General features: G+C 46.4%; 51 protein-coding genes and 4 tRNA genes (1 of these 55 running past the window's edge). 21 read left to right on the top strand and 34 right to left on the bottom strand.

The genetic code is table 11. From position 1 onward, the window contains the following. From NW199_RS05265 to NW199_RS05205, 13 genes are all read right to left on the bottom strand, one after another. Positions 1–29, bottom strand: partial view of a DMT family transporter gene (locus NW199_RS05265; protein ID WP_258333860.1) — the beginning only. 859 nt of this gene lie to the left of the window's left edge; the window shows 29 of its 888 coding nt (coding positions 1–29); it begins with the start codon at positions 27–29; its stop codon lies beyond the left edge, outside the window. A 5-nt stretch (positions 30–34) separates the two neighbouring features. After that, positions 35–787 carry a pseudouridine synthase gene (locus NW199_RS05260; RefSeq protein WP_249091376.1) on the bottom strand — a complete coding sequence of 251 codons (753 nt, stop codon included), beginning with the start codon at positions 785–787 and terminating at the stop codon, positions 35–37. An 11-nt stretch (positions 788–798) separates the two neighbouring features. Further along, positions 799–1779 carry an L-threonylcarbamoyladenylate synthase gene (locus tag NW199_RS05255; protein ID WP_022473595.1) on the bottom strand — a complete coding sequence of 327 codons (981 nt, stop codon included), beginning with the start codon at positions 1777–1779 and terminating at the stop codon, positions 799–801. Between the two features lies 1 nt (position 1780). After that, positions 1781–2947 (bottom strand): 5-(carboxyamino)imidazole ribonucleotide synthase, encoded by a 1167-nt coding sequence (locus NW199_RS05250; RefSeq protein WP_249091374.1) that lies wholly within the window; start codon positions 2945–2947, stop codon positions 1781–1783. Positions 2948–2964: 17 nt separating this feature from the next. Beyond that, positions 2965–3459 (bottom strand): 5-(carboxyamino)imidazole ribonucleotide mutase, encoded by a 495-nt coding sequence (gene purE / locus NW199_RS05245; protein WP_249091373.1) that lies wholly within the window; start codon positions 3457–3459, stop codon positions 2965–2967. A 78-nt stretch (positions 3460–3537) separates the two neighbouring features. Then, positions 3538–4425, bottom strand: a complete 888-nt coding sequence (locus tag NW199_RS05240) for a phosphoribosylaminoimidazolesuccinocarboxamide synthase (protein WP_258333859.1) — start codon at positions 4423–4425, stop codon at positions 3538–3540. A gap of 138 nt (positions 4426–4563) precedes the next feature. Beyond that, entirely contained in the window at positions 4564–4953 is a 390-nt protein-coding gene (locus tag NW199_RS05235; RefSeq protein ID WP_258333858.1) for a diacylglycerol kinase, read from the bottom strand. Positions 4954–5008: 55 nt separating this feature from the next. Continuing rightward, positions 5009–6073, bottom strand: coding sequence for a class II fructose-bisphosphate aldolase (fba, locus tag NW199_RS05230; RefSeq protein WP_258333857.1), 1065 nt, complete (start codon positions 6071–6073; stop codon positions 5009–5011). A gap of 104 nt (positions 6074–6177) precedes the next feature. Next, positions 6178–7572 (bottom strand): N-acetylmuramoyl-L-alanine amidase, encoded by a 1395-nt coding sequence (locus NW199_RS05225; protein WP_258333856.1) that lies wholly within the window; start codon positions 7570–7572, stop codon positions 6178–6180. After that, entirely contained in the window at positions 7548–8048 is a 501-nt protein-coding gene (gene tsaE, locus NW199_RS05220; protein ID WP_022473588.1) for a tRNA (adenosine(37)-N6)-threonylcarbamoyltransferase complex ATPase subunit type 1 TsaE, read from the bottom strand. The genes NW199_RS05225 and tsaE overlap by 25 nt, the downstream gene beginning before the upstream one ends. 174 nt (positions 8049–8222) lie before the next feature. Beyond that, positions 8223–8298: transfer RNA gene (locus NW199_RS05215), tRNA-Lys, on the bottom strand. Between the two features lie 27 nt (positions 8299–8325). Beyond that, positions 8326–8401, bottom strand: a tRNA-Lys gene (locus tag NW199_RS05210). Positions 8402–8424: 23 nt separating this feature from the next. Beyond that, positions 8425–8500 (bottom strand) — tRNA-Lys (locus NW199_RS05205). A gap of 364 nt (positions 8501–8864) precedes the next feature. Between NW199_RS05205 and recA the strand changes: the two genes are divergently transcribed. The 3 genes from recA to NW199_RS05190 all read left to right on the top strand — a co-directional run bounded on the left by recA (position 8865) and on the right by NW199_RS05190 (position 11075). Next, positions 8865–9938 carry a recombinase RecA gene (recA, locus tag NW199_RS05200; protein ID WP_022473587.1) on the top strand — a complete coding sequence of 358 codons (1074 nt, stop codon included), beginning with the start codon at positions 8865–8867 and terminating at the stop codon, positions 9936–9938. Continuing rightward, positions 9925–10449 (top strand): recombination regulator RecX, encoded by a 525-nt coding sequence (gene recX / locus NW199_RS05195; protein WP_258333855.1) that lies wholly within the window; start codon positions 9925–9927, stop codon positions 10447–10449. The genes recA and recX overlap by 14 nt, the downstream gene beginning before the upstream one ends. 275 nt (positions 10450–10724) lie before the next feature. Continuing rightward, positions 10725–11075 (top strand): group II intron maturase-specific domain-containing protein, encoded by a 351-nt coding sequence (locus NW199_RS05190; RefSeq protein ID WP_258333854.1) that lies wholly within the window; start codon positions 10725–10727, stop codon positions 11073–11075. A gap of 102 nt (positions 11076–11177) precedes the next feature. Here the strand turns inward: NW199_RS05190 and folD are convergent, their stop codons facing one another. From folD to NW199_RS05175, 3 genes are all read right to left on the bottom strand, one after another. After that, positions 11178–12026: a bifunctional methylenetetrahydrofolate dehydrogenase/methenyltetrahydrofolate cyclohydrolase FolD gene (gene folD / locus NW199_RS05185; protein WP_249091366.1), complete on the bottom strand. Its 849-nt coding sequence runs from the start codon at positions 12024–12026 to the stop codon at positions 11178–11180. Between the two features lie 71 nt (positions 12027–12097). After that, positions 12098–12748 (bottom strand): response regulator transcription factor, encoded by a 651-nt coding sequence (locus NW199_RS05180; RefSeq protein WP_022473583.1) that lies wholly within the window; start codon positions 12746–12748, stop codon positions 12098–12100. 49 nt (positions 12749–12797) lie between these two features. Beyond that, on the bottom strand, positions 12798–15107 hold the full coding sequence (locus tag NW199_RS05175) for an ATP-binding protein (RefSeq protein WP_258333853.1): 2310 nt from the start codon (positions 15105–15107) through the stop codon (positions 12798–12800). A 164-nt stretch (positions 15108–15271) separates the two neighbouring features. Here NW199_RS05175 and rpiA point away from each other — a divergent pair, with 164 nt between their 5' ends. Continuing rightward, the gene (gene rpiA / locus NW199_RS05170) at positions 15272–15928 is read left to right on the top strand and encodes a ribose-5-phosphate isomerase RpiA (RefSeq protein WP_022473581.1); all 657 of its coding nucleotides are present in this window, start codon (positions 15272–15274) and stop codon (positions 15926–15928) included. A gap of 32 nt (positions 15929–15960) precedes the next feature. Here rpiA and NW199_RS05165 read toward each other — a convergent pair whose 3' ends face one another. Beyond that, a complete protein-coding gene (locus NW199_RS05165; protein ID WP_249091364.1) occupies positions 15961–16230 on the bottom strand; it encodes an oxidative damage protection protein in 270 nt (89 codons plus the stop codon). A 103-nt stretch (positions 16231–16333) separates the two neighbouring features. On the opposite strand from NW199_RS05165, the gene hrpA reads away from it, so the two are divergent. From hrpA to NW199_RS05150, 3 genes are read left to right on the top strand one after another with little or no spacing between them, the layout of a single operon-like run. Beyond that, positions 16334–20266 carry an ATP-dependent RNA helicase HrpA gene (hrpA, locus tag NW199_RS05160; RefSeq protein ID WP_258333852.1) on the top strand — a complete coding sequence of 1311 codons (3933 nt, stop codon included), beginning with the start codon at positions 16334–16336 and terminating at the stop codon, positions 20264–20266. Positions 20267–20290: 24 nt separating this feature from the next. Further along, positions 20291–22267, top strand: a complete 1977-nt coding sequence (locus NW199_RS05155; RefSeq protein ID WP_258333851.1) for a heterodisulfide reductase-related iron-sulfur binding cluster — start codon at positions 20291–20293, stop codon at positions 22265–22267. Continuing rightward, entirely contained in the window at positions 22254–22625 is a 372-nt protein-coding gene (locus NW199_RS05150) for a GtrA family protein (RefSeq protein WP_258333850.1), read from the top strand. The genes NW199_RS05155 and NW199_RS05150 overlap by 14 nt, the downstream gene beginning before the upstream one ends. Here the strand turns inward: NW199_RS05150 and NW199_RS05145 are convergent. The 6 genes from NW199_RS05145 to xpt all read right to left on the bottom strand — a co-directional run bounded on the left by NW199_RS05145 (position 22622) and on the right by xpt (position 30165). Then, the gene (locus tag NW199_RS05145; RefSeq protein ID WP_258333849.1) at positions 22622–23809 is read right to left on the bottom strand and encodes a THUMP domain-containing class I SAM-dependent RNA methyltransferase; all 1188 of its coding nucleotides are present in this window, start codon (positions 23807–23809) and stop codon (positions 22622–22624) included. The genes NW199_RS05150 and NW199_RS05145 overlap by 4 nt on opposite strands. Before the next feature lie 5 nt (positions 23810–23814). Beyond that, positions 23815–24828 (bottom strand): DNA polymerase III subunit delta, encoded by a 1014-nt coding sequence (holA, locus tag NW199_RS05140; RefSeq protein WP_258333848.1) that lies wholly within the window; start codon positions 24826–24828, stop codon positions 23815–23817. Further along, entirely contained in the window at positions 24818–25330 is a 513-nt protein-coding gene (locus tag NW199_RS05135; protein WP_022473574.1) for an LPS-assembly lipoprotein LptE, read from the bottom strand. Before NW199_RS05135 ends, holA begins: the two co-directional genes overlap by 11 nt. Before the next feature lie 107 nt (positions 25331–25437). Then, entirely contained in the window at positions 25438–28074 is a 2637-nt protein-coding gene (gene leuS / locus NW199_RS05130) for a leucine--tRNA ligase (RefSeq protein WP_258333847.1), read from the bottom strand. Positions 28075–28217: 143 nt separating this feature from the next. Next, entirely contained in the window at positions 28218–29588 is a 1371-nt protein-coding gene (locus NW199_RS05125; RefSeq protein WP_249091354.1) for a uracil-xanthine permease family protein, read from the bottom strand. A 10-nt stretch (positions 29589–29598) separates the two neighbouring features. Continuing rightward, on the bottom strand, positions 29599–30165 hold the full coding sequence (xpt, locus tag NW199_RS05120) for a xanthine phosphoribosyltransferase (protein WP_258333846.1): 567 nt from the start codon (positions 30163–30165) through the stop codon (positions 29599–29601). A gap of 323 nt (positions 30166–30488) precedes the next feature. Here xpt and NW199_RS05115 point away from each other — a divergent pair, with 323 nt between their 5' ends. Beyond that, entirely contained in the window at positions 30489–31688 is a 1200-nt protein-coding gene (locus NW199_RS05115; protein ID WP_258333845.1) for a M20 metallopeptidase family protein, read from the top strand. A gap of 86 nt (positions 31689–31774) precedes the next feature. Here the strand turns inward: NW199_RS05115 and NW199_RS05110 are convergent, their stop codons facing one another. Next, positions 31775–32242 carry a hypothetical protein gene (locus NW199_RS05110; RefSeq protein ID WP_258333844.1) on the bottom strand — a complete coding sequence of 156 codons (468 nt, stop codon included), beginning with the start codon at positions 32240–32242 and terminating at the stop codon, positions 31775–31777. Further along, positions 32223–32561 carry a hypothetical protein gene (locus tag NW199_RS05105; protein WP_258333843.1) on the bottom strand — a complete coding sequence of 113 codons (339 nt, stop codon included), beginning with the start codon at positions 32559–32561 and terminating at the stop codon, positions 32223–32225. Before NW199_RS05105 ends, NW199_RS05110 begins: the two co-directional genes overlap by 20 nt. Before the next feature lie 515 nt (positions 32562–33076). Here NW199_RS05105 and NW199_RS05100 point away from each other — a divergent pair. From NW199_RS05100 to NW199_RS05080, 5 genes are all read left to right on the top strand, one after another. Then, positions 33077–33778, top strand: coding sequence for a carboxymuconolactone decarboxylase family protein (locus NW199_RS05100; RefSeq protein WP_258333842.1), 702 nt, complete (start codon positions 33077–33079; stop codon positions 33776–33778). A 20-nt stretch (positions 33779–33798) separates the two neighbouring features. Next, a complete protein-coding gene (locus tag NW199_RS05095) occupies positions 33799–34854 on the top strand; it encodes an alpha/beta hydrolase (RefSeq protein WP_258333841.1) in 1056 nt (351 codons plus the stop codon). 57 nt (positions 34855–34911) lie between these two features. Continuing rightward, positions 34912–35427, top strand: a complete 516-nt coding sequence (locus tag NW199_RS05090) for a (R)-mandelonitrile lyase (protein ID WP_258333840.1) — start codon at positions 34912–34914, stop codon at positions 35425–35427. Next, positions 35427–35594 carry a hypothetical protein gene (locus NW199_RS05085; RefSeq protein ID WP_258333839.1) on the top strand — a complete coding sequence of 56 codons (168 nt, stop codon included), beginning with the start codon at positions 35427–35429 and terminating at the stop codon, positions 35592–35594. Before NW199_RS05090 ends, NW199_RS05085 begins: the two co-directional genes overlap by 1 nt. A 176-nt stretch (positions 35595–35770) precedes the next feature. After that, positions 35771–36895, top strand: coding sequence for an alpha/beta hydrolase (locus tag NW199_RS05080; RefSeq protein ID WP_258333838.1), 1125 nt, complete (start codon positions 35771–35773; stop codon positions 36893–36895). A gap of 47 nt (positions 36896–36942) precedes the next feature. On the opposite strand, the gene NW199_RS05075 is transcribed toward NW199_RS05080, so the two are convergent. The 7 genes from NW199_RS05075 to NW199_RS05045 all read right to left on the bottom strand — a co-directional run bounded on the left by NW199_RS05075 (position 36943) and on the right by NW199_RS05045 (position 44049). Next, positions 36943–37938 carry an aldo/keto reductase gene (locus NW199_RS05075; RefSeq protein ID WP_258333837.1) on the bottom strand — a complete coding sequence of 332 codons (996 nt, stop codon included), beginning with the start codon at positions 37936–37938 and terminating at the stop codon, positions 36943–36945. Position 37939: 1 nt separating this feature from the next. After that, positions 37940–38851 (bottom strand): alpha/beta hydrolase, encoded by a 912-nt coding sequence (locus NW199_RS05070; RefSeq protein ID WP_258333836.1) that lies wholly within the window; start codon positions 38849–38851, stop codon positions 37940–37942. A gap of 46 nt (positions 38852–38897) precedes the next feature. After that, on the bottom strand, positions 38898–39569 hold the full coding sequence (locus NW199_RS05065) for a flavodoxin (protein WP_258333835.1): 672 nt from the start codon (positions 39567–39569) through the stop codon (positions 38898–38900). A 217-nt stretch (positions 39570–39786) separates the two neighbouring features. Continuing rightward, a complete protein-coding gene (locus NW199_RS05060) occupies positions 39787–40884 on the bottom strand; it encodes an alpha/beta hydrolase (protein ID WP_258333834.1) in 1098 nt (365 codons plus the stop codon). A gap of 196 nt (positions 40885–41080) precedes the next feature. Next, entirely contained in the window at positions 41081–42085 is a 1005-nt protein-coding gene (locus NW199_RS05055; protein WP_258333833.1) for a DUF362 domain-containing protein, read from the bottom strand. Between the two features lie 128 nt (positions 42086–42213). Beyond that, positions 42214–43155, bottom strand: coding sequence for an AraC family transcriptional regulator (locus NW199_RS05050; protein WP_258333832.1), 942 nt, complete (start codon positions 43153–43155; stop codon positions 42214–42216). A 33-nt stretch (positions 43156–43188) separates the two neighbouring features. Beyond that, complete coding sequence (locus NW199_RS05045; RefSeq protein WP_258333831.1) at positions 43189–44049, bottom strand: aldo/keto reductase; 861 nt, start codon at positions 44047–44049, stop codon at positions 43189–43191. An 83-nt stretch (positions 44050–44132) separates the two neighbouring features. Here NW199_RS05045 and NW199_RS05040 point away from each other — a divergent pair, with 83 nt between their 5' ends. Next, on the top strand, positions 44133–44528 hold the full coding sequence (locus NW199_RS05040; protein WP_258333830.1) for a helix-turn-helix domain-containing protein: 396 nt from the start codon (positions 44133–44135) through the stop codon (positions 44526–44528). Positions 44529–44571: 43 nt separating this feature from the next. Here NW199_RS05040 and NW199_RS05035 read toward each other — a convergent pair. Beyond that, positions 44572–44648 (bottom strand) — tRNA-Met (locus NW199_RS05035). 46 nt (positions 44649–44694) lie between these two features. Next, positions 44695–45855, bottom strand: a complete 1161-nt coding sequence (locus NW199_RS05030; RefSeq protein WP_258333829.1) for an MBL fold metallo-hydrolase — start codon at positions 45853–45855, stop codon at positions 44695–44697. 233 nt (positions 45856–46088) lie between these two features. Between NW199_RS05030 and bcsA the strand changes: the two genes are divergently transcribed. From bcsA to NW199_RS04995, 7 genes are all read left to right on the top strand, one after another. Then, the gene (bcsA, locus tag NW199_RS05025) at positions 46089–48671 is read left to right on the top strand and encodes a UDP-forming cellulose synthase catalytic subunit (protein ID WP_258333828.1); all 2583 of its coding nucleotides are present in this window, start codon (positions 46089–46091) and stop codon (positions 48669–48671) included. A 19-nt stretch (positions 48672–48690) separates the two neighbouring features. Further along, positions 48691–50910 (top strand): cellulose biosynthesis cyclic di-GMP-binding regulatory protein BcsB, encoded by a 2220-nt coding sequence (locus NW199_RS05020; RefSeq protein WP_258333827.1) that lies wholly within the window; start codon positions 48691–48693, stop codon positions 50908–50910. Next, complete coding sequence (gene bcsZ, locus NW199_RS05015; protein WP_258333826.1) at positions 50907–51986, top strand: cellulose synthase complex periplasmic endoglucanase BcsZ; 1080 nt, start codon at positions 50907–50909, stop codon at positions 51984–51986. Before NW199_RS05020 ends, bcsZ begins: the two co-directional genes overlap by 4 nt. Before the next feature lie 13 nt (positions 51987–51999). Next, positions 52000–53646, top strand: coding sequence for a cellulose biosynthesis protein BcsG (gene bcsG, locus NW199_RS05010; protein WP_022473564.1), 1647 nt, complete (start codon positions 52000–52002; stop codon positions 53644–53646). Beyond that, positions 53646–54200, top strand: coding sequence for an NUDIX hydrolase (locus NW199_RS05005; protein WP_258333825.1), 555 nt, complete (start codon positions 53646–53648; stop codon positions 54198–54200). The genes bcsG and NW199_RS05005 overlap by 1 nt, the downstream gene beginning before the upstream one ends. Before the next feature lie 139 nt (positions 54201–54339). Further along, on the top strand, positions 54340–55413 hold the full coding sequence (locus tag NW199_RS05000; RefSeq protein ID WP_258333824.1) for a quinone-dependent dihydroorotate dehydrogenase: 1074 nt from the start codon (positions 54340–54342) through the stop codon (positions 55411–55413). A 145-nt stretch (positions 55414–55558) separates the two neighbouring features. Next, positions 55559–57655, top strand: a complete 2097-nt coding sequence (locus NW199_RS04995; RefSeq protein ID WP_258333823.1) for an AsmA family protein — start codon at positions 55559–55561, stop codon at positions 57653–57655. Positions 57656–57671: the final 16 nt, after the last annotated feature.

Raw genomic sequence — 57671 nt, 5'->3', positions numbered from 1 at the left:
AATTGGGCCAGGAGAGCTCGATTTTTCATGAAAATTAAAAGTGTTCTGTTGGTTTGATGTAGCGCCATTGACCGAGAGGTAATTGGCCTAGAACAATATTGCCTACTCGGACACGTTTAAGTCGAAGAACTTTGAGTCCGACGGCTTCACACATTCTGCGGATCTGTCGCTTTTTCCCTTCTTTAAGGATGAAGCGCAGTTCATCTTCGTTAAGCCAAGTGACTTTGGCTCTTTGCAAGGGTTTCCCATCCAAAGATAAACCGTAATTTAAAAGTTGAAGCTGTTCAGTGGTCAGTTTCGGCTCGCAGCCGTCGAATCGTGTCACACGAACAATGTATTCTTTTTCAATCTCACTGTTCTCACCGATGATGCTTTTGGCAACACGACCGTCTTGAGTGAGGACAAGAAGGCCAACGGAATCAATGTCAAGGCGGCCGGCCGGCACTAAATGCGCCAATTGTGAAGGATGAAACCGTAAAGGGGAGTCATCTTTTTCCCAGCGGTTTTGAGCCGTAACCAGCACCTTGGCCGGTTCATAACCGTCCTCGGCTTGCCCGCTTACATAACCAATCGGTTTATTCAGAACAACGGTCACCAGCTTATCTTGCTGGGCTTTGGCTTTCGATGAAATTTGAATCCGATCGCTTGATCGAACTTTCATGCCTAAGACGGCTATTTCACCGTTAACCTTAACCCAACCTTTTTCAATCCAGGCATCGGCCTCGCGTCGCGAGGCGATGCCTAATTCGCTGATGCGTTTTGACAGTCTCACCAATTCTTCTGGCATAAGATTCCCAACTATGCAGAGGCTCGGGCGAGTCGGTCCTGTACAGCGTTCCATGCATCGCCAGTGGGCGGTGTCTCGATCAATATCAGATCGGCACCGGCTTGATCCAATTCATGCAGTCTCACGTAAAGGTCATGCATATATTCTGTTGCGCTTTCTGGGGCGACAAACCACTTAATGACATGGGTCGGCGTTTGCTCCGACAACGTTTTTGAAGCCATAATGGCGACTTTCTTATCTTGATATCGTTTTAAATCGCCGGCGATATCCGATGAAAGAATCACTTTGGTTTTAGGAGCATAGTGGCTCTTTAGGGAGCCTGAGACTCGAGGAGAGTCTTGGCCGCCGTCAGGAACAGCGCAGCCCAGGGCTTCTTCAAGCATATTGCGTGTGATGGCACCGTGCCGCAAAATTTCAGGATGCTCACCGCTTAAGTTGATAATTGTCGATTCAACCCCGACATCGCACTCGCCGCCATCGAGAATAAAGTCAACCTTTCCTTTGGGTTTTTCGCCCAAATCATCACGAACGTGCTGCGCCGTGGTGGGAGAAATTCTTCCGAAAGTGTTGGCTGACGGCGCAGCTAGACCGCGATGATGCTTACCTGCAAACGCTTTAATCAGCGCCATAGCCCAAGGGTGAGATGGACAACGCAGGCCAACGGAATCCTGACCTCCGGTAATCCAATCGCCAACGGCATCCGATTTTTTCAAAATCATGGTCAGCGGTCCGGGCCAAAAGCGCCTAGCCAATACGTATGCGCTTTGAGGAATCTCTTTAGCCCAATGATCCAAAGCTTCCTCACCGGTAATGTGAACGATCAACGGATGCGTTGTCGGTCTGTTTTTAGCTTCAAAAATTTTTTTGACAGCTTTTTCGTCTTCAGCATTGGCGGCTAAGCCATAAACGGTTTCAGTCGGCATGGCGACCAAACCGGAACACTCCAAGACATCTACTGCCGCTCGGATAGCTCTTTCATCAACTGCTTGCATATTATTGCGGCTCCGGTAAACCAAGTACCTTGGCAACGTCTTGAGCACGTTGCAAGGCTTCTTGAATTGTCTTACCCAAACAGGTCACGTGTCCCATTTTACGGGCTTTTCTGGCTTGAGCTTTCCCATAAAGGTGAAGTTTGACTCCGGGGATGGCCAGTACAGAGGACCAGTCCGGTTCTCTGTGATTTTCCCCATCAAACCAAATGTCACCCAACAGGTTGAGCATGACAGCGGCCGAATGCTGAGTGGTATCGGCTAATGGTTGACCGGTCATGCAGCGAAGTTGTTGCTCGAATTGGTTGCTCCAACAGGCATCAATGGTTGCGTGACCTGAATTGTGTGGACGAGGGGCCATTTCATTGGCCACTAAAGTTCCATCCTCAAGAACGAAAAACTCCACGCAAAGTACACCGACGTAGTTCAGAGCATCCACAATTTGTGTGGCATATTGACGGGCTTGATCGGAAATCGTTTCGCTGATGCGCGCGGGCATAACAGTAACAGCCAAGATACCGTTACGATGACGATTCTCGCAAACGGGGAACGTCGCTGTTTGACCGTTGTAGGATCGGGCCACAATGACTGAAACTTCTTTAAATAGCTTAAGACGCTTTTCAAGAATACAGTCAACTTTGTTCAACGTAGTGAACGCTTCTCGCAACTGTTCTCGATCATCAACGAGAACCTGTCCTTTCCCATCGTAGCCTAATCGAGCGGTTTTAAGGATGGCAGGAAAGAGCGATTCGTCAGCGGCTTCAATGTCTTGCTCAGAGCTGATTTGACAATGAGGGGCAACAGGGACGTGAGCACTTGTTTCGATGAAATGTTTTTCAGCATTTCTATCTTGGGCCACTGCAACAGCATTGCCCGGCGGAGCAACAAAGGTTTCTTTTGCCAAGCGGTTAAGAGCTTGAGCGGGAACGTTTTCAAATTCAGTACTCACCGCGCTGCTTTCACGGGCAAGGCGATCCAGACCGCTTTCACTTAAATAAGGTTCCGCAATGTGTTTTAAAGATACCTCTGCTGCCGGCGGCATTTCACCCGGTTCAAGCACCGTTACGTGATAACCCATATAAGCGGCTTCAATGGCAAACATACGACCCAATTGACCGCCGCCCATCATCCCCAACATCTCTCCGGGGTTAAGTGGCAATTTTTTGTTCATAACTCGATTCGCATTCTTTAGAGAGGTAAAACCATATTTCGTGCTTTTTCATTTTGTGCACGTCGGAAAGCCGAGATTTTATCTTTCATTTCCTCGCATCCGGCAGCGGCTAACATTTCAATTGCAAAAAGGGCAGCATTGCCGGCACCGGCTTCACCGATGGCAAATGTAGCCACAGGTACACCTTTGGGCATTTGAACAATGGAAAGCAATGAATCCTCGCCTCTTAGATAACGCGAAGGAATTGGAACACCCAAGACCGGGACAACGGTTTTAGCCGCCAGCATGCCGGGCAGATGAGCGGCACCGCCGGCACCGGCGATAATCACTTTTAATCCGCGCTCTTGAGCGGTCTCGGCATAGCGAAACATTTCATCGGGCATACGGTGAGCGGAAACCACTTGTGCTTCGAAAGGCACGCCGAATTCTTTGAGAATGTCGCAGGCATTTTTCATGATGTCCCAGTCAGAATTTGACCCCATGACAACACCGACAAGAGGAGAATTTTGCATAATTTTTTAACCTTAAAAACAAGAAGGGCGCGGAGCAATAAAGCCATTCCGCGCCATAGGGTTTAACTCGATATCACATTAAGCCACATCACGGCCAGCCAAGCGGCGCAACGCTTCACGGTACTTCTGGGACGTTTTTTCCAGAATTTCTTGCGGAGCGCGAGGGGCAGGGGCTGTTTTGTTCCAAGGCTGAGTTTCGAGCCAATCACGGACAAATTGTTTATCAAATGAAGGCGGAGAAATGCCTTCGTTATACTGATCAGCAGGCCAGAAGCGTGATGAGTCGGGCGTCAACACTTCGTCCATCAGGCGAACAACACCGTCTTTGTCCAGACCAAATTCAAATTTGGTGTCAGCGATGATAATGCCCTTTGTCAGTGCATATTCTGCAGCGCGTGTGTAAAGTTCGATAGAGTAGTCGCGGATTTGTCGAGCGACATCTTCACCGACTAATTGCACGGCCTGTTCAAAAGAAATATTTTCATCGTGGGTGCCGACTTCCATTTTGGCAGCCGGTGTGAAAATCGGTTGCGGCAGTTTTTGGGCTTGTTTGAGACCGGTGGGTAATTCAACTCCGCAGACTTTGCCTGTTGCCTGATAATCTTTCCAGCCGCCGCCGGCGATATAACCGCGAACCACGCATTCAATCGGAATCGGTTTCAGTTTCATGGCGACCACTGAGCGTCCCTTCACTTGATCGACTTCATCTTCGGCAACGACCGTCGTGGGATCAATACCCGTGAGATGATTCGGAACGATGCCTTTGAGTTTCTCAAACCAAAAATCCGTCAGTGCCTGCAACACCATGCCTTTGTAGGGAATGGGATCGTCGAGAATGACGTCAAACGCAGAGATACGGTCCGTGGCAATAATCAAGAGCTTGTCATCATCGAGCTCATAGCTGTCGCGAACTTTGCCGCGATAGATGCGCTTTAAGGAGTGCAAAGAAGTATCAAGAATGGGCATGATCGTTTGATTCCGTTGTGAAAATTGGGTTGGCCCATTGCCAACGTTTTAACGGATACATTCTAGCGGTTTTTGTACGCAGTGCGAGAATTTTCTATCTCCAATTGTCTTGCTGAAAAACAATTGTTGACAGATGGGCTATCGGTTAAAAATACAATCAGCCAAAATGCTTATCCATACTAAGGCAGCCATGGCACAAGCCATAAGAACGGCACAACTTCCCATGTCTTTAGCACGTTTGGACAGAGGGTGAATCTCGACGCCAATACGGTCGATTGCAGCTTCGATAGCAGAATTAAGAATTTCAACGATGAGTAGAAACAGTAAGGCCGCAATCAGCGAAACGGTTTGCATAAGGCTGACGGGCAACAAAATAGCAATGACTGAGCCCACCACTAATAACCAGAATTCTTGGCGGAAAGCTTCTTCAGAACGATATGCTGCAGCGAATCCATCTTTGGAATAAAGAAACGCGTTAGCTAGTCTTTTTAGTCCGGTTTTACCTTTGAGGTCTTTTGCATCAGGCATTTTTTAGAAAGCTAAGAGGGGAGCTTGCTCCCCTCTGTGATAAGGAACCGTTTGATTAGATGACGTTTTGCTTTAATTCGCCGTTGGAATAACGCTTGGCCATCGTAAAGAGATCAATCGGTTTGATTTTGGCACCTTGACCTTCGCAGCCGAAGTCCAAATAACGTTGTTTGCACAATTCATAAGCTGCCTTACGGGCTGCCTTTAAATATTCACGCGGATCGAACTTCGTCGGATTTTCAACCAAGAAGCGACGAACAGCCGCCGTCATGGCCAAACGAATGTCGGTGTCGATGTTAACCTTGCGGACACCGTGCTTGATGGCTTCTTGAATTTCTTCAACCGGCACGCCATACGTTTCTCGCATTTGTCCGCCAAATTCTCGGATTTCAGCTAAATATTCTTGTGGGACGGAAGAAGAACCGTGCATAACCAAATGGGTGTTCGGTAAACGACGGTGGATTTCTTTGACGCGTTCAATAGACAGAATATCACCGGTCGGTTTGCGACTGAATTTGTAGGCACCATGGCTGGTACCGATGGCAATTGCCAGTGCGTCAAGCTGAGTCTTTTCAACAAAGTCGGCAGCTTGGTCCGGATCGGTTAAAAGCTGCTCACGGGTCATCTTAGCATCGGTTCCGTGACCGTCTTCTTTGTCTCCCTTCATGGTTTCAAGGGAACCAAGGCATCCCAATTCACCTTCAACGCTGACACCGATGCAGTGGGCCATATCCACAACTTGGCGAGTAACGTTGACATTGTAGTCATAGCTGGCAATAGTCTTACCGTCAGCTTGAAGAGAACCGTCCATCATGACTGAAGAGAACCCCATACGGATGGCGCCTTGGCAAACGGCCGGGTTTTGACCGTGATCTTGGTGCATACAGACAGGGACATCAGGGTAGGTTTCAACAGCAGCCTGAATCAAGTTTTTCAAGAAAAGCTCACCGGTATAGCGGCGTGCACCAGCAGAAGCTTGCATGATAACCGGGGCTCCTACTTCGCTGGCTGCAGACATAATGGCCTGAACCTGTTCCATATTATTCACGTTGAATGCCGGAACGCCATAACCATTTTCTGCGGCATGATCCAGTAATTGACGTAAAGAGACGATAGCCATGATTGCGATGTCCTTGAATAAAAAACAATACGATTTAACTATTTTAGCCGTAAAGCGTCAAAGTCGTCGAAAAGATGCGTTGCAAAAGTTTTCAAAGGGTCTTTCTAACTTTGCATAATGGAGTCATTTTTCTTGACTTGGGCTTTAATTCCTTTCAGGATAGCATCGGCTACTTTTTGCTGGTAAGCCGCTGTTTTGAGCTTGCGCTCTTCTTGAGGATTGCTGATGAAAGCCGTTTCCACAAGAATGGAGGGGATGCCGGGTGCTTTTAAGACCAAAAAACCAGCCTGTTCGACCTGTCTGCGATGCAATGTGTTGATGCGGCCGAGATACTGCAAAACGCTATGACCGAGTTCAAGACTGTAGTTGATTTTCCATGAAGTCGTCATATCAACGAGAACGGACTGCAGACGTCTGTCAACTTCTTTAAAGTTGGCCCCACCGATTAAGTCAGCATCGTTTTGATTTTTAGCCAACCATCGTGCTGCAGAACTTGTCGCACCCCGTTCGGCCAATGCATAAACGGAAGATCCTTTGGCCGATGGCTTTGTCCAAGCATCAGCATGAATACTGACAAAAAGGTGTGCTTTAGCTTTTTGAGCAATCATCACTCGCTGACTTAAACTCACAAAGTGATCGGATGAGCGTGTCATCACGACCTTCATTCCCTTTTCTCGTTTGATCAAACGTTCCAGCCGTTTTGCGATGGAAAGCGTAATGTGCTTTTCATACGTTTTACGCTTGCCGACCGCTCCAGGGTCTTCGCCACCATGTCCGGCGTCAACCACAATGACGATATCCCTCTTTTTTGGGGCAACCGTCTTGGGCTGAGTTTGTTTTTTAGTTTCAGCCGCAGTTTTCGATTTTGAAGTTGAAGCTTGGGCTTTATTTTTTTCAACGTTAGTGTTTTTAGCCGTTTGAGCAGGCTTTTGAGGCTGCGCCTTTGTTTCTTTTGTGTTCTCGTTTTGTTTGGCCGGCTGACGATTTTGAGCAATTAAATCACCCAAAGGATCTTTTTGTTGGTTTTTATTGTTAAGGCCGGCAATAACACCGGCTATCGGATCTTCTGATTGAACCGGGTAAATGTCGAAAATCAAACGATATTTGTAATTGGCAACGGGCTTTAAAGAGAAAACTTCAGGTCTGACCTCGCTTTTGAGATCCATCACCAGGCGGACAACAGTCGGTGTAAATTGGCCGATTCGAACCGCTTGAATATAGGGATCTTTAGGCGAAACGTCGGAGATCATTTTCTGAAGTTTCGCAGTGAGTTTTAACCCTTCAATGTCTACCACCAGGCGGTAGGGCATGGGGGAGCGGACAAGAAAATACTTGAATTTAATCGGTTCATCGTGTTCAAGCGTGACACGCGTGTATTCCTCTGCCGGCCACATGCGGACATCAACCATCTGTGCGGCATGAGCAACCCGCACGGGAAGTAAGGTGAGCGCCAGTGTACCCGTTGTGGTACCGATCAGTGTTCTGCGTGAGATGTCCATGCTTCGTTTATTGCTTTCAGTACGTTTAATCCTAATTCTGTAGAGGCTGTCAAAAAGGCCTGCCTACCTTCGTCGTGAGGTTTTAAGCTGATCGTTAAATCGGCGTTAGGCAAGCAGTTTCCTGCTTTTTCGCTCCACTCACAAAAAGTGATATGGCCGGGAGCAAAGTTTTCGCGAAATCCTGCGTCCAAAAATTCTTCAGGACTTTCAAATCGATAAAAGTCAAAGTGGAAAACTTCAATTTCCGAATCAATCGGGTAAGTTTCGAGCAATGTGAAAGTCGGGCTTTTGATTCGGCCGCTCACGCCTAAGGCGCGTAATGTGGCACGCGTCAGACTGGTTTTACCGGCGCCGAGATCACCCTCTAGACGAATATTGAGGCCTAATTGAGTAATCGCTTGACGGTTAGCCAATAGGCTTTGAGCAAGCAATAAACCCAGTCGATCAGTATCTTCAGGAGTAGGTAAAAACAACATTTCTGAAAAGGCAGTATCTACAGACTTAACAAGGAATTTATTGTAGCGTTAAGTGTTGTTTTTTGGAGAGAAAAGAGCGAAATTGGACGGAAATTTTCAAGTTGTTACGAAGAAAAATGAGAAAACAAACAAGTAATAATGAGAGCTGAAAAGGTGTGGGGGAGAAGATGGCGATGGTGGGAGCGCAGAGACTCGAACTCTGGACCGACGGATTAAGAGTCCGCTGCTCTACCAACTGAGCTACGCTCCCAATGCCAATCAAGGTTTCGTGGAGGTTTGGTGGGAGCGCAGAGACTCGAACTCTGGACCGACGGATTAAGAGTCCGCTGCTCTACCAACTGAGCTACGCTCCCAAACCTTCAACATTTTCGGATGGTGGTGGGTCGTGAGAGACTCGAACTCTCGACCAACGGATTAAAAGTCCGCTGCTCTACCGACTGAGCTAACGACCCGTTTGCTTTAACGAGCGGGACAAGCCCACTGGTAACGTGTCCAACCGAGTGCGAAATGATGCCGCATTTAAAAGCTTTTGTCAAATAATTTTTTGGGGAGGGCATTTTGCTGATGGTTTTACTTTATTTGATAAAGATCATTGTTTGATACAAATATTAGGGTAAACGATAATAAAAATAACCAATTAAAGTCTCGACAAATGATCTTTTATTGTGAATAATTCGTCTTGTACAGAAAACAAGTTGCCCGAATTTAAAGACAAAGACGCCGATTGATATATTTTTTAAATACTCCTGTAAAAATATATTAAATAGGTGTCAGTTCGATGAGCTAGGGTGCACGATAACCGTTTAAGGAAAGAAAATGGCTGAAAAGAAAACGTTACCGCGTGTCGAGCGTGTAGAGGGTGAAGAACGAAAGAAGGCACTGAGTGCGGCACTGGCTCAAATTGAAAAACAATTTGGCAAGGGTTCGATCATGCGCATGGGCGATAAAGGGATGAGCGAAGACATTGATGTGGTCTCCACCGGTTCGCTCGGTCTTGATCTCGCTTTGGGAGTCGGCGGTTTGCCCCGTGGCCGTATTATCGAAATTTATGGTCCGGAATCTTCAGGTAAGACCACATTGGCTTTGCATGTGGTGGCTCAAATGCAAAAAACCGGTGGAACCTGTGCTTATATTGACGCTGAACACGCTTTAGATATCCAATATGCACAACGCCTTGGTGTTAATCTCTCCGAGTTGCTGATCTCTCAACCAGATACCGGTGAGCAAGCGCTTGAGATTTGTGACGCCTTGGTTCGTTCCGGCTCGGTTGACATGGTCGTTATTGATTCGGTGGCCGCTTTAACGCCGCAAGCTGAAATTGAAGGGGAGATGGGCGAAGCGTTGCCGGGCTTGCAGGCTCGTCTGATGAGTCAGGCTCTCAGAAAACTGACTTCATCCATTAAACGGACCAATACGTTGGTTGTTTTCATTAACCAAATTCGTATGAAGATCGGTGTCAGTTACGGAAACCCGGAAACCACGACCGGTGGTAACGCTTTGAAGTTTTACAGCTCGGTGCGTTTGGATATCCGCCGTGTCGGTGCCATTAAAAAGGGTGATGAAGTCATCGGTTCCGATACAAAAGTGAAAGTGGTTAAAAATAAGGTGGCGCCTCCCTTTAAAACGGCTCAATTTGACATCCTTTATGGTGACGGCATTTCGCATGAAGGAGAGGTCATTGACATGGCTGTGGAATTGAATCTGATGCAAAAATCGGGTGCATGGTACAGCTATCAGGGCAATAAGATCGGTCAAGGCCGCGATAATGCCAGAGAGTTTTTGAAGAATAATCCTGAAGTACTGACGGAAATCGAAGATAAGATTCGTGAACTCAAAGGCGTTAAAACCTTGAAGAAGGCTGAAGTTGAAGACGCTGATGTTGAAATCTAATGAAGAGAATTCGACTGTTGCCCTAAAGCAAAGTAAACGCGAAAGCCCGAGCATAAAAACTCGGGCTATTCGGTACTTAGCTAGGCGTGAGTACAGTCGTCAGGAATTGCGACAAAAGCTGCGGCCTTACTTACAAGAGTCGGAGAATGAGACAACGCTGGAGGCTTTGTTGGATGAGCTTGAACAACGCGGCTATTTGTCTGACGAGCGTTTTGCGCGTTCTAGGGTGAGACTTCGTTCGGCTCGGTATGGTAATGCTCGTTTGGCCTATGAATTAAAAGCTGACGGCGTGTCAGCCGGCATTATTGAAAAGACGCTGCAGGATTTAGGGCAAAGCGAATATGAAAGAGCACGGGCTTTATGGCAGAAGCGTTTTGGTGTGGCACCGCAGGACTTCAAAGAACGGGGTAAACAGATGCGCTACCTTTTAGCGCGAGGCTTTTCAATGGATGTCGCCCGTCGAGTTATTCAGTCGGACGATTTTGAGGATTATTTTATGGAAGCCGAATAAGTTCGGCTTCCAATAAGTGTGTGCCCGGCATGGCACTTAATCTAACGGGTGAAAGTCCCGAGGGCGGTTGGTAGCGACAAGCCCATAGCTGACGGCAAGGGTGTCCATCGCGAGGTGGAATCTGAAAGAAGCCCGAGGCAAACCTTTGGTCCGACGAACAGAAACTTCGTTAGGCATTTGCAAGTGGATAAGGCTGCACTACAAGCTGAAGTGGAATCAAAGACAAACCGCATCAGAAATCCAAGGACAAATGTGTCAAACGGCTCAGAGAGATAATGAGCCGAAGCCGAGGGCAAAGTTTGGACGCCTTCAGAAAACAGCTTTCAGAGTTTGTGAGAGGCTGGGTGAATTACTTTTTGAGAAGTGATATGGCGATTTTTGTCCGAGACACGGACAAATGGTTGAGGCGTCGAATAAGGCAGATCTACTGGAAGCAGTGGAAAAAGATCAGTACGAAGTACGAAGCGCTGATGAGACTGGGGGGGGGTGTCACCCTCGCTAGCATGGCAACATGCGAACACTCGCAAGTCATACTGGCGTACTGCACACAGCTGGATACTGGCAACGACGCTTACCAATGGCTTTCTTCATCGAAAAGGATGGGTCTGTCTTGGGGATGTTTATAAGAAACGTACTCAAGGAAGTTATTAATAACCGCCCATTACGGAACCGTACGATGGGTGGTGTGGAAGGACGGTAGACAGAATAACTGCCTACCTCCTATCCGATTAGATGATATTTTGACGCTTTTGTGCTGATAGCAGTGTGTTATACATCAGCATAGCGATTGTCATGGGACCGACGCCGCCCGGCACGGGGGTGATCCATCCGGCAACTTCCTTAACGTGTTCCGTGTCCACGTCTCCGCAGAGCTTACCGTTTTCATCACGGTTTGTTCCCACGTCAATAACAACAGCGCCCGGTTTGACCATGTCAGCCGTGACATATTTCGCTTTGCCAATGGCGGCAACCAAAATATCGGCATCTTGGGTGTAATGTTTGAGATTGGGTGTGTGGCTATGAGTCATTGTTACCGTTGCATTTTCCTGTAGCATGAGCATAGCCAACGGTTTTCCGACAATATTGGATCGTCCGAGAATAACAGCGTGTTTACCTTCAATCGGATAGTCAATGGCTTTGAGCAGTTCGATGATACCGGCAGGTGTACAGGGCTTAAAACCACCACCGGTCGTTACTAATTTGCCGGTGTTATAGATGTGAAAACCGTCAACATCTTTATTGGGGTCAATGGTTTCCAGGATAAGACCGGCATGCATATGTTCAGGCAGCGGCAATTGAACCAAAATGCCGTCAATGCAAGCATCTTCATTGAGAGCGCGAATAACCTCCAATAATCTTTCGTCAGAACAATCGCTCGGAAGACGATGCTCAATGGAGGTAATTCCGACTTCGTTGCAAGCCTTGACTTTATTGCGAACATAGACGGCGCTGGCAGGATTTTCTCCAACCATCACAACTGCCAAAGCAGGTGCACGGCGCAGCTTTGCAGCCGCTTGCTTTGTATGCGCTCTAATAGCCTGAGCAATGGCTTTTCCGTCAATGAGTTGAGCTGACATAACAATCAATGGCCTATATGAAAGAAAGTCCGCTTTTGAGGAAGCGGACTTTTGAGGTAATTTTCCGCAGATTAAATTTGCTTGTTGGCACTCATGACAACACGCATCAAATCGGCGACTGTTCCCGAATTGGTTTTATCCATAATTGAAGCACGGTGGGCTTCAACTGTTTTAATAGAAATACCCAAGTCATCGGCGATTTGTTTATTAAGCCGACCGGCAACGATGCGTTCAAGCACCTGTTGTTCACGCGGCGTGAGTTTGGAGAGCATCGCTTCATTGAGAGATTGACGCTCACTTTTAACACGCTGCTCACGAGCCTCAGACAAAAGTCGAGAAATCAAGGGTAATAAGATTTCAATCTTTACCGGCTTTTGCAAGAAATCGGCCGCTCCCTTTTTTAGGGCACTCACAGCCATCGGGACGTCACCGTGTCCAGTTAAAAAGACAATAGGAATAGTCGCTTTTCTTGCAATGAGGTGATCTTGGACTTCAGTGCCGGGCATTCCGGGCATACGTTGATCGAGTAAGAGCACAGCAATGGCGTTCGGATCATACTTGGCGATGAATGCTTCACCGCTGTCATAAGCTTCAACCCGATAGTCCTGTGATTCCAATAATCTGCGCAGTGAATCACGCACATCTGCATCGTCGTCTACAAGATAGACGGTTCCCAGAGGTTCTTTGCGGATATTGTCAAAATTGAATGCGGGAAAAGACATAATTTCAATGTAGGCAATAGGCCGTGAGTTTTGTTAACGAAAAAGCATTTTAAACTGTTTGTTTGTTTTCGGATGGAAGCGTTAATGTAAAAATTGTTCCTCTTCCGATATTGTCCGATATCGTTAGGCGACCATGGTGCAATTCAACGATGGTTCGGCAGATGTTTAAGCCCATTCCCATCCCCGTGGACTTGGTCGTAAAGAACGGATCAAACAGTTGAGCTTTATGTTCATCATCAATGCCAACGCCGTTATCGGCAACTTCAAAAATAATGTGGTGATCAATGCCGCTATAAACTGTCAGGGTGACTTCCGGTTTTTGTCCCTCGATCCCAACACTGGCTTCAATGCCATTTTTGATCAAATTCAAGAGAACCTGTTCGATCATAATTTCATCACACCAGACATTGGTGATATCAGGGGCAACGTAGTACTGAAGCTTCGCATTGTGTCTTCTGGCTTGAATGGAGGCCAATTCCATCACTTCCTTAATCAGATTCATGACAGGAATAGACTCCATTTTAGGTTCACTTCGTTTAGTAAATGAACGAATTCTTTGAATAATTGCCGCGGCTCTTTGGGCTTGTGCCTCAATACGCGAGATGGAATAAAACATTTCATGCTCTTCAGGCACGCCCGCCTTTTTCATTAAGCTCGAAACAATAAAGGCGTAATTAGAGATAGCTGTCAGAGGTTGATTTAGCTCGTGAGCAAGTGAGCTCGCCATTTCACCCATTGTCACCAGTCGCGAATTCAATTCCGAGCGCGCTTGTTGTTCAACAAGCAGGTTTTCATTTTTACGTCTTTCTGTGATGTCAGACAAAATCTGCAACCGAACAGCCGTACGATCTGTCCATGTGATGGTGCGCTCGTGCAAATCAAACCAGCGGTCAAGATCTTCTAGGTAAATATCGGAAGACATATCCGAAGCTTCTTTGACTTTCTTTTCACCCATTTGGTTAATGAGTTCCATGTGGGCTTGAAGATGACCTTGACTGGTTTCTCCAAAGAGAGAATCGTAGACAGTATTGGAAAAAAGTAGCACGTTGCTTTGGGGGTCAACCACGCTGATAGCATCCTGCATAGACTCGAGAACGCGAGTGAATCGTTCATGCGCTGCAGTGACTCTTTCCTGCGCCTGACGAATTTCGGAAATATCGGTCAGTGTCCACAGCCATCCTAAATGGGTACCTTCAACGGTAATCATGGGAGAGATGTGGATAAACGCACTGAAAGTGGAACCATCGGGTCTCAGAGGATGAAATTCATAACTGGTTGTTGTCATTTGCCCGCGTTTAATCGTGTCAAATAACTCCATTAAACGAAAGCCTGCATCGCCTTTAGGCCAGTAAGAATAGGGAGGTAACTGCCCGATTAGATGCTCATTGGCGCTCAAACCCAGTAAATCGGTAAACGTGCGGTTTGTGTAAACAATACGACCGTTTCTGTCGGTTACCTGCAGACCGGACAATTGACTGTCAGCGATGGTTTTTCTAAGCGCAGATTCTGCGCGTAGTGCGGTTTCTGTGCTGTTTTGTCTCCAATTGAAGCGGATCAATCCCAAGAGAGCGACGACCAAAAAGATTCCCAGTGCGCTGATCACCCAGAAAAGAGTGTTCTGGGTTAATAGACCTTGAGCATAACTTGAAACTTGCAACTCAAAGCCCGCAGGAAGAGGGGAAAGGTGCATTTTGTAAGTGATCGTTTGTCTGCGTGAGTCTGTACTGGCGGCAACAATCGGTTCACTGTTGTAGAGCAGACTAATTCGAAAAGAAGCATCCCGACGGCTCTGAGTCGCTTGACGCAAAAGTGACCAAATAGACAAACGAGAAATTTGCAAATAGCGCTCGCCCCCTACGATGCTTGGGGACACCAGATCGATAAATGGCGATCCTTCAATAGGCAACGAGTAGGGTTCTGAAAATGAAGAAGATCCGGTTCGTCTGGAACGAAGAATGGCGCCCATTGTACTGGGTCTTTGATAGCGCTCCCCGGTTCGTAACGTAATGTCGCCGAAAGGATGCGGTGAAGCAAAAGAAGCAACAACGCGATTGTTTCCATCGAGGTAATTAATTTCGAGAATTTCGGCTCGCTGCTGCATCAGCTCCCTAGTCTGCTGCTCTAATCTGGATAGATTGTCTCGGAAGCTTAGATTTTGAGGCAGTGCGTTGTGTAACTGACCGAGACGGTCTAAATCGGAATTTAGACGAATGGAAAAAGATTCAGCCCACAGTTCTGTTGTTTGGTGTAACTGAGACAGTTGTGATTTTTGGTCTTCTGATTGAATAACGCGGCCGATGAAAATCATTCCGATAATCACGCAAATGAGCATGATCCACGTCATGATGACGCCGAACATACTCTGTCCTCGAAATGTCTTGTCGCCTAGACTTTTGAAAGTCTCGACGGCAAAAATAGGGGTCGCTCTTTCCACAGTATTCAAAACAAAAAAAGTTCTAACACCGAATGATAGCCGTCATTTAAAATCTGTGTTGTTGAAATATTGATTCACAAGAGGTCGTTATGGATCAGCAGGAACTTAAAAAAGCCGTCGGACAGGCTGCCTTGCAATATGTAAAACCCGGCGAAATTCTGGGGGTTGGAACGGGGTCGACCGTAGATTGTTTTATTGACGCGCTCAAAGAAAGCGGTATCTCGGTGCCTGCTTGCGTCTCCAGCAGTGTGCGCTCAACCAATAAACTTCAGGCCTATGGTTTTAAGGTCCTTGATCTCAATGAGGTGGAAAAAATTAGTGTTTATGTCGACGGGGCCGATGAAATTGATCCGCATTTTGCCATGATCAAGGGAGGCGGTGGAGCGCTGACCAGGGAGAAGATTGTCGCCATGGTATCGGAGCGCTTTGTCTGCATTGCCGATGAATCGAAAAAGGTTGATGTTTTGGGCAAGTTTCCGCTGCCGATTGAAGTGATTCCGATGGCTGTCAATGCGGTTGCCAGAGAGATTGAAAAATTGGGCGGTCGTCCAGTGCTCCGAGATTTCACAACGGATAACGGAAACAAAATCCTCGATGTTCACGGATGGGCGATTGACGATCCGGTTCACTGGGAAGAAAAACTCAATCAAATTGTCGGTGTTGTGACGGTAGGCTTATTTGCTAAACGAGGCGCCGATGTTTTGCTTTTAGGAACAAAAGACGGCGTTAAGACCTTGACACCCTAATAATTCGGGCACCGTTTGGTGCCCGAAGAACGTTATTTCGGAGGCGTGTAGTTGGGAACAGCTTCAACACCGTCGCCGAATAAGTATTTTTGCATCTGAGTCAGAAGATGCTTTCTTGCCTCAGGGTCGGCCAGGTTGAGTTGGTATTCGTTTACCATCATGGTTTGCAGACGAATCCACTCATTCCAAGCCTCTTTGGAAATGTTTTCATAAACCTTCTGACCGAGAGGACCGGGCAGCGGTGCGAAGTCTAAGCCTTCGGCTTCTTTGTTAAGTTTGAGACAGTGGACCATACGAGTCATACTGAATGTCTCCCCAAAAGTTAAATAAAACTGTCGTTTATTGTAAGAATTCGCTTTGAATTTGTCTTGCTTTAGGTGAGAAAAGAATCTTAAGGAAGAAAGAGTGAGTGGAAATAGTTTACGAGATCAATTGAGCGGTTTGATGCAGGCGCGAAAGCAACAAGCTCAAGCCCAGGCGCTTGAGGCAGAAAAAAAGAAAGCAGCACGTATAACAAAAGAAAAAAATAAAAGTACCGAGAAAAAAGAAGCCGATGAAAATTCTGCATCAAATAAGGCAAACGCCAAAGCCGGGGTACATGCTCGTCTGACGCCTGCGCCGGGTCTTCCTGTCTCTCAAAGAGCTAAAGAGATTATTGAAGCCATTAAGAAAAATCGGGTACTGATCCTTTGTGGTGAAACGGGATCCGGGAAAACCACTCAGTTGCCAAAACTTTGTGTGTTAGCCGGTCGTGGAAGAAAGGGAAAAATTGCACATACGCAGCCTCGGCGTATCGCGGCTTCCTCTATTGCCAAACGTTTGGCCGAAGAAACCGGTACCGATCTGGGGCAATGGGTGGGTTTTAAGATTCGTTTTACAGATCGTACGGATCCAGGCGCTAAAGTTAAACTCATGACTGATGGCATTTTGCTTGCCGAAACTCAGGGAGATCCTCTTTTAAAAGCTTACGATACGATCATTATTGATGAGGCGCATGAACGAAGTATCAATATTGACTTTTTGCTCGGCTATCTGAAAGGTTTGTTAAAAAAACGACCCGATCTTAAAGTGATCGTCACGTCAGCTACGATTGACAGTGAGCGTTTTGCCAAGCATTTCTCGGACGAAAAAGGTCAGCCGGCACCTGTTTTGACGGTTTCCGGTCGTACCTATCCGGTCGAAATCCGTTATCGCGCGCCGGAAGATGAAGACGAAACGGATGATAAAAGTTTGATGAATGCGATTTCGGATGCGTGCGATGAATTGACGCGAGAAGGTCCCGGAGACATTTTGGTATTTTTGCCGGGTGAACGCGAAATTCGAGAGGCTGCCGAAACATTGACTCGCTCGCAACCGCCAACGACGGAAATTCTTCCGCTTTATGCGAGACTGTCAGCCGCAGAGCAAGAAAAAGTTTTTAAAACCAGTGAAAAGCGTCGCATAGTTCTTTCGACCAATGTGGCAGAAACCTCCATTACTGTCCCTGGCATTCACTATGTGGTTGATACGGGATTGGCCCGAGTTAAACGCTATTCCTATCGCAACAAAGTCGATCAGTTGCTGGTTGAACCGGTCAGTCAAGCATCAGCCAATCAGCGTTCCGGCCGTTGTGGCCGCGTGGCCAACGGGATTTGTATACGTTTGTATAGTGAAGAAGATTTCGCGCGTCGTCCTGCCTTTACAGATTCGGAAATCATGCGAACGAATCTGGCGGCGGCTATTTTACGAATGAAGGCCTTGAGATTAGGTGACGTGCGTGCGTTTCCCTTTGTGCAAGCTCCACCCAATCGGGCTATCGTCGATGGAATTTCACTGCTGAAAGAATTAAATGCTTTAGACGAGCGTGAGCGTTTAACGGATATCGGACGAGCATTGGCCAAGCTTCCCGTTGACCCTAAAGTTGCTCGAATGCTTTTGGCTGCAAAAGAAAATGGATCACTGGCTGAAGTGCTCATCATTGCGAGCGCTCTCTCCGTACAAGATCCTCGAGAACGTCCGTTGGATCGGCAGGAAGCCGCCGACAATGTTCATCGCTCAATGGCTGATGACAAAAGCGATTTTTCAACATTTGTGAAATTATGGCGCTACGTACAAAATGCCATGGATCATAAGGAGAGCAATCGCAAACTTACCGAAGAGTTCCGGCGCAAATTTTTAAGCCCTAGACGTCTGAGAGAATGGCGTGACGTTTACCGACAACTTAAGGAATTAACCGCTGAATTAGGTTGGCAGCTTAACGATAAAGAGGCAACCTATGAACAAGTTCACACGGCGTTGCTGTCCGGATTATTAGGAAATTTAGGGTACAAAATTCCGGATGCCGAACCTAAAGCGGCTCCTTTTATGGGAGCTCGAGGTATTAAGTTTTATATATGGCCTGGTTCACCCAGAGTAAAGAAGTGCGGCCGTTGGATAATGGCTGCGGAATTAGTGGAAACATCAAGACTTTTTGCTCGAACCGTTGCCGATGTAGATCCGCAATGGATAGAAAAAGTTGGCGCCCATTTGATAAAGAAAAGCTACTCAGAGCCGCACTGGGAGAAAAAAGCCGGAGCGGTTATGGCGATGGAAAAAGGAACCGTTTACGGGCTGACCGTTTATGGTCAAAGAAAAGTCACCTACACCGATAAGGATCCTGCGCTTTGCCGAGAGCTTTTTATCCGAGAGGCCTTGGTAAATGGAGAATTTGAAACACAAGCGCCGTTTTTCAAACATAACCAGCAGCTTGTCCGTGAAATTCGAAATCTAGAACATAAAGCCAGACGTTTGGATGTTTTGGTTGATGATGAACTCATTGTTCAATTCTATGATTCACACATTCCTGCCGAAGTCGTCAGCGCTGTTACTTTTGAACAGTGGAGACGCAAGGCGGAAAAAGACAATCCTCGATTGCTTTATTTGTCCCGTGATGAGCTGATGCGTCATGAAGCAAGCGGCATTACAACGGAGTATTTTCCGAAGGCAATGGATATGAAGGGAGTATCCATGGCGCTGACGTATCACTTTGAACCTGGCAGCCCGAGAGATGGGGTGACACTTGCGGTTCCTCTTTATGCGCTTAATTTGGTCGATGAGGTTAAAACGCAGTGGCTTGTGCCGGGAATGCTTAAAGAGAAAGTTCAGCTTTTGTTAAAGAGTTTGCCGCAGCGCTATCGACGTCATTGTGTGCCTTTAGCCGAATATGCCAAAGGCTTTGCTCAAAGAGCGGCCGATGTTCTCGGCACTAAACCTTTATTGCAAGTTCTTTGTGATGATATTGAGTCGCAGTGCGCTATTCGTCCGAGACAGGAGGACTTTAAGTCCGAGCAGTTGCCCGCACATTTAACGATGAATTTTAAAGTCCTCGATGAGTACGGCAGACAAATTGAAATGGGGAGAAATTTAGCTGTTCTGAAATCCGAATTAGGAGGACAAGCTCAAAAATCCTTCCAACAGGTGGCGGCTCAAGACAGTGAAGTTTCTCATGAATGTGATCAGGAAATCACTCAATGGGACTTTGGTGAGCTGCCTGACATCATGGAAATCAAACGAAAGGGACAGTCTCTTATTGGGCATCCGGCACTGGTGGATCATGACAGTTACTGTTCACTGGAAGTTTTTGATAATCCTGATGAAGCCGCGCGTCAACATCAAAAAGGCTTGTTGCGCCTTTTCAAATTACAGCTTCGGGAACAAATCCGTTATTTGGAAAAAAGTTTAAAGCCATTGCAATCGGTTCAAATGCAAGCGGCGATGCTTGAACCCATGGCGGACGTTTTTGATAGTTTCGAGGCGATGCGGGAGGCCGTTATTGATGCTTCTTTGAATCAGTGCGCAATGACCGAACCTTTACCGGTTAATGCCGAGCAATTTGAGTCAAGACGTCAAGAGGCAAAAGGAAAGTTAAATTTAATTGCCCAAGATATTTCGAGACTTCTGAGCCAAATTATTTCCGATACGGCATTGGTTATTAAGAAATTGAAGTCTTGCTCTGACAAGTGGGTGTTAGAGGATATCGAGCACCAATTAAAGAGTCTGTTTTTTAAGGATTTTTTGCTTAAAATTGGCTACCTGCATTTGTCGCATTATCCGCGCTACCTTCAAGCTGTTCTGGTACGTCTGGAGAAAAGACGTGATGAGCCAGAAAAAGATGCTCAAAAAATGCGTGATATTTCTCGCTTTGTCACGATGTATGAAAGAGAATTGGCTTCGCGAAAAGGGGTTGCGGATAATCGATTAGAAGAATTCAGATGGATGATCGAAGAGCTGAGGGTGTCGTTATTTGCGCAGAAGTTAAGGACGCCGATGCCCGTCAGTGTTAAAAGGCTCGATAAGGTGTGGTCTTCCATTAAGTACTAACAGGAAAACAAAGTTATGGAATCAATGCCGATTCGTCCAGCATTTTGGAACATTCCGTTTTGGGCTGAGATTGGTGTATATGTCGTTGGGCTTATTGCGGCGATCGCCTGCATCATTGGCATTTGCCAATGTGTACGCCTTTGGCGCGCTGGGCGTCCCCAGAACCTTCCCGAGCATAAGAAAGATCGGTGGATGGGAGTTTGGCGTGATGCCTTCATGCATCGGCGTTTATTGAAAACGCCAAGCGGCTTAATTCACTTCTTTATCTTTTGGGGATTCGTTTTTCTCTTTTTTGGTACTGCGACCGCGGTTCTCGATTGGGATATCGCTCATTATTTGTTCGATGCGCGCTTACTGAAGGGTAACCTGTATCTTGCCTACAAATTTATTTTGGACTTAGCAGGTCTTCTGACATTAATTGGTTTGGCTGTCGCAGCATGGAGACGTTTTGCGGTTAAAGGGAAAAAATTAGAGCGCTCTTGGCGCTTTGCTTGGATTTTGACCTCGTTGGCCATTATTGTGTTGACCGGATTTGTTGTTGAAGGACTGCGTTTGGCGGCTCAACAACCCGAATGGGCTATTTACTCTCCGGTCGGGTATGCCTTTTCATTAGTTTTCCTCAAAATGTTCACGCCCGATCAGCTTCAGGGGGCACACTTTACCTGGTGGTTGGTCCATGGGGCTGGGGCTTTGATTTTTGTTGCGCTCATTCCGTTCACCTTTTTTGGCCATATGTTTAAAGCGCCGACCAATATTTATTGGCGAAAGCTCGCTCCAAAAGGACAGCTGTCAAAAATTGAAGATATTGAGGAACAGGAATCTTTCGGTATTTCCAACTTTGATCAATTTAGTTGGAAGCAACGCTTGGATTTTGATGCTTGCACTGAGTGCGGCCGTTGCTCGGAAGTTTGTCCGGCCTTGCGTGCAGGAGCTCCTTTGGATCCGAAAGCTTTGGTTTTATCCTTAAAGAAGCGTTTGCATCACCCCAATGACAAGGAACTTGTCGGAGACATTGTCAGCAAAGAAGCGCTTTGGAGTTGCACAACGTGCGGGGCATGTATGCAAGCCTGTCCGGCACGATTGGATTTACCCTCAACCATTGTCGATATGCGCAGACACTTGGCGCTTGAGATGGGTGAATTTCCTGCCGGTTTAGCCAAAGCACTACAAAATACTCAAAGTGTCGGAAATCCTTGGGGAATGGATCCGGCTTCGCGTTTGGATTGGGCAAAAGGGTTGGATGTTCCAATTGCAACTGAAGGCAAGCCCGTTGATTATCTCTATTGGGTCGGATGCTCAGCCTCTTATGACCGTCGTGCACAAAAAATTGCGCGAGCTATGGTTAAGATTTTGCATGCTGCCGGCGTTTCTTTTGCTGTTATGCAAGAGGAACGTTGTCATGGTGATTTCGCCAGACGAAGCGGGGAAGAATACACATTCCAGCTGGCGGCTCAGGAAAATATCGAGAATTTGCGTAAGTACCAATTCAAACATATCTTGGCCCACTGTCCGCATTGCTTCAATACATTAAAGAACGAGTATCCGCAGTTTGAAGGCGGACAATTTGATGTGGTAAGTCACACCCAGCTCATTTTGGGTTTGATTGAGTCTGGGCGTATTAAGCCGCAACTTAAGCAAGCCGAAAAGGTCGTTTTCCATGATCCGTGTTATATGGCCAGGTATAACAATAGTGTGGGAACACCCAGAAAAATTTTGGATGCTGTGGGCGGCATCACTCGTGTTGAGAATCTGCAACGAGGAAAAACGGCAATGTGCTGTGGCGCCGGCGGCGGGCAAATGTGGATGGAAAGTTCAACGAAAAAAATTAACTTTATTCGTTTAACGGACTTGCGTCGTTCAGCTTCAACAGTGGCCGTCGGCTGTCCGCATTGTTTGACGATGTTTGAAAGTGCCATGAGCGAGGATAAAGTACTCTCTGGGATGGATATTGAAGAGCTGTCTGAAATTGTCGCTAAAGGTTTAGACAATGTTCAGAGTTGACGATCGGTTTCGGCAATTTCTAACCTACGCAGCTATTGGGGTACTCAACACAGCTATCCATTGGGGAGTTTTTGGTTGCTTTTATGAGTTTGCGACCTTCTCACAGAGCCTATCCAATTTGTTGGGCTTTTTAATTGCTGTGACGTTTTCCTACGTTATGAACGCAAAGTTCACTTTTCAGAGGCAACGAAATTTTGCCGGTTACATCAAGATGACCATTATTATGGCCTGCATTTCTTGGGGTATCGGTTGGTGCGCGGATCAAAGTAGCTGGTATCCTCTCATTACCCTTGTTCTTTCATCCGCGACCAGTCTAGCGTTGGGTTTTGTTTTAACGAAAGTGTTCGTTTTTCGTTAAGCGGTTTCTGAGTCCGCTTTTTTATTGCGAAATGACCCCTTGACCATCTCAAATTTAAAGAACCGGCATTCCAAGGGACCATTGAAGATCACAATTTTTCTTGATTCTGACAATCTCATTTGGGAAGGCAACTTTCTGTCGCTTGTCAGCATCCAAGCTGTCCAGCCTGAGAAAGATTTTTTGAGATTATCGGCAACATTTTTCATCATGGATGCAACAGTTGCACTCTTCGGATTGGACTGTTCACCGTATGGGGGATTGGTGACGATGAACCCTTTGTCAGAGAAAGCGCTAACTTGTCGGGCATCGCCTTGAGTCAACACTAAGCGGCCATCATCTAAAAGAGCCTGTAAACCCGCCCGTTGAGCGTTAGCTTGGGCTTTTGAGACGACGATAGAAGAGATATCGCTGCCACGAATTTGCATGCGGGCATGAAGATTAATCTCTGCTTTTGCGTCCTCTTTCATTTCTTGCCACTCTTGCAAATCAAAAATGTTCAGTTTTTCGAAGGCAAAGGAACGATTTAGGCCCGGAGCCATATTGCAGGCAATTTGTGCTGCTTCGATAGCAATGGTGCCTGAGCCGCAGAAGGGATCCAATAAAGGTTGATCTGGCGTCCAACCGGAGAGCGCCAAAAGGCCCGCGGCCATGTTTTCCTTAAGAGGAGCCTCGCCTTTTTCAACACGCCAACCACGTTTAAACAAAGGTTCTCCGGATAAATTTAAATAGAACGTACAATAACGCTCGTTGATAAAAGCATGGATGCGAACATCGGGATTGTTTTTTTCAATACTGGGTCGTTTTCCGCAGCCTTCTCGGAACCGATCACAAATGCCGTCTTTAATGCGTAAGGTGGTGAAATCCAGACTTTCAAGCGGTGAACGATGCGCAGTAATGTCTACACGGATTTTGGCATCAACATCGAAAAAACGTTCCCAGGGCAAAACGTGGGCCATGTCGTAGATATCGTGGCTGTCGTAGTACTGTCTGGTAGCGATACGAAGCAATATGCGGCTGGCATAGCGGCTTCTCAAGCATGCGTTCATCGCCAAGGATAGAGCTCCCTCGAAAAGAACGCCACCGGCATTGACTTTGATATTTTGCGCGCCCAATGATTGAAGTTCCTGAGCCAAGATCGGCTCAAGAGTACGCGGGCAAACCGCAAAAAAGTGATAGGCAGCCATAACGATTATTTCCTATTAGCAGCGTGGGCAAGAAATACACACAGTGTTTTTAATTCCGACCACACATCATCTTTATTTTGAACAGTAAGCCCCTTGGCCAAACGGTCTAAATCCGCGCAACGGGCAAGCATATTGGCAATTTTGGCTGGCGTTGAGCGTCTGGCGAGTTGACCGGCTAACGCGCGGACAGAGGGCATAACGGGAGCTTGTCGATCCACGGTGAGGGCAAGCGTGTCTCTGAGGAAGCTGCTCACTCGCATTAAAACAAAAGGCATGGGTTCGTCTTCGGATTGCATGCCATTGACAGTTCGAGTCGTGCGAGCGACATCGGCTTGAGCGATAGCTTCCAGAAGGTCTTCAATGCTATACCGAGACACATTCATCACACAGTCTTCGACTTCGCGCAACGTGAGCTCCTTTCCCGGATACAGCAAATCCAGTTTCATGAGCTCTTGTTTGGCAGCCATCAGATTCCCTTCGGTTTGCTCGGCAAAAAAGTTCAAGGCCTGCTCCTGCATGCTTTGACCTTGTTTGCGTAAACGTTCTTTAATCCAGGCAGGGTACTGTGCTCGGGAAACCGGTTGACAGGAGATGACATGGCCACTCGCGGCAAGATTTTTAAACCAGGTTGTTTTTTGTGTTGAATAGTCGGTTTGTGTTAAGTGAATAACGGTAACGGTGGAATCAATTTGCGGGACTAATTCGGCAAATTGAGCCAATACTTTAGCGCCTTTAACACCAGGACCTGAAGATAAAAATCTTAATTCAATAATTTTTTTATCATCAAAAAGCGATACAGAACTCACCGCATCTAGAAGCGGTGACCAGTCGCTCACTGAACTCATGGCCAGAACAACGCGCTCAGAATAACCCAATTCTTTTGCTGTGAAGCGCAACGCATCGCCTGCTTCCATCGCCAAAAGGGGCTCTTCTCCAACGATAATCCAAAGGGGAGAGAGTTGCCCTTGAGCGCGTTCTCGATCAAGGATTCTCCCCAGTTCTTCGCTTTTAATATTCATGCGGGATGGGTTCGACGGTTGTGAGACGACTGAGCAACTGAGAAATCAGATCCTGTTGCATTTCGTTGTAGAGAACATTTTCTTCAGACGCACGAGACAGGTACTCGTCATCGTTGTAATACATGGTGCGTGAAGCGGTAAATGTTGTCGGCGGGAAAAATTCTTCACCGTCGGGAGTTGCCAGTCGGAAAGTCATATTCAGGGTCAATTGGTAGTCGCGATCCTCACCCTGCATATTGACGGAAATCACTTCACGGTGACGGCCGGAAGAGAGCAATTCCAAAATAGCATCAGCCCTATTGGCTTGAGAGACGATTGTCACATTGGTTGAGGCCGCAATCATTCGCCTGATATCTGCAGCGACTTTGTCATTGACCGGCATATTGACGTAGAGCGTCTGAAAGGGCAAAGTCACTTGTCCGCGGAGATGAAAACCGCAACCGCTTGCCAACAGTGTGCAAGCCAGAGCAGAAAAAAGAAATGAACGTCGGGCCAAAGCCATAATTGAATTCCCAAAAGTATGTCCAGTAGGCAATAGGCTCATTATAGGCAAAAAGTCCCGAAGCTTGGTTGGCTTCGGGACTCGTTGCAGGAGGTGACTCAGATTGATTATGCCGCGACGATATTGACGAGTTTCTTCGGCACGATAATGATCTTGCGGATCACTTTGCCTTCAGTGAATTTCTTCACATTCTCGTTTTCAAGGGCGGCTTTTTCAATGCTTTCTTTATCGGCCTGTGCGGACACCGTCACTGAGCCGCGCAATTTACCGTTGACCTGTACAACCAAAGTCATGTCATCGGCTACCAACGCTTTTTCATCCACTTCTGGCCAGGGGGCGTCAAGGATAGATCCCATGGCGGACTCAAAGCCCAGGTCTTGCCAAAGCTGCGTTGTAATATGAGGCGCAATCGGATAAAGGGTGCGAATCAAGATACTGGCGCATTCCTTGAATACGGACGCGGTGGCGGCATCTTGACATGATTTCACGCCTTCGAGCGAATTGAGCATCTTCATCGTCGCAGAGACAACGGTGTTGTACTGCATGCGGTCAATGTCGGCCGTTGCCTGCTTGAGCGACTGATAAATGTCACGACGCAAATTCTTCAGTTCGGCCGTAAGGGCAGAGACTTCAACAGCACCCGCCTTTTCAATCGCTTCTTTATTCTTGAAGCACCAGTTCCAAAGTCTGCGCAGGAAGCGGAACGTCCCTTCCGCACCGGAATTGCTCCAAGCGGCCGATTGATCGGGAGGTCCTGCAAACATCACGAAGCTGCGGGCCGTGTCGGCACCGAACTTGTCAATGATGGTCTTCGGTTCAACCACATTGTTTTTTGACTTACTCATCTTTTCGACGCCGCCCATGGTGACGGGCAGACCATCGTCCTTAGCAATAGCTTTAACCGGACGGGCTTTTTCATCGTAGAAGATCTCAATTTCATCCGGGTAGTACCAACGCTTCTTACCATCGGGCATTTCGCGGTAATAGCATTCGGCAGTCAACATCCCTTGAGTGAAAAGCCGTGTAAACGGTTCGTCAAACTTCACGAGTCCCAAGTCACGCATGACCTTGGTCCAGAAGCGTGCATAGAGCAAATGCAATACGGCGTGTTCAATACCGCCGATGTATTGATCCACCGGAGCCCAGTAATCATTGCGTTCATCAACCATTGCTGTGTCGCAATCGTGTGAGCAGTAGCGCATGAAGTACCACGAAGAATCAACGAACGTGTCCATTGTGTCGGTTTCACGGGTTGCGTCACCGCCGCACTTCGGGCACTTGCACTTTAGGAACGATTCACACTTATTTAACGGATTGCCGGAACCGTCAGGCACCAAGTCAGTGGGCAGAACCACTGGGAGGTCTTTTTCCGGAACCGGAACAGGGCCGCAATGCGGGCAATTGATGATAGGAATCGGTGTACCCCAATAGCGTTGGCGACTGATACCCCAGTCACGAATACGGAATTGGGTTTGTTTTTCACCCAAGCCCTTGGCTTGAAGAGCATCAGCGATTTTGTCAATGCCTTGGTGAACGGTCAGGCCATCAAACTCGCCGGAGTTAACCAGCTCAGTGGCATCACTCTTATCGGCGTACCATTCTTCCCAAGCGTCCGTACTGTAAGTCTTGCCGGGCATGCCGACAACCTGCTTAATCGGCAAGTTGTATTTCTTAGCAAAAGCAAAATCACGTTCATCATGAGCCGGAACGCCCATAACGGCGCCTTCGCCGTAGCTCATTAACACATAATTGCCGACCCAAACCGGAACGTCTGCACCGGTGAGCGGATGTTTGACGCAAAAGCCTGTCGGAACGCCTTCTTTTTCACGGGTGGCCAAATCAGCTTCACTGACGCCGCCCTTGGCGCATTCCTGAATAAAGGCTTCAACCTGAGGATTGTCTTGAGCCAGACGCTTGGCCAAGGGGTGTTCAGCGGCGATAGCAACAAATGTCACCCCCATTAAAGTGTCCGCACGAGTGGTGAAAACCTGCAGTTTTTCGTCTTTATCGTCAATCGTGTAGGGGAAAGCAAGCTTCACACCAACCGATTTGCCGATCCAGTGTTCCTGCATGCTGCGGACTTGTTCTGGCCAACCTTTGAGCGTGTCAAGGTCTTTTAGGAGTTCGTCAGCGTACTGAGTGATACCGAGGTAATAGCCGGGAATTTCACGTTTTTCAACAACAGCACCGGAGCGCCAACCGCGACCATCGACAACCTGTTCGTTGGCCAAGACGGTCTTATCAACCGGGTCCCAGTTAACGATTTGGGTCTTTCGGTAGCAGATGCCCTTTTCCAACATTTTCAGGAACATCCACTGGTTCCAGCGATAGTACTCAGGCGTACATGTGGCTACTTCACGACTCCAGTCAAATGCAAGACCCAACGGTTGCATTTGGTTTTTCATTTCTGCAATGTTGTCAAAGGTCCACTTGGCCGGAGCAATGCCATGGTTAATGGCGGCGTTTTCTGCCGGTAAACCGAAGGCATCCCATCCCATCGGGGTCATCACGTTGTAGCCCTTCATACGAAGGTAGCGATACATCACGTCGTTTAATGTGTAGTTGCGGACGTGACCCATGTGCAACTTACCGCTCGGGTAAGGCAACATGGACAAAACATAGAACTTGGGTTTTTCTTTGCCGTTCTTGTCTTTAGCATGTTCGTGAGCATGGTAGACATCAGCTTTTTTCCAAGCTGCCTGCACCTCTGCTTCAACAGTTTGCGGAGAGTAGGTTTCACGCATAGTGCTATCCAATCACAGTTAATTAAGCGAATTTGAAAAGTATAACGGTTTTGTTCGGTCTTTTAGAGAGTTTGCGGTAAGCGAAATACCCTATGCAGTATTTTGAAAAAAGCTCCCGAGAACTTTCGGGAGCTTTGATGCGCTTATTGCTCGTCTTTGTTGTCTTGATATTCTTCAATATGAATCAGCGTGTTGGCAATAATGGCCGTTAAACCGCCGGTGGTGATGCCTGAGGCAAAAATATTGCGAAGCGTCTCAGGGAATTGGGAAAGAATTTCCGGAACAAGTTCAACACTTAACCCAAACGAGAAACTTAAGGCAATGACCAAAATGGCTTTACGGTCAATGCGTTGGCTGGCAATGATTCGCATGCCTGCGGCGGCGACCGTACCGAACATAAGCAATGTCGCTCCACCTAAGACCGGGTCAGGCATTAAAGAAAACACTAAACCGATGGCAGGAAAGAGTCCCAATAAAATCAAAAAGCCGGCAATGAAGTAGCCGACATAACGGCTGGCTACGCCGGTCAATTGGATCATGCCGTTGTTTTGAGCAAAGATGGAATTGGGGAAAGAATTGAGCATACCGGCCAACATAGAATTAAAACCATCGGCGAGAATGCCGCCTTGCGCGCGTTTCATGAATTGATCGCCACGGAAAGGCTGACCGGAAATCATGGAGTTTGCGGTGACATCCCCGTAGGCTTCAATGGCTGTGATGAGGTAAACAAGACCGAGACCGATAATGGCGCCCCAGTCAAATGACACACCGTATTTAAACGGGATGGGAACATTGAAGCCGCTGTAGCTTTTGACAGAAGAAAAGTCCACCATTCCGCAGAACCAGGAGACAACGTAGCCGATCGCTAAACCGATGACAATTGAACTCATCCGAAGATAACGGTTGGAACTGCGATTAAAGAAAATGATGGAAAAAAGAACCAAAGCGGCGATGCCTAAATTTTGAAAATTGCCGAAAGTGCCGGCCGCCTTGGCAGCGTAGCCGCCACCGCAAGCAATGATGCCGACTTTAATTAAGCTCATGCCAATTAAGGTCACCACAATGCCAGAAACAAGCGGAGTGATCACGCGGCGTGTGTATTTCAGAATTCGGCTAACAAACATTTCCACGGTGGACGCAACAATAGTGGCGCCGAAAATCGCCGAAAGTCCTCCGGTGAGGCCCGCGGAGATGATGGGGCCGATAAAGGAAAAACTGGTTCCCTGAATACACAACAAACCACAGCCGATGGGGCCTACGGTGCGGCATTGAATAAACGTGGCAATGCCGGAAACCATCAAAGACATGGAAACAAGATAGCCCGTCGTTTCAAGATCCAATTGCAAAGCTCCCGCAATGATCAAAGGAGGCGTTACGATGGCCACAAAGATGGCCAGCATATGCTGCAGTGCTGCAAAAAGGGTCTCTTTTAAAGGAGGACGGTCTTCCAGTCCGTAAATTAACTCAGAAGATTTAGAGTTGTAAGAGTGCTCTTCGAGATTTAATTCGGCCACGTTTTTTCCTTTAGCGAAGTGTGATCTTGTTGTTGTCTAAGCTATCGATAATGGCAAGGGATTCAACATGAATGCCCAGTTTACGAAGTTCGTTGCCACCGGCTTGAAAGCCTTTTTCAATCAAAAAGCCCATGCCGACGAGTTCTGCACCGGCTTGATTGACGAGGTCCATAATGCCCTTGGCAGCATTGCCATTGGCTAAGAAGTCATCAATGAACAAAACCTTATCACCGGGGCAGAGATAATCTTTACTGACGCAAACGTCATAAGTACGGTTTTTGGTAAAGGAAAATACCTTTGTTGCAAGCATATTGTCCATTGTGCTCGGGACTTTCTTTTTCGCAAAGACAACGGGTAATTCGAGCAAGTAACCCACCATGATGGCGGGAGCGATGCCGCTTGCTTCAATGGTTAGAATTTTGTTGATCTTGGTGCTGGCGAAGCGGCGGACGAATTCGACAGCCATGGATTTCATCAAAATGGGATCCATTTGATGGTTGATGAAGTTATCGACTTTAAGGATGCCGCCGTCAAGACATTTTCCGTCTCGAAGAATGCGCTCTTTGAGTGCTTTCATAGTATTTTCGGCGCCCGACGATATCCTGTTGGATCCGGTACGCCGTCTCCTTTCAGTAAAGAATTTCAGTGAGTACCTGCTAGTCCAACAAAATAGCTCTGAAAATAGATAGGTAGAACCTAATCCAAAGGCTATCTTGTTGAGAACAAAGAAGAGATGGCGCAATTATACGGCTCGGAGAATATTTCGCTTCTTTAGCCACTTTCGTTTAGAAGAAATCACTGCATTAGTGCTAAAGTTTCTCATGACTTTTTTTATTCAAACGACTAACGATATTAATTATTGTGATGTAGCGTTTGATCCCTTCTTTAGGAGAAATAACAATGGCAGTACTGCTAGCAGACCGTTTGTTGCCTGACGTGGCTCAGTGGGCAGATGAATTAACAGCAATTCGTCACGATCTTCATAGTCATCCCGAGTACGGTTTTAATACCGAGCGCACAGTTGGTGTCATTTGTGATCACCTTCGTCAATGGGGTGTCACGGATATCAATACCGATTTTGTCAAGGGAGCAGTTATTGCTGTTATTGAGGGTAATCGCCCGGGACACACGATCGGTGTTCGTGCCGATATGGATTGCCTGCCGATGAACGATCGTTGCGGCAAGGATTGGGTCAGTCAAAATGAAGGTTATGCGCACGCTTGCGGACATGACGGCCACACAACTTGGCTTTTGGGCGTGGCTCGTTATTTAGCTTCCCATCGTGACTTCCCGGGTAAAGTCGTTTTGGTGTTCCAACCTGCAGAAGAGATTAGCCAGGGTGCGCGTACCCTCATTGAAGCTGGCTTACTGGAAAAGTATGGTATTGAAGAAATTTATGGTGGCCATACAGAACCGATGTTGCCCAAGGGAACGATCGGTTTCAAACCAGGTCCTTTGCAGGCTGCCTCAGACAGTCTCTACATCACGGTGAAGGGGAAGGGAACTCATGGTGGCCGTCCTCATTTAGGCGTGGACCCCATTCCGGTAGCAGCCCAAATCGTAACGGCTTTGCAAACGATTGTTTCCCGTAAGGTCAATCCGATTGATACGGCGGTTCTTTCCATCTGCTCGATCAATGCTGGTCGTTTTGAAGCCATGAATGTTGTACCCGCAGAATGTACGTTAAGCGGCACCATTCGCACGTTCTTGCCGCAAACACGCGTTCAGATCGAAGAGGTCGTCAAGACCATGGTGCCGTCCATTGCCACAGCCAACGGTTGTGAAGTGGAATTGAAGTACGTCCATGAATGCGGTTCTGTCATCAATAGCCCGGCTCAGACAGAGGCGGCGCTGAAGGTGACCGGTGAACTTTTGGGAGAAGATCACGTTAAAGTGATTGATCCTTTCATGAGTTCAGAAGACTTCAGCGAGTATCTGCAAAGAGTGCCCGGTTGCATTATTCGCGTTGGTATTAAGGATGATGAGCATACCGTCAGTCTCCACAATCCAAACTTTGACTTCAATGACGAGGTTTTGCCGGTTGCTGTCAGCGTTGTAGCCAATATGGCAATTAAACGTCTGGAGGCATTGGCCAAATAAACGCTGTTTCAGTGTTGATTAACTGAAAAAATGCTCTCAGCTTCTTCGATGAAGCTGAGAGCCGATTGGTAATTCAATATAGTCAGCTAAAGTTTGTAGTAGGCTCCGTATTCAATTTGCCGCCAGCCGAAAATACCTAGCAACGAAGAACAGGCTGTAATTTCTTTTGTTGTCATCCCGTCTGTTTCCACCATCAAGCTGGTACCGCTTTGAGCGTTTCTTGAAAATGCCCCAGTGTGTCGAATGACGTTAAGCCACGGCAAGACAATATGTTCTGTAAACGGGACGGAGTCCACGGCATGCATGATCGGTGTAGTGATTTGAAGGTCTTCAGAACCGTATAACCACTCTTGGCAATCGGTTTCAAGGCGTCTCATGGCTTCATAGGCAAGCCAAACGATTTCTGCTCGTTCATCTGCAATAAAGAGTTCTCCACCCGCGGTTTCCAAATCAACGGTTTCAACAATTTCTCCGCTACGTTTAACCAGGTCAAATTCCCAGCGTTTAACAACGGTCGCTTCGTAAGCAATGGCTTCATAGTAGAGCGCTTTCACCGGATGGTGGGCGTGGGAGATGACAATTTTTAGGAGAGAGGAAGTATTCGGGCTTCGCCGCGACGCGTTTAAATGCTTTTGGATCCAATACCGCATCAAGAGTCAGAGCGGCGTGATCAAAGCCAAAGATTTGTCGCATCAAATCATTGGGGAAAAATCCTCCCATGGGGCGCGCCGCCGTTTCGATCAAGCGAGGTCCTTTGGGCGTCAGCATTAATTCTGTGTGAGAGGGGCCGTAACGGAAACCCAAAGCGTCGAGTACTTTTAGAGATTTAGAGGATTTGAAAGAACGTAAAAGAGCCTCAAGATGAAACCACAAACCGAAACTCTACGTATATTTGGATTGTTTGCTATCAGACACTTTGCAATTTTTAGGCCAACTCTACCGTGAGGTACTACGAGGTGTGCCTAAGTACGCATTTGAATTCGATAAGCAATGTTAAAAGATCACGCTAATGCAGACTTGGAAAACTTCTCTGGAGGGCAGTATGTGCCAGGAGATGCGGATATGTTCTGTCGTTTTTCAGATGCTATGCCTCATCAATTGCACTTTGTTTTTGAAACCGTGATCACGAGATAAAAGCAGGATTTGTCGTTTTCTGTCCGCCGGAAAGACGAGTTAATTGAAGAAACTTACTTTCCAACGACCAATAACTGGTTATTTGTCAATTTTGACTAAAACACTCAAAAAATTATCTATTTTTCTTACGCGAAATTTTTGACAAAAACTCCTTAGTTATTGGCAAAAGTTCAACTCCTTGAATTCATACAATAAAAATGCAATGAGATCAGATAGTTAGGTCTCGAGAGCATTTTCTCATCAAGGAGTTCGCTATGAAGAAAAAAACTGCTGCTGCCGTTCTTTCTGCCGTTATGGCTTTGAGCATCCCTGCGGTTTCTAACGCCTCATTGGATTCTAGAGAAATCAACATTGTTCCTATCGCCGCCTATACGGCTCAGGGTAATGAACAAGCTTTAAAGAAAGCATTGACCGAAGGACTCAATAATGGGCTAACCGTTAATGAAATTAAGGAAGTCCTGGTGCAGATGTACGCCTATACGGGCTTCCCAAGAAGTCTGACCGGTTTAGGAGTGTTTGTTAATTTACTGAAAGAGAGAAAGGCTTCTGGAATCAACGATAAGGTTGGCAGAGGACCTACTCCGTTGCCGAAAGGAACAAATATCCGTGAATTGGGTACGAAGGTTCAAACGGAATTGATCGGACGCCCGGCGGCCGGTCCTGTTTACGACTTCTCACCAGAAATTGATACATACCTTAAAGAACATCTGTTTGGCGATATTTTTGCCAGTGATGTGCTTGATCATCAGGCTCGTGAAATAGCGACCGTTTCGGCGTTGGCTTCCTTGCCCGCTCCAACGCAATTACGTTCACATTTGAATGTGTGCCTAAACGTTGGATTGACGCCTGATGACTTGAACGAATTCGTAAAAGTCCTTCGCGATAAGGTCGGCTCAGAGGAAGCAGATTTGGCCGATCAGGCGCTAAAAACTGTTTTGCAATCTCGTAAGAAATAAATTTTCGTAAGGAGAAAAAAATGACAAAAACGATTGCAGCCGCTGCTGTTGCAGCAACCATGGCTGTTTCAATGGGAGCTTGTGCCGCACAAACAAATCCGTTTGGTTTGGTCTATCAAAATGCGATTACAAAAAATGAACCCGGCAAGGTCAATATTCATCAGGTAACGTATGAGCTTCATGGTTTGAAAATTGCCGCCAATGTCTATACGCCGGCGGGCTATGATGCAAAGAAATCGTACCCCGCGATTGTGATTGCTCACCCGAACGGCGGCGTGAAGGAACAGGTGGCCGGCTTATTTGCCGAACGTTTGGCTGGCAAGGGCTATATTACGATTGCCGCTGATGCCGCATACCAGGGCGCCAGTGAAGGCGAACCCCGCCACACGGATAAACCGCAATTCAGAACAGAAGACATTTGGGGCATGACAGATTACATCTCCACCTATCCGGGTGTTGATGCGCAGCGTTTGGGAGCCTTCGGCATTTGCGGTGGCGGCGGATACACCTTGAATGCGGTTAAGGCCGATAAGCGTATTAAGGCTGTTGCAACTCTTTCCATGTTTAATTCCGGTGAGGTACGCCGCAACGGTTACATCAATTCCGGGTTAGAGACAATTCAAGCTCGTTTGAAGGAAGCGGCCGACGCTCGTCAAAAGGAAGTTACTACCGGTGAAATTTCTATTTCCGGCAATGTGGATTTTGACAAACTTACTGATGAAGCAATCGCCAAGATTCCGACCGATTTGTATCGAGAAGGCATGCAGTATTACGGTCGTACACATCGTCATCCGAACTCCACCTTTGCTTACACAACATCAAGCTTGATGGATTTGATGAGCTGGGATGCCCGCAATCAGATTGAATTGATCAATGTGCCGCTTTTGATGATGGCTGGCGAAAAGGCAGATTCTCTCTACATGACAGAGGAAGCTTTTAAACTTGCGACCGGTACGAAAGATAAAGAGCTTTATAAGATTCCGGGGGCTACGCATATTCAGACGTACTTCGTTCCAGAATATGTTGATAAAGAACTCGATAAGTTGACGACTTTCTTTGGTCGTACATTGAAGTAATACCTCCAGCCGGCTTTGCCTTTATGGCAAAGTCGGTTTTTTTTAAGGATTCAAAAAATGAGTATGTCACGATCGGTACTTCGTCACATGGTTTTAGCAATGGTTATGTCTGTTGTTGCATTGGGCGCAACGGCGGCTGAAAATGATCATAATCAAACGGTCCGCAATATCTCTGAAGAAAAGTGGGTTTCCGCCGGAGCGGAACACTTTACAGGAAACGTTCAAATGAGAAATGCTTTTGCTCAAGTGTCGCCCGCGCGCAGCTACGGAGCCTATGTTCGATTTGAGCCTGGTGCCCGCACTTTTTGGCATATTCACCCGACCGGTCAAACTTTAATTGTGACCGAGGGAGTCGGCCTAACTCAATCGGTTGATTCCAATGGAAATATGGGCCCGGTTATTGAAATTAAAGCCGGTGATATTGTGGTGTGCCCTCCGGGAATTCGACATTGGCACGGAGCAAGCGAAAATTCCTCTATGACGCATTTGGCCATGTCTGAACGCGATCCGAACAAAGCCGTGCAATGGCTCGACCCTGTAACTGAGGCTGAGTACAAAGGCGCTAAGAAATAATGGCGGTACTTGAGCAGGCAATCATTTTTTTGCTGTTAGTGATTGTGGGTGTTTATGCCCGTCGGATTAAATGGATTACTTTTGAAAATCAACAGCAAATTTCAGGGCTGCTTGTCAATATTGCTTCTCCTGTCATTATTTTGTTCGGTGCATTGACGCTCACTTAGAAGGGGTATGGACAGGCGTCGGCTCTTACGTGGGCGTCTCTTGTCCTTTTGGTCTGAGTAATGTAATTGCCAGACTGATAGTGTTTGAGCACTCGCTTCACGGCAAAATTATCGCCATGACGCTCTTTACACTTGCATTAGCGAGACTTAATTAATTTTTAGGTAATGAGGTAGACATGAGAAGAAAAGATCGATCTTTTGCAGCATTGTCGGCAATTTTGTTGTCGATTACGCTTTGCACGGCTGTTTATGCCGGTGAGCATAGTTCGGTTGTGAATGAATCTCCCATTGTCTTGAGGACACAAGGCAGTTTTACCGTGGGCGGCGCAACGCTGACACATAAGGGAACCTTTTCTCGTGATCATTTTCTCGAACCTCAAGGTCAAACTGCTTACGGCGATCATGCTTATGTTTTTTACCAAATTCCTGTCGATGCAAAGACCTATCCGATTGTCTTTCAGCACGGCGGAGCGCAAACAAAGAGGACCTGGGAGTCAACACTTGATGGCAGAGAGGGCTTCCAAAACCTTTTTTTGCGCAAAGGCTACTCAGTCTATCTCTTAGATCAACCTCGGATGGGAGAAGCCGGTTTGGCCCTGAAAGCCGATTCCGGTAAAAATCCCTATGCGGCAAATCCTTTGTACGCGGATAAGACGCTTTATGAGCTTTGCCGGATCGGGGTATATCCGAACCAGTTTAAAACCAGTCAATTTCCAAAGGGAGACGCGGCTCTCGATGCCTTCCAACGATCTTGGACAACTTACTCCGGTGAACTGGATGATGATCTGAACGCACAAGCTCTAAGTGCTTTATTTGAAAAAATTGGCCCGGCAATCCTTTTTACTCATTCCATGGGTGGTACCATCGGCTGGAGAACTCCCATTCTTACCAATAAGGTAAAGGCTATTGTGGCGTTTGAACCGGGCGGCACGCCCTTCATATTCCCGGAAGGCGAGGTACCTGAAGCATTGCCGACAACCTATGCACCCGTTATCGCCACAGCTAAACCAGTGCCTTTGAAAGACTTCGAAAAACTGATCAAGGTTCCGATGCTTTTGTTGTACGGCGACAATATTGCAGAGCAGTCTTCAAAGCAAATTGGCCCCGATAAATGGCGCAGTGAGTTGGATATGGCTAAAAAATTCGTTGCGGCCGTTAACCGTCATGGTGGTAATGCGGAACTGATTCATTTGCCAGATATCGGTATTCGCGGAAATACACATTTTTTGATGTCAGATCTGAACAATGAAGAAATCGCCGATTTGACGCAAAAGTGGTTAAAAAAACAGAATTTGGATTAACGCGGAACAAATAGGGTTAGCCGATTTTGCCAACCCTATTTAGTAAACTATTTTGTTTTAACACCGCCATATACGGCAGACATTTTCATTGAGTCCAAAGCCATATCAATAGCTCTGAGTTCTTCTTCGGATAATTCAATATCTGCAGCTGAGGCATTCTCTTTGAGGCGCTCAAGATTTCTTGAGCCAGGAATCGGAACGATCCAATCTTTTTTTGCAAGCATCCAGGCTAAAGAGATTTGTGCTTTAGTCGCTCCTTTTTCGTGAGCCATGTCATCGAGTAATTTCAAAAGATCCGCGTTTTGCCGATAAGCCTCCTCAGTAAATTGAGGCATGACGCTGCGATAGTCAGTGAGCTTATCAAAGCCGGAAACACCATGATATATACCTGATAAAAAGCCGTTTGCCAGGGGAGAAAAGGCGACAAACCCGATATTTAATTTTTCAAGAGTAGGGAATAGCTTTTCATACCAACGAGCCATCATTGAGTAACGATTTTGAATGGCTGTCACGGGGCAGATTGCGTGTGCTCTTTCGATGACATCTTTGTCAACCTCCGACAAACCCCAATGGGTAATCTTGCCTTCATCAATAAGCTGCTGCATTACTTCAGCAACTTCTTCGATGGGGCGTTTAGGATCGTTGCGGTGTTGGTAGTACAAATCAATATGATCGATCTGCAGACGCTTTAAAGAACCTTCAACAGATTTCCTAATCGTTTCGGGGCGAGTGTCGACGATTAAAGGTTTGTTGACCTCTTTGCTGCTTTCATCAAAATGAATGCCGAACTTGGTTGCAATGACAACTTTGTTTCTGTAAGGTTTGAGCACTTCACCCAAAATAGTTTCATTATGGTGAGGATCAAGAGTATTGCCGTAAGTTTCTGCTGTATCAAAGAATGTATAGCCGTCATCAATGGCGTGCGAAATCACATTTTGAAATTCTTTTTTATCGCTGGGTTGCCCATAAGCATGGCTCATTCCCATGCAACCCAAACCGATTGCAGAAACTTCCAAATCTTTACCTAAAATTCGAGTTTTCATCCTATTTGTCCTTTAGTTGCTTTATCCAAAATTCAACCGCCTCATTAAGCCATCCTTCGGCATCACTTCCGGTGCCAAGTCCAAAGCCATGACCGGCGTAATTGCAAAGTCGGAACTTTGTGGAAATACCTAATGCAGATAAGCGCAAAAGTCGTTGTCTCATTGTTTCATGGTCGGCAATCGGATCATTGCGACTGACTACTGCGTAAGTGGGAGGATCCTTGTCGGTGTAATCAGTGTGCCCGGTATATTCCATGACGACGGCAGCTGCCCGGGGCGTTTCTGCGGCTCCGAACGCCGCGCTGCCGTAAGAGCCGAGATAAGCAGCTATTCTGGCACCGGCCGAGCCTCCCCAGAGTGAATAACCTGTAGGAGCTACCTCTAATTCCTTGGCATGGTCAATAATCCAGGCGAGAGCCTGAGCCAGATCTTCACAAGCGACTCGAGCACCGCCAATCCGATATTGGATGACGAATGCGTTGAAGCCTTTTTCTGAGATAGACTGAGCGAGGGGAAATCCTTCGTGAAGAGAACCCACATAAGCAAAACCACCGCCAGGACAGATGAGAGCAAAAGGTGCTCCGGGTTTGCCCCTGAAGAAAAACAAGCCGGTTTGATCAGCGCGATTTTTATCCTCATAGAAGCTGTAGAAAACCTGTTTGCCTTCTGCGCAATCATCAATCAGACGATTTAAAGAGTGCAGTATGTCTTTTGTGTTGACATAACCGTGCCAGGGCATAAGCCTGGATACTTCAGAGATTTTTAAGTCCCTGTCAATATCTGCGGGACGAGGCATGAGGTGGGAGGCAAAGGCTTTTAAATAAGGGTGATTTTTAAGTTCACGAATATTTGAGGAGGCCTTAAGGTGCCATTCGTTGGCAAAAACAGCAGAAGGAATCGCCCATTCTGACATCAAAAAGCCTCCGACAGCCGAAAGTAAAAATCGTCTTGTTAGCAATTTATTTCCAACCCATCCGCTGAACCCAGGCTTTTAGATCCGGTTCGGCACGATCAACGCGGTCCCTGTAAACCGTAAAACCTCGGGTGATGACATTGGCTTTAGGAGCTAGCTCCTGAATGGTGGAAATGGTACGAGAAAAACCGCTTCCGCCGTGGGTGTTAAATGGGATGACAGTCTTTCCGCTTAAATCATGGGTTTGCAGGAATGTATAAAGAATCATGGGCATGTCTCCCCACCAGTTCGGGTACCCCAAAAAGATTGTGTCGTAGTTTTTCAGGTTTTCAATATTGCGCAACAGGGCGGGGCGAGCATTTTGATTCTGCTCTTCCTTGGCAAGATCAACCAATGTTTTATGCAAGGTTGGATAGGGTTTCTTAGCCTCAATACGGAAAAGATCTCCGCCAGTGTATTTCTGAATCAGTAAAGCAATATACTGGGTGTTGCCTAAAACCTTCCCATTAATGACAACTGTACTGTTTTCCTCCTCTTCGGTCATGTCTTTAGGATCATCAGTCTCCGGCATGGAGAAATAAACAATCAGGGGTTTCTTTGCGGTATTGATTTGAGCCAGTGCCGTGCCGCTGCCGGCACCGAATCCGGCGCTTAATCCAAAAGCAAATAAAGACTTAATGACACTGCGACGATTCAAGGCAAATGAGTTATCAAACATTTTTCCCCCCTCCATTTGGGTTGAGAAATTTAAACTTATTTCTACAGTCAATCTTATAAAAGCGCCGCTTTTTGCTCGTGAGAAATTACATTGTTTTTTTTGCCATTTAATTTCAAAATGATTTGTTTTCACAAGCAAAAAAACAATACAAAAAAAGACCCTGTCAGAAGAATCTTGAAGGGTCTGAATTATTAATGTTTAGTAGATCATTAAGTGACTAGTGACCTAGTTTATTGTTCACTAAGAATTGCTGCATCAGATCAGCCACTTTTTCGTTATTCAAATCAGAGAAGGGGAAGTGTGTATTGCCTTTAAGTCCATGTTCGGGGAGCATGACAAGTTCAGCATGACCGCCCATTGAATTGATTTTTTCAACAAAAAGTTTTGCCATTTTCACGCGAACCCGCCAATTGTCTTGTCCCGGATTTTTAGCAGCTTCGTCCCCATCTTTTGGAATATTGTCCCCGTAGTAGATGACAATCGGAATGCGAGTGAGTTTCTTAAAGTCTTCCGAACTGATCGGCTCACCTTTCAAAGCGCCGGTCAGAGCAGGCATGTCTGCGGGCACTTCTCCCTTGGGGAAAACAAAACCGCTGCCAGGTTCATAAGAGATGATGGCCTTCACATGACTGCTTTTAATTGCCGTTAACCAGCCGATTCCGCCGCCCTGGGAGTGCGTAATTAAAACGCCGTCCCCACTTTGCTCAAACACAGTAGCCATAGCATCGGAAATGACAGCAGGGTCATAAGCACCGGTATTCGGCGTAATTTGTCTGAAGTATTGATTTAGAGATTCCTTATCTCGTGGGAATGCCGCATTGTCAAAATAATCGGGATACATTCCAACACGGAAAGTATCAAACCAGGTTTGATCCATTGGTGTTGCGACAAGCTGAGAGTCGACAGTGGAATTGCCGGCACGCCCCCGTCTTGGTTGATCGACCAGATACACAGGGTAGCCTTTCCTTAAGAAGATCGTTTGGAAACCTTCGCGTCCATCCGGTGTTGTTTCCCAAGTTTTTCCGGACTGTCCGGCACCGTGCAGAAACACGAGCGGTAAGCCTGAAGCATTTTGAGGCACCTGATAAAACACATAGGCATGATCGCCATGAAGGGTTTGTCCCTCCGGCCCCATCTTATAAGGATCAAATTTTCCTTTATTTTTAAGCACCGTACCGCCGGCAGCAAAGCTTCCCTGCTCGACAATGGTAATTGGTTTGGAAAGGGGCTGGATGTTCACTTTTGCCTGAACCGTCGTAAACGCAAGGCAGGCAGTCATCAAAGCAAAAACGAAGACGTTCTTTTTTGTTGACATAGACACTTCTCCTAAGGAAAACGGTAATTATCACTGGGTATGTTAGTGATTCAAAACCCGAGGGTAGGTTGATAAAATGGCGTATTTTTGTCGTTTCCTACCAAAGACGAAAGCCATAGGATTAAACCAATAAAAACAAAGGAAGTTTTTCAACTTCCTTTGCCCTAGAAACGCCTGGACCTCTTTGACAGAGACATTAGGCAATATCATCCTCCAACGGACGCTGTCCGGGTTTGATATCTAATACTCTGACAATCTTATAGTTCGGATTGCCCATCTTGAGTTCTCTCATGGCTGATAATTGGCGTAATGCTTCTCTCGATTCAATGCGTTTGACCATAGTGCGTTTCATGAAATCCGGCAATGAATAAATCAAGTCGACACTGGCTTGATCAATAGCCAGTAGGTCTGTTGAAGCCATAATGCCTAAGTCAGGTAAAGTCGGAGTCGAGGCTTGAACGCCGGCGCAATCGCAGTCAATCGACATATTGCGCAGTACGTTAATAAAAACGATCTTTTTACCGAAATGATCCAGAATCGCTTTACCACCGTCAGCCATACGTTCCATGAACGGAGCTTTTCCGGGCCAGCTGCCGTCAGGCTGAACATTATGCAACTCTACTTTTCCGTGAGCCGCAGAGCCGCAGCCGATAGAAATGTTTTTCAGCGATCCGCCGAAACCGCCCATTCCATGGCCCTTAAAGTGTGTTAAAACAACCATCGAGTCATAGTTGAGCAGATGTTTGCCGACGTGAAATTCTTTCAAATGCAAACCGTCTTTGATAGGTAATGCGACATCACCTTCTTCATCCATGATGTCAACAGGGCAGAAGGTCCAACCGTTTTGTTCAATGACCTTACGGTGGCCGGCAGTCGTTTGACGAGGACTTTTATAGAGAACATTGCACTCAACAATGTTGCTGTTTGGGATTTCGGCCTGCAAAGCCTTAACCCATTCACGCGGAAGGATGTTGGGGCCGTTAGGTTCCCCGGTATGAAGTTTTAAAGCGACTTTGCCGGAGATTTCTTTGTTAATCAGATGGTACATCCTCAGGAAAGCATCTTTGCTTAACTCCGGAGTCCAATACACGACTGATTGATTGGCTTCGGAAGATAAGGCCGCCGTGGAAGAGGGAGCAACCGTTGCCACTGCCACAGCTCCAAAGGCTTCTAAAGTTTGACGTCTGGTAAGCATTGTCATGGCATAACCTCCTAATGGTTCACCTTCCATTATCCGAATTAAAAACGGTAGGCATTGCCAAAAAAAATGTTATTTTTGGCAGAACCTACCGTTTTGATAAATGACTATTTAAAAAGATAATTAAAAAGTTAAGCCATTGATGACAAAAGATTTCTTTTCGTGTTTTTTGTACTTTTCCCCGGAGTAATCCCGAAAAATTTCTTATAGTCGCGATTAAACTGCTGAGGACTTTGATAACCCACCGCATAGGCGGCTGAATTTACATCACCGTCGCCGCGAATCAAAAACTGCTGAGCCTCATACAGTCTCAGGCGCTTTTGGTACTGAACCGGCGAAAGTGAAGTAAAGGCTTTAAAGTGGCGGTGCAGCGTGGTTGAAGACATGCCGGCTACATCAGACAGCTGCTCAATGGTGATGGGTTCGCGGAAATTTTCGCGCATCCAATGAATCACCCGCCGAATTCTTTGTCCGACTGCGCCCGGCGCATAAAGCGATCGTAGCGACTCGCCTGCAGTTCCCGCTAATGCAAGATAGTGGATATCTTTAATCAGCAAAGGGGCTCGGGTTTCAATTTGCTGCGGTCGCTCAAGCAGCCGTAAAAGTCTGTCGAAATCTTCAAGCAATTCCTGAGTGGCCCAATCAATGGAAAAAACTTCGTTAGATTTGTGCTCGGAAGCCGTTGACTCCGATGAAATGATTTCAGCCAAAATCGCCGGGTTTAACTTCAAAGACAGGGAAATAAACGGGTTCGAGGGAGTAACGTCCAACAGCTCGTATGATGTGGGCATGTCCACAGAGGTGACGATCATGGATCCCGCACCGTACTCATACGAGTCTTTCCCAATATTGAGGTGCTTGCGGCCTTGCAAAATAAGGCCGACAGAGAGTACGTAAAAGCAATTGGGCACTTTGTAGGGCGTTTGGACGTAGGACAAATGCAGCCCTGGGATACGGCTGTCCCATTCGCCGGATGTTAAAACAATTCGGTGAACCCGATCGGCCAGGTTTCTGAGAAGAACCCCGCGCTCATCAGTTTCGGACAATGATGGCCAGGACTGAGTTGTTGTCATTTTTTACTTCCTCCACACAAAAGACAATTCACTTTAGTGTTCGATATGACGCTCGCACATCCAACGGATAATGGCTGGATCTCTATGGGAGAAAAATTGACTCGTATTAGTATCCAGTTTCTTAATTGCAGTCATGTCTTCGGCATCCAATACTACAGCTGTAGATTTAAGGTTTTCTTCCATGCGATTAGCGTGAACAGACTTCACAACAACACTAGCCCCTAACATCATAACGTAGCGCAGGACAACCTGAGCAACGGAAACAAGATGCTTTTGAGCAATCGCGCTCAGCACCGGATGGGTAAACAATCCGTTTTTGCCTTCAGCCAACGGTGCCCATGCTTGCGGAGCAACACCGATTTCACTCATGATTTTGATGGCCTCTTCATTTTGACAGAAGGGATTGATTTCAATCTGATTGATCATTGGTTTGACTTCATTGTGGTACCAGAAGTCCAACAAGCGATCGGGGGCAAAGTTGCTCACACCGATTCTGCGTAAAACCCCTTCTTGGTGCAGACGACTCATTGCGCGCCACGCGCCGAAGACGTCACCGATCGGTTGGTGAATCAGGTAACTATCCAAATAATCGAGACCAAGTAGCTCTAAAGAGCGGCTTGCAGCTCGTTTAGCACCTTCTTCGGTTGCATCTTCAAGCCATAATTTAGTCGTTACAAATAATTCTTCACGTTTGATGCCGCTCGCTTTAATAGCAGCACCGACTGCAGACTCATTACCATAGGATGCAGCCGTATCTAAAGCTCGATAACCGACAGCCAACGCATCTTCGACAGCCTTTTGGCACTGAGCAGCATCTTTGACCTGATAGACACCATAAGCGATGGTAGGAACAATAATTCCGTTAATAGTTGTTAATTGATCTTGAAGTGACATTTTTTCTCCTAACTTTTCTGAACATGGCTCTCCTTGTTCTGATTGCATTGTATTGAGCACTGTTTGTGTATTAGGCGTAAAAAATGCCACTCTTTTGCTTAAAAATTGCATATCCCATACTTTATGTATTTCAACCGGTTACCTTTTTAACGGATGCCGCGGAATTAAATCCCTTTATCTTCTTGAAAATGAAAGCTGCTAAAAATTTTGAAGACACTCTTGTCGAACAAATGAAAGATCCTGAATTTCAGGAAGAATTTTTAAGAACAAAGCAAGAGTTGGCTATTTTGGATAGAGTGATTCAAATTCGACGTAAGGCGGGCTTGTCTCAAGAAGCTGTGGCAAAGAGAATGGGAACCTCACAATCAGCCGTTGCTAGAATTGAGTCTGGTTTGCTCTCTGGACGTTTACCATCGCTGACTTCTTTGCAAAAGTATGCAAATGCAGTTGGTAAACAACTTGAATTTCGTCTTGTTTAAAACAAAAAATCTCAGAAGCCTTTCGACTGCTGAGACATGGAATTGGTTGCGGGGGCTGGATTTGAACCAACGACCTTCGGGTTATGAGCCCGACGAGCTACCAGACTGCTCCACCCCGCGATCATCTAACGAAGGACTGCATTGTATTCCTTTCAGGATAAATATGTCAAGTTTTTGAGTGAAAATTTTCACTTTGTTCGTTTTTTTGTTTTTGCATTGCCACTGTCCACCATTGAGTTTGTGCAGGGATGCGTTTAGAAAGTTGAAGCGGTTGACCGATTTCAGGTGTGATTAAACGAACATTTGCCTGAGTTGCTTTTTGAGTCAGCCAAACAAAAGGTTCGTACCAAGGATGCATGGATAGTGAAAACTTTCCGATATGAGCCGGCAAAAAGTTTAGTGCTTTTAAATCTTGGGCCGCTTGCAAAGCTTCATCAGGATTCATATGAATATACCGCCAGCGATCGTTGTATTGTCCGCTATCAAGCAGTACCAAGTCAATCGGCGCAAACCGATTGCCGATTTCTTTAAAGTGCGGACTGTAGCCTGAGTCACCGCTAAAGAATATTTTGTAATTCTTTGACTGTAATAAATATGAAGCCCAAAAACTCTTATTTTGATTGAGATTGCGACCGGAATAATGACGCGCTTCCAGTGCATGTATAGCCAGATTATTCGATAGTTTTAAAGTTTCATTCCAATCAAGTGCATGAAGAGTTTCTTTTTTAAAGCCCCATCGTAAGAAGTGTGAGTCGGTGCCAAGCGGACAGACAATATGATGGATTTTCCCTTTGAGTGCCATAACCGTTGGGTAATCCAAATGATCCCAGTGGTCGTGAGAAATAACCAATAGATCGATGGTGGGAAAATCTGCCGGACGGTAAGTAGTGGTGCCTTTAAACGCTTTTGTGCTAAACGAAACAGGCGATGCGTAGGGACTTAAAACAGGATCAATCAGAATGCGTTTTCCGGCTAGTTGTATGTAAAAAGATGAGTGGCCTAACCAAATGATTGTGTCAATATCCAGACGCAATTGTTTTAAATCTACTTTCGCAGAGGGTAACGCCGTAGACGGAACCGGATCAATTTTGTCCGTCACCATGGAGCGTGCAAAAGCTTTAATAAAAGTACTGTTATCTGTCAAAACGGGTGTTGGCAGAGTATTGTGAAAAATACCGTCATAAAAATGAGAGCAGTTTTTAAAACTCTCAAACGAAGTGGGAAGTGCTCCAAATTTAGGCTGTCGCAAAAAACGATAAACACCTGTAAAGCAGGCTGCGACAGCTAAACCGATACCTGATAAAACGAAAGCCGTGCGACGCTTCATGGTTACTCTTTGCTTTAATGAAACTGTTTTAATCTTAGTGACAGGTCTGATGAAATTTTCTCCTGATCCAAGAATTTTTTTGCCTAATTTTGTTTGAGTTACAAATAAAGAAATAACAATTTGTTAAGGCTTTATTTAAGGAGTTGTTTATAATTTTTCATTTCACATGAAGCAATTACCGATACGGTTTAAGTGGTGGCTTCCCAATAAACGGGGAGCCCTGAATGTAAAACATGCCTTCGGCAACAATACTGAATTATCTCGTCAATAAAGCTCGTCTTTGGCGCGCAAATGGATCCACCAAAGTAAGCGTGGCTGTCAATATTTTTTGGCTGGCCCTTGCATGGTTGTTTCTTCCATTGGAATCAAAACCATTTACTGCCTATCGCGCGGCATTTCAAGAGTTTTATCCCCAGATTAATCCTCATGCACCAAAAACTTTGGATTGTGTGCGCTGGCTTTCCCAAACTTTGTTTTTAATTTGTTTCCGGACTTCGGCACGCAAAGGATGGCTTCGCTTATCTATCTCCTGGGCTGTTAATAAAATAGCGGCAGCTTTGACTCGCCTGGGTGATTGGGTGGGGCATTATGGTGCTTTAGCTTTGGATGGTAATCACAAAAGTTTTGAAACGATTGACAAAAAGGGTGAAGAGTTATCTCGTCCGATTAAGTTGACGCTTTTATGGATTTTGGGTGGCTTGGCTGCTGCACTGGCGGTTTTATGTATCACTCAGCCTTTTAATATTCAGGGACAGGTTGTATTTCTTTCGGTGATGCTTTTGTCGGCATTGGCGCTTCGAAAAATTAAAGCCCGACTAACGCTGATGCTTCTTTTTGTGATTTCAATGGTTGTGTCCGGGCGCTATCTTTGGTGGCGTTGTACCTCAACCTTGAACACTGATTCCGCCATGGGCATCTTTTTGAGTTGTCTATTGCTTGCCGCTGAACTTTACGCATTTGTGGTGATGGTTCTCGGCTACTTTCAGGTCTGTTGGGTGCTTGATCGCAAACCCTATCCGATGCCTAATGATCAAGCGCTTTGGCCACATGTTGATATTTTTATTCCGACATACAACGAATCGCTTGACGTGGTAAAGCCCACGGTTTTTGCTGCCTTAAATTTGCAGTGGCCTGCCGATAAACTCCATGTCTATATTCTCGATGACGGCAGCCGTCCGCTTTTTGAGGAGTTTGCCAAGCAAGTCGGTGCCGGTTACATCAAGCGTGAAGAGCACAATCATGCCAAGGCGGGAAACATTAATCACGCCATGACTGTCACAAACGGAGAGTTTGTGACCATTTTTGACTGTGACCACGTGCCCTCTTCGGATTTTTTGGTCAAAACAATGGGGTGGTTGATCAAGGATCCTAATATTGCCCTTGTTCAAACACCGCATCATTTTTACTCTCCGGATCCATTTGAAAAGAACCTTCATTTGGATCGGACAATGCCGATTGAGAATTCGCTTTTCCACGATTTCATCCAGAAAGGTAACGATACGTGGAATGCCACGATGTTTTGCGGATCCAGCGCTGTGATGAGACGAAAGGCCTTGGAAGAAGTCGGCGGTATTGCTGTTGAAACGGTGACCGAAGATGCGCACACATCATTAAAACTTAATCGTAAGGGGTGGTCGTCGGCCTTTATCGATTTGCCGCTTGCTTCGGGTCTGTCAACAGAAACATTGGCCGCGCACATTGGTCAGCGTATTCGTTGGGCAAGAGGTATGATCCAAATTTTCCGCCTGGACAATCCGTTTTTGGGTAAAGGTCTTTCGCTTCCCCAACGGTTGTGCTTTTTTAATGCCATGTTCCATTTTTTCCATGGCTTGCCCCGTTTGATCTTTTTAGTGGCGCCGCTTCCCTACATGTTTGCTAATGTCTATGTCATTTATGCGACCGCTGCGGCTATTTTTGCCTATGTGCTTCCGCACATGATTCACTCGGCTCTTACCAATCAGATTCTTCAGCGTGGGTATCGATATCCCTTCTTAAGCGGAGTCTATGAAACCGTATTGTCTTGGTACATTTTGCTGCCGACGACCGTGGCATTAATTTTCCCTCATAAAGGCAAATTCAATGTGACCGCCAAAGGGGGAACCATTGGTGAAAAATATTTGGATTGGCCCGTCTCAAGACCGTATCTGATTTTGATCGGTTTAAACATGATCGGTCTGCTCATCGGTTTTTATAAGGCATTTTTTGATCCCAATCCGGAATATTTAACGTTGGCTATTAATATGGGATGGATTGCCTACAACTTGATGATTTTGGGAGCCTCAATGGCAGTGGCTGTAGAAGAAGTCCAAAAACATCAATTCCCTCGGATTCATTGCAAGATTGATGTAAATATTTGTGATGAAGAGGATGCCAACTACAAAGCGACGATGACACAATACTCACAAAGTGAAGTGAGACTAAGTTTGTCAGGATGTGAGAAAGCTTGGAAGAAAGGTGAGTCCGTTCGTCTCTTGATGATTTACAAAGAAAAGTATTATTGCTTTAAGACAACGGTTTTATCTGCAGAGCCGGGCAATGTTTTGGAATTAAGCCTGTGTTTTGATGACTATGAAACGGAAAAAGCTTTTAATCGCTGCACATTTTCTCGTGAGGGAATGTGGGTTCCTGAAAAAGTCAATGTGGATGATCGCATGTTGACCGGTTTCTTAAAGCTTGGATCTTTATCTTGGTACGGCTACAAATCGATGATCGAATTTTTGCCCGGCAAGTTACAAATTGTTCCTAAAGTGTTGAGCTGGTGCTTAACGTTTGCACCGAGAAAACCAGCTCGTGCGCTAAACTCAAATACGTTATAAAGTTGAAAGAGAGTCTAAAGTGAAATTGTCCAAACTGTCAGCCTTGGTGATGAGCACTGCATTGGTGGCGTTTGCCTCAGTCTCATCATTTGCCCAAGAGACTCCGCATGATGCTTCTAGTGTCTCACCGGTCTGGCGAACTGATGTGACGGGTTCTTTTACCCAACAAAGTTCATTGTTAAAGTTAGTCCCCGGTGGACAGGCTAAAAATATTCGTCTTACGGGTATCAATAACACTCAATATTTAGACTTTGGCGTGCGTGCCGATGAAATCGTATCCTCTGCAACCATGGATTTAGCTTTTACGGCTTCGCCTGCGTTGATTCCGGTTCGCTCTCAAATCAATGTTTATCTGAATAGTCAGCTGCAGCAATCGGTTCCTGTGATGCCAGAAGCTTTGGGTAAGCTTTATCGCACAAAAGTTACCTTGGATCCGAAACAAATCAAATCGAATAATCAGATCACTCTTGAATTTGTCGGTCATTATCAGAACATTTGTGAAAGACCTTCAAGTGAAACGTTATGGCTAGATCTTGATGCCAAGAGCTTGTTGTCTTTAGTTAAGCAAAAAGTCAAGATCGCCAATGACCTAGCTCGTTGGCCGGCACCCTTTATTGACACATTTACTAACAACGCGTCGGTGATTCCTTTTGTGTTTGCCAAGGCACCGGATAATGAGACGAAAAAAGCAGCCGCTATTTTGTCTTCCTTGGTGGGTAAATACACGCAATGGCGCGGAGCGGATTTTCCTGTTTACTACGATCGGCTTCCGATAAATGGACATTTCTTTGTTTTTGCTACTAATTCCAGCAGACCGAGTTTTTTAAGTGATTTGCCTCTGGCAGACGGTCCTCAAATTTATATGATGGACGCTCCTGAAAGCCGAAGCGACAAAATGCTGGTTATTTCCGGTCGTGACGAGTCGGATTTGGTTGTGGCGGTTAAAGCGCTCGCTTCAGGTGATCATGTTTTAATCGGTGACAAGCTTCCGATTAAGGACTTTAAGGAAGCACCGGATCGTCGGGCCTACGATGCGCCTAATTGGGTGCCGATTGACGAGACGATTGCATTCTCGCAGATCATGCAGTATCCCGGACAGTTAACATCAAGAGGGTACGCACCGCCTGCCGTTCATATGCCAATGAGCATTGCTCCCGACTTGTATATGGTCGGTACGGGCGGATTGGATGTCAATCTGAAGTATCGTTACACAAAGCCCGAAGGTGGGGATCAAGCTCAGTTGCGTATGCGAATCAACAATTATTTGGTTGATTCGGTCAATCTGTCCCAACAATCCAGTAGCGGTGAGCGTGAAATGCGCTTGCCTTCCTTCAATGGACCTTTGGCGACCAGTCCCTCTGAAGCATTGGCCTTGGCGGCTCAAAATGATTTAAGTTTTGAGGTGGTGTATCGTCGAGAGCTTTCCGAAGGTTCGCCCGATAACTGTAAATCCGTTGTTTTGCTGCCTCATCAGATGGAAATTGATCCGGCCTCCACATTGACGCTCAATGGACTGTTCCACTACGCTGAGATGCCGAATTTGACGCTTTTCACACAAAGCGCTTACCCGTATTCGATTTTTGCAGACTTATCACGAACTGTCGCCGTGATTCCTAAGGAAGCTTCAGCTGAGAAGGTGACTACGCTGTTGAATACAACGGCTCGTATTGCCGCGGTAACCGGTGCCGTTGCCACAAAACTCTCTGTAGTTGATCAAGCCACTGAAGCCCAGCTTGACGGTAAAGATGTTCTTTTGATCGGTGAGATGCCGATTACGTTGCCGGACTTTAAGAAAGATAATGCCGAACAGCTTCAGCAGGCCATTGCCGATACCCTGCAGGGTGAAGAAGTTCTTCAACCCGAAGAAATTCTCTTTAGTCCGGATGGCGGCGTTGGAGCTATTGTTTCGCTTCAATCGCCCTTTGATTCGGATCGTACAGTGGTGGCCTTATTGAGTGAGGGACAGGCGGGTAGCTATTTACTCAATGAACAATTAAAGAGTCCATCGTCCATGGCAACGGTGAGCGGATCGGTTGTCATCATCAACGAGCAATCCATGTCCGATTTTAAAGTGGGAGACTCTTACACCATTGGTGACTTACCTTGGTATCACAAGATTTGGCAAACCATGAGTAATTATCCGTTGCTTCTGGTTTTATGTGCTTTGGTTTGTGCCGTCTTAGTAGGCACGGGCATTTTCTACTTTATGCGCCTGTGGGTGAGGGGACGTGCAAGATGAGAAAACTGATTTTAGCGTTGACTTTAGCGATGACAATGAGTTCATCGGTTTTAGCCGCTTGGCCGATGTGGGATCAATTTAAGGCCGTTGGCATGGAAGGAGCTCGAGTGGTTGATTACAGCGATGCTCGGGCGGTTACGACATCCGAAGGCCAATCCTATGCCATGTTCTTTGCATTGGTGGACAACGATCGAGAAACCTTTGAGGAGATGTTGCAGTGGACAGAAAATAATTTGTCCGCCGGCGACATCACTAAAAATTTCGCAGCATGGCTTTGGGGCAAAGACGGTTCTCAATGGACGATTTTGGACACCAACAATGCGGTTGACTCAGATATGTGGATCGCCTACTGCTTATTGGAAGCCGGCCGCCTTTGGGATCGTCCGGACTACACAGAAAAAGCTCGGGCGATGTTGGAATTGTTAAAGACTCAGGTTCGTGATATCGATAATTTGGGTAAGGTTCTTTTACCCGGCCGTATTGGTTTTGAACACGACGGTCAGGTTAAGTTGAATCCCAGCTACTACCCGCTTTTCCTTTTAAAACGTTTCGCCCTGGAGGATCAATATTGGCAGGATGTTTTCGAAGGTTCTGCGCGTGTGTTGATCCGCAGTGCGCCAGCGGGCATTTCCCCAGATTGGGCAACTTTCTCCAGTCGTGGAGAACTTGTCCCCGTGGATTCTGTGGATAACACGATTGGTAGTTACAATTCCATTCGCGTTTATTTATGGGCGGGCATGATGTCGCCGAAGGATCCTGTCTACAGGGAATTGAAAGCTCATTTTGAGCCCATGATTAAAATTACGCACGAACTCAATATGCCGCCGGAAAAAATTGATGTGAATACGCTTCAGATCAACCAGCCCGGATGGGACGGTTTTGGAGCTTGCCTTTTGGAATTGCTTGGTCAGGATAAATCGGCTGACTTGATTCGTACGGTATTGTCGAGCGCTCCTATCGAAAAGGAAAATTACTACAGAAATGTATTAACTCTTTTCGGTTTAGGTTTTGATCAAGGTTATTTTGCATTTGATGAGGATGGTCGGGTCTATTTCCCTAACCAACGCAAACAATAAAAACGGATAAACCATGGATAATGTTAACCAGGGCTCGGTCGGGAAATTCTTTTTTAAAGGACTCGGCCTATGGAACGTGTACTTCATACTGAAGTTTGCGCTCGCCCATTACGAATACCTGACACTCAACCTTTTGTATAACGGCTTGCTTTTATTGTTCATCTTGTTGCCGTTTAGAAATCGGGTGTTGAGTCTGCTTCAAACCGGTGTCGCTATCGTGGCAGCCTTTGCTTTGGTTTATTCGGAAAGCTGGCTTCCCGGACCAGACAGCATCATCAGTAATGCACAAAACATTGCCGGCTTCTCTGCCGCTTATATTGCTCAGTTGGCCGTTGATTTTGTCAACATCAAGATGTTGGCCTGGGGTGCTGCCGTTGTCTTGCTTTACTGTTTGGTTAAAGATTGGGTAAGAATTTCAGTTTTCACCCTGGTTTATTTTTTGTGTTTGGTTTTTCAACCCTACTATGTGGCTTGGAGGACCCAGCCTGTTGCACCGGCGGCTGTTCAGGTTGCCGATAATAGTCAGGCCGCTGCACCTCAACAGGTCACTCCTGCGGATCCATCCGCCATTACTTCGGAGACGATTGATCGCTGGTACACCGCCTTTTTGGACTATGAAAAAGATCGTCGGGCGGAGTTTCCCCAAGGGCTTTCAGCTAACGACACGCCGTTTGAAATTATTCTCATGAATATCTGCTCGCTTTCTAATGATGATTTGATTGCGTCAGATTTGATGAATCATCCGGTTTTGTCGGAATTCAACATCCGATTTGACCACTTTAATTCGGCAACATCGTACTCAGGTCCAGCTACATTGCGGTTGCTTAACGCCGTTTGCGGACAAGTCAATCATGACGCCCTTTATGATGGCCGCCGTCCAGAGTGCGAAATCATGAATCGTCTCGATCAATTGGGATACCGTCAGCACTTGTACCTGGACCACAAGGGACAATATGACAACTACCTGCAAACGCTTCGAGATAAGGCCGGTTTAATGGCTCCGCTTGAAAGTACGGCAAAATATCCCGTTCGCTACATGGCTTTTGACGATGAAGAAATTGCAGATGATTTAGCGGTGTTGCGTGATTGGCAACGCAAGACAGCTAAAGATAAAACGTCCGAAAGACACGTCACGCTTTTTAACTTTATCGCTTTGCATGACGGCAACCGTTTGCCCCGTCACAGCCGTTGGGAAGAATTTAAGCCCCGTGCGATTCGCTTCCTCGATGATCTGCAAACCTTTATGCATGAGCTGGAACGCTCTGGGCGTAAAGTGATGCTGATCGTTGTTCCTGAGCACGGTGCCGCTGTACGTGGTGATCGAATTCAAGCTCCGCGTTTGCGTGATATTCCAAGCATGCGAATCACAGAAGTGCCGCTTATGGTAAAGTTTTTTGGCATCAAGGATCTGCCGGCTGAACCTATTCATGTAACGGGACATACGAGTTACATGGCGATGAGTACTTTGATTGGCCGCGCTTTGGCATTGAACTATTTTGGTGCCGATGGTGGCAGCGTACCTCTGGAAGAATTGGTGCGGGATCTGCCGGAAACCAACCCGGTTTCGGAAAATGGTCAGTCCGTGGTTTTGACGTATCGTGATAATGATTACATTCGTCAAAAAGGTGGCGAATGGCGTCCATATCCGAAGGAACGATAATGAAACCATTAGACGCTCCTCGCTATAAGTTCTGCCCGATGTGCGGTCATCCTCTTGTGACTAAGCGTCCTTTAGATGATGTTCGAGTACGAGAGGTATGCGAGGCGTGCGGTTTTGTTCATTATGTAAACCCGACACCGGTGGTTGGAACACTGCCGGTTTTCGGTGGTCGTGTTTTACTGTGTCGGCGTGCCATTGAACCTCGTAAAGGAAAATGGACACTGCCGGCCGGCTTTATGGAAGCCCACGAGACACTGCAGCAAGGAGCCTTGAGAGAGACTTGGGAAGAGACGGGGGCGCATGCACGTGCCGGTATGCTTTTAACTGTGATTGATGTTCCCTACGCAAGTCAAGTGCACTTTTTCTTTTTGTCCGAACTAGATGCTCTTCCATTGGCTCCCGGGCCGGAAACCATGGAACAGCGTCTATTTTCAGAAAGTGAAATTCCTTGGGACGATATCAGTTTTACAACCGTCAAAACCACTCTTGAACATTATTTCAATGACAGGCGACAAGGAGAGTTTCGCCTTCACATGTATCGATTGGACGAGTAGTCCTATAACGATCTTTTTCTGCTATCCATTCGCTATATCTGAAAAGCGATTTGCGCCTTAATCGGGTACAATAGTCAATTCGATGATCAAGCCGAATTTCGGCTCTCCGAACTGATTTTTCGATAATAAGAGACTCAATATGCTTTACTCCATTGCTCGTAAGATTCTGTTTTCCATGGATCCTGAAACGGCTCACTCCGTGATTATGTCTAATTTGGACTGGGCGGTGAATTTGGGATTGACGAAACTGGTAACCCGTGATCCGGTGGAAGATCCGATTGAAGTGATGGGGTTACGTTTTCCCAATGTGGTCGGTTTAGCGGCCGGTATGGACAAAAATGGCGAGCGAGTGAGCGCCTTCGGTGGTCTGGGATTTGGTCACGTTGAAGTGGGCACGATTACACCGAAAGCTCAGCCCGGCAACCCGAAACCGCGTCTTTTCCGTGTGATTCCCGCTGAAGGGGTCATTAATCGTATGGGATTTAATAACCACGGCGTTGATGAAGTTTTGGAACATTTGCGCAGCGCTGCAGCTTTCAGAAGCCGTGGCGGTATTCTTGGGATCAATATCGGTAAAAATGCAGTCACACCGATTGGACGAGCTGTGGATGACTATTTGATTTGTTTGCGCAAGGTCTACAACCATGCCGATTACATCGCGATCAATATTTCCTCGCCCAATACGAAAAATCTGCGCAGTCTCCAAGCCGATGATGAACTCAATAAGTTGCTGACGGCGATCACAACTGAGCGCAAGCGCTTAGTCGATGAAAACGAAGGCAAGTATGTTCCTATCGCACTCAAGATTGCGCCGGATTTGGAAAACGATGACATTTTGAGAATTTCTGATCAGTTGGTCAGCTTCGGTATTGATGCCATCATTGCTACCAACACAACAATTTCTCGTGATGCTATTCCCGGCATGCCCAACTGCAATGAAACGGGAGGTCTTTCCGGCAAGCCCTTGCGCGCTCGTTCTACCGAGGTTGTTCACCTTTTGTATCAACACTTGCAGGAAACGATGCCGATTATTGCCAGCGGCGGCGTGATGACGGGAGAAGATGCTGTCGAGAAGATGCAGGCTGGTGCTAAGTTGGTGCAATTGTTTACGGGCTTCATCTATAACGGTCCGGTGTTGGTCCCTGACTGTGTGGACGCTGTGGCTAAGTGGCGCAAAACGCAAACAGGTCCGGTTGCCTCCCTTCGCCCCTAATTATTCACTCTTACTTTAACGCACAAAAGGAAGTTGCTTCGGTGGCTTCCTTTTTTGTTTGCAATTCTCAACAATTTGCCCATCCTGTCACAGAGAAGTTGTACTACACTGAACTTATCCGATGGTAGCTGACGGAGGAAGCGTCATGTTGCGAAAAATTGTGATAGGTGTTGTTGGTGTCGGCGTTGTTGTTACCGGTGCGATGTGGGCGGCTGCAACGTATTTTCTAGATAATGCAACTATTGCAGAGCAATTGAAAAAAGAGACGGCTCAACGGTTTAACCGCACACTCGTTTTTCAGGGAGAGCTGCAAACAAAGTTTTTCCCAAAAATTCAGATTGTTTTACCACCGACAACCCTGTCTTTTGAGGGAAGCGATAAGCCGCAGTTCACATTAAATGGGGCAGAGGTCGGTGTTGCCGTTTTACCCTTGCTTAAGGGGGACGTGCAATTTGATGCCGTGGTTATTGATGGTTTGAAGGGTCAAGTCAATGTATCTCGGTTTTTAAAGAAAATTCACGAACGCCCCACACAAGAGGCGGACTCTCAGACTGTGACTATTAATGAGTCAGAAAAGAATAATGCTAATCAAGACTCGTCATTTATCAAAAATCTCGAAGTAGCCAGTTTAGAAATCAGAAATGCGGCTCTGACGGCCTATGGATTGCAAAGTCAAAAGGTATACGCCGTTGATTCATTAAACCTCTCAACAGGTAAGCTTGGACTCAGCGGAACAACACCGGTTAAATTCAGTACCCGTTTTGCAGAGAAAACACAGGGATTAAGTGGTCAGGTTGCTTTTAATTCAACGGTGGCATACGACATAAAAACGATGTCAGTGAGTATGGAAAAGCCGTCCATTACTGTGTCGGCCAATCAAAAGGAACAATCAATATCGGCGGAAGTTAAAGCGAATCTTCTGAAATATGCTTCTAAAGATGTGCTTGCCCAAGGAGCCAATATCACCGCTAAAGTAAATGATGTCAGCGTGATGGGAATATTTAATTCCGCCGAAACAAAACAAATGCAGACGTGGAGCTTAGAGGGATTAAATGTAAACGTTTCCCAGGCAGACACAGTTAAAGCGAACATCAACGGTGATTTTGCCGGTGAAATTGAAGCCTTTAGTTTGCAGAGTAAAAAGCTGGGAGGAAATGTTCAGGCCAATCTTGGGCATGCGGTTTTACAGGTTCCCTTTAATGGTCAAGTTTCAATGACTCCTGGAGAGAAAGTTGATTTGAAGCTAAAAGGGAAACTTGATAACTCTCCTTGGGAAAGCGAAGTTGAATTAGTCGGATTCAATGTCCCGACAATCAACGGGTATTTCACACTGGATTCTTTTGTAGCAGACAAGTGGCTTAAGGTTTCTGGACAAGAGACGAAAAAAGTCTCCAGTAGTACGGTCTCGGTTATTTCGCAAGCTTATGCTGCATCAACATCAAACCTGGACGTACTGAATCGAGCAAACGGACGCTTTGGTATTCACGTCAATACGTTGAAGTATCAAGGGTTGACCGTGTCTAACTTTGATACGACTCTGAGTTTGTCAAAAGGGGTGTTGAGCTTTAATAACCTTTTGGCTAATGCTTGCTCGGGCACCTTTAGCGGTAAGGGTCAAATAAACACTGCGGAAAAATGGTCATTTGATCTCAATGCTAAAGGGGTTGATACCCAAGCTTTAATGCAAGCTTTGGGTAGTGAAGCAAAGCTTTATGGCAAAGCAAATGCTACGGTGAAATTGGCTGGTCTAGGTTTGCAAAAGACCGCTCTTTTAAAGAGTGCCAATGGTCAGATATCGGTATCAGCCAACAACGCAGTTCTCAAAGGACTATCGCTAGAGAAAGTGGGTAATGCGGTGAAAGCCAAGAAGGTCACGGGTTTAATCATGAAAGATGAAGATCAGACTCGATTCAGTATTTTGAGTGCATCGGCCAACATATCGAATGGAGTTCTGAATATTCATTCGTTAGAAGGAAAGACTTCAGTGGCTGAAGTCAAAGGCAATGTTACAGTGGGATTAATAGACGAATCATTGTCTGGACTCATAACGGCGAAGTTGGCCACAAGTGTTGATGGTCGCAGAATCAGCGTGCCTATTAAGCTGGGCGGAACAATTCAAGCTCCTAGTTATGGGATTGATTTAGAAGCTGCACTGAAAGCTGGGGTCAAGGATGTCATTAAGGAAGCCACCAAAGATCCTAAGAAAATCATTCAAGGATTAGAAAAGCTTTTTAGGCATTAACAATTCAGGCAAAATC

The organism is Parasutterella secunda, assembly GCF_024733725.1.
Lineage (GTDB): Bacteria > Pseudomonadota > Gammaproteobacteria > Burkholderiales > Burkholderiaceae_F > Aphodousia > Aphodousia faecalis.
Note: the sequence above shows the minus strand (reverse complement) of the source record. Positions and strands in the feature narration are given on the sequence as shown.

What these genes read in the sequence shown, in the direction of transcription:
- NW199_RS05090 (WP_258333840.1), top strand. Translation starts at nt 34,912, where the DNA reads ATGAGTATGTCACGATCGGTACTTCGTCACATGGTTTTAGCAATGGTT.
- NW199_RS05115 (WP_258333845.1), top strand. Translation starts at nt 30,489, where the DNA reads ATGGCAGTACTGCTAGCAGACCGTTTGTTGCCTGACGTGGCTCAGTGG.
- xpt (WP_258333846.1), bottom strand. Translation starts at nt 30,165, where the DNA reads ATGAAAGCACTCAAAGAGCGCATTCTTCGAGACGGAAAATGTCTTGAC.
- NW199_RS05095 (WP_258333841.1), top strand. Translation starts at nt 33,799, where the DNA reads ATGACAAAAACGATTGCAGCCGCTGCTGTTGCAGCAACCATGGCTGTT.
- NW199_RS05040 (WP_258333830.1), top strand. Translation starts at nt 44,133, where the DNA reads ATGCCACTCTTTTGCTTAAAAATTGCATATCCCATACTTTATGTATTT.
- NW199_RS05065 (WP_258333835.1), bottom strand. Translation starts at nt 39,569, where the DNA reads ATGTTTGATAACTCATTTGCCTTGAATCGTCGCAGTGTCATTAAGTCT.
- bcsA (WP_258333828.1), top strand. Translation starts at nt 46,089, where the DNA reads ATGCCTTCGGCAACAATACTGAATTATCTCGTCAATAAAGCTCGTCTT.
- recX (WP_258333855.1), top strand. Translation starts at nt 9,925, where the DNA reads ATGTTGAAATCTAATGAAGAGAATTCGACTGTTGCCCTAAAGCAAAGT.
- bcsZ (WP_258333826.1), top strand. Translation starts at nt 50,907, where the DNA reads ATGAGAAAACTGATTTTAGCGTTGACTTTAGCGATGACAATGAGTTCA.
- leuS (WP_258333847.1), bottom strand. Translation starts at nt 28,074, where the DNA reads ATGCGTGAAACCTACTCTCCGCAAACTGTTGAAGCAGAGGTGCAGGCA.
- NW199_RS05050 (WP_258333832.1), bottom strand. Translation starts at nt 43,155, where the DNA reads ATGACAACAACTCAGTCCTGGCCATCATTGTCCGAAACTGATGAGCGC.
- NW199_RS05250 (WP_249091374.1), bottom strand. Translation starts at nt 2,947, where the DNA reads ATGAACAAAAAATTGCCACTTAACCCCGGAGAGATGTTGGGGATGATG.
- NW199_RS05165 (WP_249091364.1), bottom strand. Translation starts at nt 16,230, where the DNA reads ATGACTCGTATGGTCCACTGTCTCAAACTTAACAAAGAAGCCGAAGGC.
- NW199_RS05045 (WP_258333831.1), bottom strand. Translation starts at nt 44,049, where the DNA reads ATGTCACTTCAAGATCAATTAACAACTATTAACGGAATTATTGTTCCT.
- NW199_RS05225 (WP_258333856.1), bottom strand. Translation starts at nt 7,572, where the DNA reads ATGGACATCTCACGCAGAACACTGATCGGTACCACAACGGGTACACTG.
- purE (WP_249091373.1), bottom strand. Translation starts at nt 3,459, where the DNA reads ATGCAAAATTCTCCTCTTGTCGGTGTTGTCATGGGGTCAAATTCTGAC.
- bcsG (WP_022473564.1), top strand. Translation starts at nt 52,000, where the DNA reads ATGGATAATGTTAACCAGGGCTCGGTCGGGAAATTCTTTTTTAAAGGA.
- NW199_RS05135 (WP_022473574.1), bottom strand. Translation starts at nt 25,330, where the DNA reads ATGGCTTTGGCCCGACGTTCATTTCTTTTTTCTGCTCTGGCTTGCACA.
- NW199_RS05190 (WP_258333854.1), top strand. Translation starts at nt 10,725, where the DNA reads ATGAGCCGAAGCCGAGGGCAAAGTTTGGACGCCTTCAGAAAACAGCTT.
- NW199_RS05155 (WP_258333851.1), top strand. Translation starts at nt 20,291, where the DNA reads ATGCCGATTCGTCCAGCATTTTGGAACATTCCGTTTTGGGCTGAGATT.
- fba (WP_258333857.1), bottom strand. Translation starts at nt 6,073, where the DNA reads ATGGCTATCGTCTCTTTACGTCAATTACTGGATCATGCCGCAGAAAAT.
- NW199_RS05255 (WP_022473595.1), bottom strand. Translation starts at nt 1,779, where the DNA reads ATGCAAGCAGTTGATGAAAGAGCTATCCGAGCGGCAGTAGATGTCTTG.
- NW199_RS04995 (WP_258333823.1), top strand. Translation starts at nt 55,559, where the DNA reads ATGTTGCGAAAAATTGTGATAGGTGTTGTTGGTGTCGGCGTTGTTGTT.
- NW199_RS05260 (WP_249091376.1), bottom strand. Translation starts at nt 787, where the DNA reads ATGCCAGAAGAATTGGTGAGACTGTCAAAACGCATCAGCGAATTAGGC.
- tsaE (WP_022473588.1), bottom strand. Translation starts at nt 8,048, where the DNA reads ATGTTGTTTTTACCTACTCCTGAAGATACTGATCGACTGGGTTTATTG.
- NW199_RS05100 (WP_258333842.1), top strand. Translation starts at nt 33,077, where the DNA reads ATGAAGAAAAAAACTGCTGCTGCCGTTCTTTCTGCCGTTATGGCTTTG.
- NW199_RS05175 (WP_258333853.1), bottom strand. Translation starts at nt 15,107, where the DNA reads ATGTTCGGCGTCATCATGACGTGGATCATGCTCATTTGCGTGATTATC.
- holA (WP_258333848.1), bottom strand. Translation starts at nt 24,828, where the DNA reads ATGAATATTAAAAGCGAAGAACTGGGGAGAATCCTTGATCGAGAACGC.
- NW199_RS05070 (WP_258333836.1), bottom strand. Translation starts at nt 38,851, where the DNA reads ATGTCAGAATGGGCGATTCCTTCTGCTGTTTTTGCCAACGAATGGCAC.
- folD (WP_249091366.1), bottom strand. Translation starts at nt 12,026, where the DNA reads ATGTCAGCTCAACTCATTGACGGAAAAGCCATTGCTCAGGCTATTAGA.
- NW199_RS05235 (WP_258333858.1), bottom strand. Translation starts at nt 4,953, where the DNA reads ATGCCTGATGCAAAAGACCTCAAAGGTAAAACCGGACTAAAAAGACTA.
- NW199_RS05180 (WP_022473583.1), bottom strand. Translation starts at nt 12,748, where the DNA reads ATGTCTTTTCCCGCATTCAATTTTGACAATATCCGCAAAGAACCTCTG.
- NW199_RS05145 (WP_258333849.1), bottom strand. Translation starts at nt 23,809, where the DNA reads ATGGCTGCCTATCACTTTTTTGCGGTTTGCCCGCGTACTCTTGAGCCG.
- NW199_RS05000 (WP_258333824.1), top strand. Translation starts at nt 54,340, where the DNA reads ATGCTTTACTCCATTGCTCGTAAGATTCTGTTTTCCATGGATCCTGAA.
- NW199_RS05075 (WP_258333837.1), bottom strand. Translation starts at nt 37,938, where the DNA reads ATGAAAACTCGAATTTTAGGTAAAGATTTGGAAGTTTCTGCAATCGGT.
- recA (WP_022473587.1), top strand. Translation starts at nt 8,865, where the DNA reads ATGGCTGAAAAGAAAACGTTACCGCGTGTCGAGCGTGTAGAGGGTGAA.
- NW199_RS05030 (WP_258333829.1), bottom strand. Translation starts at nt 45,855, where the DNA reads ATGAAGCGTCGCACGGCTTTCGTTTTATCAGGTATCGGTTTAGCTGTC.
- NW199_RS05080 (WP_258333838.1), top strand. Translation starts at nt 35,771, where the DNA reads ATGAGAAGAAAAGATCGATCTTTTGCAGCATTGTCGGCAATTTTGTTG.
- rpiA (WP_022473581.1), top strand. Translation starts at nt 15,272, where the DNA reads ATGGATCAGCAGGAACTTAAAAAAGCCGTCGGACAGGCTGCCTTGCAA.
- NW199_RS05240 (WP_258333859.1), bottom strand. Translation starts at nt 4,425, where the DNA reads ATGCCCATTCTTGATACTTCTTTGCACTCCTTAAAGCGCATCTATCGC.
- NW199_RS05085 (WP_258333839.1), top strand. Translation starts at nt 35,427, where the DNA reads ATGGCGGTACTTGAGCAGGCAATCATTTTTTTGCTGTTAGTGATTGTG.
- NW199_RS05055 (WP_258333833.1), bottom strand. Translation starts at nt 42,085, where the DNA reads ATGACAATGCTTACCAGACGTCAAACTTTAGAAGCCTTTGGAGCTGTG.
- NW199_RS05005 (WP_258333825.1), top strand. Translation starts at nt 53,646, where the DNA reads ATGAAACCATTAGACGCTCCTCGCTATAAGTTCTGCCCGATGTGCGGT.
- NW199_RS05060 (WP_258333834.1), bottom strand. Translation starts at nt 40,884, where the DNA reads ATGTCAACAAAAAAGAACGTCTTCGTTTTTGCTTTGATGACTGCCTGC.
- NW199_RS05150 (WP_258333850.1), top strand. Translation starts at nt 22,254, where the DNA reads ATGTTCAGAGTTGACGATCGGTTTCGGCAATTTCTAACCTACGCAGCT.